Raw genomic sequence first — 57,671 nt, 5'->3', positions numbered from 1 at the left:
TCCAGCAGGGCATGTAAACGTTTTGCAACCAGTTTTGTGCCTTTATAAGGCCGCAATTGATGTAATCTTTCATCGAACGGCCGCATCGAACCCATCATGCCTTCAAGCGACATTGCCCCTATAACATCTGCACGGTTCAGTGCATCGTCCAACCGTTGTACTGCCTTTACAGCAAAAGCCAGGATAAATTGCGTGCCGTTTATCAGCGCCAGCCCTTCTTTTGGGCCAAGTGTCAAAGGCTGTAAGTTATGCGTTGCCAGCACTTTTGCAGTGGGTACGCGTTCGCCTTTGTCAAAAACTTCGCCAAATCCAATCAGCGGTAAAAACAAATGGGCGAGCGGCGCTAAATCGCCCGACGCGCCAACCGACCCTTTTTCAGGGACTACCGGGATAACTTCATTATCGATATGCCAGATGATGCGTTCCAGTGTGGTTAAGGCAATTCCTGAAAATCCCTGCGCCAAAGCATGAACCTTGGTAACCAGCATCAGCTTGGCAATCTCCGCCGGAATAGGATTACCAACGCCTACGCTATGGCTTTTTAAAAGGTTTGATTGCAGAAGCGAAGTGTCATCTTCAGAAACGCGTGTATCACACAATGGCCCGAAACCCGTGTTAATACCATACACGGCGTGATGCCCATGTGCTATCTTTTGAACCTCGCGCCATGAGTTTTGTATTTTCGCCGCAGCCACACTATCTATCACGCCCCTGGTTTTCCTGGCGGCAATGTCGAGGCAAGTACCGATATCAAGATGGCTGCTGCCATAATTAAATATATCATTCATCGGCTTCGGCTTTTATTTCTACGTTTAACCTATCGCTTATTTTATCAGCCAGGCTGATGTTCTTAAACGCTTTTTCAAGTGCGCATATGCCTGGTATTAATTGCTTGCAGGCAGGTTCATCATTCACCATGTCATCCATAGCCACTAATATCGCATCCCACACGGGCATAATCTGCGCCAGCAAAGCACGGCCATTACCAGTAAGCTGCACCAATTGCCTTCGACCGTCATCAGCACAAGTCGCGCTGGTAACCAGTCCCCTGTTTTTTAAATTAGTAATCAGCTGGCTCGCTGCCGGGTGAGACACCTCGGTTTGCTCGCTCAATTCTTTTATCGAAAGCGATTCATTCTTCGACAATAAATAAAATACCGGAAACCAGCTGGCATCAAAATCGATACCCTCATTCTGGTAAGTACGGTTGATTTCTGCCAGGAAACTCTCACTGAGTCGGCGTAAACGGCTGGCCAATGCAAGGTATCCAACGCTTTGATATAAATTCATGGTGCAATTTATATAAGTGCTTATATAATTGCAAATATTTGTTTTGTTGTAATTATTGGAGTGGTTGCAAATATTGGAATGGTTAACCCAGGTTTAGTCGTTTGTTCTTTTATTTTTCAGCCAATACCAACCAAGATTACCGGCGATAATAAAGTGATTGAACACTGTTGGGAAAAGGCCGTAATAACGTTTCATAATATTAAAGCGCTCCTTCAGGCTTTGACGATGGCGGGCCTTAGACATGCCGCCGGTCAAATATTTAGCAACATAACCTTCAACCTTAACAATCGTTTTTGCCTTTTTGGCTGCTCGCAATATCCAATCGATGTCGGCGCTGAGCTGGTAACGGCGGTCGTATAATTCAGTTAGCGTACGGCGGATATAGATGGCCTGGTGGCTTACGCTCATTCCATATTTAAAACTGCGCCAGGTAAATTTTTCGGGGATTTTATGCCTCCGGCGGCCCAAACTTTGGCGGGCATCGTTTACCATCTCGGTCTCGCCGTAATAGATATCGGCATCTGGAGCGGTATCAAATACTTTTTCAACGGTTGTTGATTCGAAAAATTCATCGCCGGAATTCATGAAGATGACGTAATCCCCGGTGGCAAGCTTAAGGCCTTTATTCATTGCGTCATAGATACCTTCGTCCTTTTCGCTTACAAGTTGTGCGATGTGATCTTTATAGCGTTCGATGATTTGCAGCGTGCCATCTGTCGATTTACCGTCGATGACGATATACTCGATATTGTTATAAGTTTGATTGATGGTGGACTTTATGGTGCGCTCAATGTCCTTTACGTTGTTGTAAACTACAGTAATTACCGAGAGGGTTGGGTGGGATTTAGTCATCACGTGCGATTTAAATCAAACCAAAAAAATTGTCATTGCGAGGAGGAATGACGACGCAATCCCTTTGCTGCGCAGATCAACCAGGCACATTCGCGGGTTAGGGCGACGAGGTTGCTTCGTTCCTCGCGATGACAGGGAATATTTGTAATTCAACCTCATTTCTTCAATATCGATTGATAAACCGCGATATATTTTTCGGCCACACGTTCGTTACTGAAGTTATTCAACACCTTGTTGCGTGCGTTGGCGGCAAGTTTGGGTTTATTAGTTACAGCGGTGAGCACATAGTGCATCCCGGTGGCAAAATCGGCAGCAGATTTGTATTCGGCCAGGTAGCCGTTTTTCAGGTGGTCAACCATGTCCGGGATACCGCCTGTATTAAAAGCTACCACCGGCGTTGCACAGGCCAGCGCTTCCATTACAGTATTTGGCAAATTGTCCTCTATCGCCGGGGAAACAAAAACATCTGCAAGGCTATAAAGGGTGGCCAGCTCTTCCTGCGAGGTGATGATGCCGGCCTCATGCACTGTAAACGGGAACAGCCCTGTATCGAACGCCTTATTTTTGCCAAATATCACTATCTCCACATCGCGCACGTCGGTATACTTATTTCTCAGGATATCTAATGCTTCAACCAGATACGAGATACCTTTACGCCTGTCCATAATATTGGCAGCGCCAAAAAGTATCACTTTTGCGTTGGGGCTGATGCCGAGCTTCTCCCGGGTAGCGGTATTATCTTTTGGTGAAAATATCTCTGTATCTATCGGATTGGGGATGGTTTCAATGCGAAAGCCTTTTAGCAAAGTGCTTGTACGGGCAACATTGGCCAGCCAATGGCTGCAGGTTACGAAGACTACATTCTTTGCTGCTTTCAGCATATACTTTTTGCGCATCAGTCCGCGGAACGATAAATCCTCATCATATGGTTTCCGCAGCATCCAGCAATTACCGCATTCATTCAAAAAATGGTCGCAATCACCAGAATAATGGCATCCGCCGGTGAAAGCCCACATATCATGCAGGGTCCACACCACAGGCTTATTGAGCTGGAAAAGCTGCTTTAAGTTTTTAATGGATAAAAAGCCGGAATTAGTCCAGTGGAGATGCAGCACATCGGCATATAAAATATCGGTTTGCTGTGTAATATCCGTCCCTGCATCGGCAGCGGAAAATGCAAACCTTACCGATTTATCCTTCGCCCTGAACCAAATAAACGGGAGCCGCTCATACAAAAAATTGAATTTAACCTTTAGTCCGCTCCAAAAATCGTACACGATACTTTCGACAAGGGGCTCTTTAGTTTTCTTTTCCTGAACCCGCATCGAGGCATCAATCTGCTTTAGTTCAAGCGCCTTCAGCAGGCGCATGCAGGCGGCCGGCGCACCGCCACCGGCGTCAGACGTGTTTATTAAGGTTACCTTCATCAAGCGGCGCTAATTATCACGGCAATTATAACAATTCTAAAATGAAAACTTTACTTTTGAGGTTGCAGAGGATAACACAATTAAAAGTAAACCCGCTGACCAACTAACAGAGAACCGATAAATGAACGTATTTGCTTATTTATTCCAGGACTGGCGGGCCAACAGGCAAAATTTTAAGGCGCAGTCGGTTTTGTTTGCGTTCAGGCTGGTGATGGTTTTTAACCGGTATATGGTCACCAAAATCATCTTCTTTCCTTACTTTATGCTTTACCGTTTCTGGGTGGAGTGGATATTAGGCATTGAGCTGCCGCGCAAAACAACGGTTGGCAAAGGGCTATCACTATACCACGGCCAGGCGCTGGTAGTAAACAAAGGCACTGTCATCGGCGAGAATTGTGTATTGCGTAACAGTACCACCATCGGCCACAAAAAACTGGCTGACGGCACTTTTACCAGATGCCCGCGTATCGGAAATAACGTAGATATCGGAGCTAATGTTTGTATCATTGGCGATATAACGATAGGCGATAATGTGATTATTGGCGCCGGCTCGGTGGTGGTAAAGAATGTGCCATCGGATTGCGTAGTTGTGGGGAATCCGGCGAGGGTGTTAGAAAAAAACAAGCAAGACATAGTGTCTCCTGCAGCGTCAACAGAAGAAATAAACTGATAGCGATGAGTTTGAACTCGTCGCTATGAAGAAAATATTAATGGAACAAAATTTAACCGACCGCTCTTTTTGGAAGGCCTTTTGGGAATCAAGAAAAGGGCTGATCTTTTTTATTAAACGAAACTACGTTTTCGGCGATATCCTGTCAAAGCTGATTGCTGAAAAGAATGTAAAAAACGCCATTGAACTTGGGGGCTTTCCTGGGTATTATGCCACTTATCTTAAAAAGTACGAAAATCTTGATACCACCCTTTTTGATTATTACATTCACCACGACCTGATAAATCAACTGCTCGAAAGAAACGGGTTAAAACCCGGAGATATCAATATCATCGAAGCCGATCTGTTTAATTACACGCCCGAAAAGCTGTATGATATGGTACTGTCTTTCGGGTTAATTGAGCATTTTAATGACACCAAAGCTATTATTGACACCCACCTGCATTTCTTAAAACCGGGCGGCGTGTTGTTTATCACCCTGCCAAACTTTAAAAGTGTTAACGGCTGGGTACAGCGCAACTTTGACAAGGAAAATTACGACAAACACAACATCAACAGCATGGATTTAACCCTGCTGAAAGATTGTTGCCGGCAGCTTGGCCTGAAGGAAATCGAGGCTTATTACCACGGCAGGTTTACCGTTTGGCTCGAAAACAAATCAGAACAGAGCGGCATAGCAAAGGCTATTACCAAAGCCATTTGGGTAGTGGGTAAGGTATTCACGAAGATAGTTCCGGTAGAGAGTAAGGCATTGTCGCCATATATAGTGGTAAAGGCGGTCAAATAGTTCGTATTTGCATATTGTGAGCAGCGACTCACCTTGTTTTAAATCCTGTAAAGTAGTATTTTAACCCCAAATTACGGACGTAAAATTTGCGCCTGTACAGGAAAATCATGTCGTTATGAAAAAACTTTACCTGCTCCTCTTATCATCATTGCTACTTAACTCCGTTACCCGCGCGCAAAGCCAGGATGTTTATTTTACGTCCAACCCTGCATTAACACCAGATGGAAAAACTGTAATCTTCGCCTATGAGGGTGATCTCTGGAAAGCCGATTTAAACAACCCGGTAGCCACCCGCATTACGGCTATGCAGGGCGAGGAATCTCTGCCCCGCGTTTCGCCTGACGGTAAATGGCTCGCCTTTACTTCCAATCAGTTTGGAAATAACGATGTATATCTTATGCCGATGGCCGGCGGCGACATTAAGCAACTGACCTTCAACAATGCCAATGATGCTGTTGATTCCTGGGGATGGGATTCAAAGACCATCTACTTTAACTCGAACATGTATAACAGCATTAGTGAGTATAAAACTACGATAAACGGCGGCACCCCTGTACGCCTGTTCGGCAATTATTTTAATACGGTACACGGTGTAGCCGAGCATCCGCAAAGCGGCGAGCTGTTCTTCAGCGACAGTTGGGAAAGCTTTATTTTTCCGGAGCGCAAGCATTATAAAGGCGCCTTCAACCCCGACATACAGTCATATAATCCAAAAACTAAAGCCTATAAACAGTACACCGACTGGATTGGCAAGGATTTTTGGACAACCATCGACCAAAAAGGCAACATCTATTTCGTATCTGATGAGGGGAACGGAGAATACAACCTCTATACCTTTATCAATGGAAAGAAAACAGCACTTACACAATTTGACTCATCTATCAAACGGCCGGTGGTGAGCGCAAACGGCGAAAAAGTAGTGTTTGAAAAGGGTTATCAACTATATGCTTATGACGTGGTTTCGAAGCAAACACAAAAAATTCCGGTTACCCTGTCTCGTAACGATGTCCTTAATAAAATGCAGGAGTTTAACGTAAAGGGCAAAATTGAATCGATGGATGTTTCGGCGGATGGAAAAAAGCTGGCATTCGTATCTCGTGGAGAACTATTCATTAGCGACATAGAGGGTAAATTCGTTAAGAAGATTGAGCGTGGAAATGCCGAGCGGGTTACCGAAGTAAAGTGGTTACCTGATAATAAATCGCTGCTGTTTGCACAAACGCTTGGTGGTTATCCCAACTGGTACACTATTGCGGCAGATAAACCTGCGGAGGAAAAGCTGATAACCAATGATAAGCAAAGCGACCGCGCCATTACCGTAAATAAAGAACATACCAAAGGCGCTTACCTGAGCGGCCGTAACGAGGTGCGCTTTATCGACTTAAAAACGTTCGAAAGTAAGACAATTGCTAACGACGAAATATGGGGCTTTCAGAACGCGCAGCCCTGGATATCATCCAACGGAGAATATGTGGTGTACACGGCCTACCGCAATTTTGAGCAGGACATATTTGTCTATGGGATCAAATCAGGCAAAACCATCAACCTTACCAATAGTGGTGTAACAGAAACTGATCCTTTTTGGTCGCCGGACGGAAAATATATCTATTTTGCTTCGGCACGTACAGCCCCTATGTACCCCAGCGGCAGCGGCGACATGCACGTTTACCGTATGCCGCTGCAAAAATTTGACGGCGACTTCCGCATGGATAAATTACATGACTTGTTTAAAGAAGAAAAGAAAGAGGAAACCAAGGACAAGAAAGATAAAGATCAAAAGGCCGGCAAGAAAAAACCGCTATCAGAACAACCTGCACCAAAGCCGCCGGCTGATATCATAATCAACACTGACGATATTATGCGCCGGCTGGAGCAAGTGAGCCCGTATTTTGGGGTGCAACGTAATCCATACGTGATACAAAAAGGAGATAAAACACTGGTGTATTATTCCTCCAATCACTCTGAAGGAAAATGGGCAGTTTACCGAACCACTATTCAGCCGTTTGAAGAAAATAAAACTGAAAAAGTTGCGGGCGAGGAATCGGGAGGTTTTGATATTGTTCAGTCGGGCGATAAATATTATGCGCTGATAAACGGCAACATTTGCACCCTTAATATCGATGCCAATAAACTGGAGAAAATAGATATCGGTTACAAATTCGATCGCAACCTCGACGGAGAATTCCGTCAGATGTATGACGAAACCTGGGCCGGCCTGGAGGAAAACTACTACGATGGCACCTTTCATGGCACCGACTGGAAGAAAATGCACGACCGGTATGCAACCTACCTGCCTTATGTAAATAACAGGAATGACTTACGCGTACTGCTGAATGATTTACAGGGGGAGCTCAACTCGTCTCACCAGGGGTTTTACTCAAATGGTAACGAAGAGCATAAATATCTCAATTATTCCACCATGGAAACCGGGATATTATTTGATAATGATGACCCTTACAAAGTGGCCTCCGTGGTTAAGAATAGCAACGCCGATAAATCAGGCATTGACGTACAGCCAGGAGACCGCCTCAAGACTGTGAACGGGAAACCAGTAGATGAAAAACAGGATCGTAATTTTTACTTTACTAAACCATCTCTTGATAAAGAGATGGAATTGACATTCGACAGAAGCGGCAAAGAGATCAACGTAAAACTACACCCGGAAAGCAGGTTTGGCTTAAATGAGGAGCTATACAACAGCTGGATTGACCATAATCGGGCTGTGGTGACTGAGAAGAGCAAAAACAGGATTGCGTATTCATACATGAAGGATATGGGCGGCGGTTCACTTGAAACTTTCCTGGAAGACATGGTTGACGATGCATATAAAAAAGATGCATTGATACTTGATTTGCGATACAATACCGGCGGCAATGTACACGATGCTGTACTCAGATTCTTGTCACAGCGCCCCTACCTGCAGTGGCAATATCGCGACGGCAAGAAAAGTCCGCAGCCAAACTTTGCCCCTGCCGCAAAGCCGATTATACTATTGGTAAACGAACAAACGTTAAGCGATGGCGAAATGACTGCACAAGGCTTTAAAGAATTGAAGCTTGGCAAAATCATCGGCACAGAAACCTATCGCTGGATAATATTTACCAGCGGCAAAGGATTGGTAGACGGGTCATTTTACCGTATTCCGGCCTGGGGATGCTTTACGCTCGACGGAAAGGATATTGAGAAAAATGGTGTCAGCCCGGATATCTACGTAAAAAACACGTTCACAGACAGGCTGGAAAATAAAGACCCGCAGCTGGACAGGGCGATTGACGAAATAATGAAAGAATTGAAATAAATTAAAAATTTGCGGGGAACGGGCGTGGCAATCTTCTCCTTATGCAGAGTCCGCTATGCTTGATGACGAGTTTGCTTCGTTCCTCCATAATGATAAAGTTTACATTTATGCGTATTGCCGTCGGCCTAATTCCTAACTTTGCCACATCCAAACGAATCCATAAAATCGCGTAAATTCAGGTTCCATGCATCTACATCTTTTCGAAAAACAGGTTTATACAAACCGCAGACAGGCATTGAAACAGGCAATGGCTAACAATGGCCTTATTGTGCTGATGGGCAACGACGACAGCAGCATGAACTATAAGGACAACACTTATCTTTTCCGCCAGGATAGTACCTTTCTTTACTATTTCGGCCTGGATACGCATGGCCTTGCCGCTATCATCGATACCGCTACGGGCGAAGAAGTCATCTTCGGCACCGAGCTTACTATTGATGATATTGTATGGACAGGAACGTTACCCACAGTCAGCGAAATGGCTGCGATGGTTGGCGTTACCCGTACCGAACCTTATGGAAAAATAGCTGAGCACATTTACAAAGCTATGGCCTCCGGGCAGCCGGTACATATCCTTCCGCCCTATCGCCCGGAAAATAAAATCAAGTTGGCGGCCTGGTTAAATACTGACCTGGCCGGTTTAACGCAGTTTGTATCAGTAAAGCTGATAAAGGCCGTAGTTGCCCAGCGCGTTATCAAAACCCCGCTTGAAATCGCCGAGATTGAAAAAGCGGTGAATATCAGCGTGGATATGGAGCTGGCGGTCATCAAAAACACACGTCCCGGGATTAAGGAATACGAACTCGTGGCTAAGGCGCATGAGGTAGCTATCGCCAATGATGCGCGGCTTGGCTATCCTGCTATTATCACCACACACGGTCAAACATTGCATACGCATTATTACGGTAATACCCTTGAGGAAGGCCGTATGGTGCTAAGTGATATAGGTGCAGAGAATGCCATGCACTACGGCGGCGATCTTACCCGCACATTTCCGGTAGGCAAAAACTTTACCACGCGCCAGGCAGAATTATATGAGGTGGTATTAAACTCCATGAACCATGCCATCAGTATGCTGAAACCTGGCGTACGTTATAAAGACATCCACCTTGCAGCCGGGCAAAAATTAATGGAAGGCCTGAACGCCGTGGGGCTAACCAGAGGTGATGCTGCCGAAGCAGTTCAAGCCGGTGCACATACCATGTTTTTTCAATGCGGGCTGGGACACATGCTGGGCATGGATACGCATGACATGGAAGACCTTGGCGAACAATATGTGGGTTACACCGATGCGCTGAAAAAGGAAACTCAAATTTTCGGGCTGAAATCTCTTCGCCTCGGCCGGGAACTGGAGGCAGGCTTTGTATTGACCGTTGAACCGGGTATCTACATAATCCCCGAATTGATAGATCGCTGGCAAGCCGAAAAGAAATACGCCGACTTCATCAATTACGATGTCCTTAACACCTTCCGGGATTTTGGCGGAATAAGGATTGAGGATAACTTTTTAATTACCGATACCGGCAGCCGCGTTTTAGGCAAATATTTACCAAAGAGCTTGAAAGAGATTGAGGGACTGAAATAATAAATATTTGTTAATGCGAGCGATAGCGAAGCAACCTCGCCGCAGTGACAAAATATTTTGGCACTTATTTCTTTACCAAATATTTTGACTGCAGCTGTTTTACAAAACGTATACCGCGCTGCATTAAGGTACCCTTACGGTTCTTCAGGAAGTTTTTAATAGCGGTATAAGCCCGTGCATCTTCCTTAATTTCTGTTGGAAAATATTTTACCGGCTTTTGCGCGATGCGCACCTGGTACATACTCTCGTTGTTGGAGTGGGTACCGCTACCGTCGTTACCAATGTTTTGGATAAGAGACGTTGAAGGATTAAGTGTTAAACCGCCTTTTAAAAATATAGATGCATACCAGCGAATGGCCCATGAGTTATTTTTACCTGCCTTAAATCCAGTCAGCTGCTTCCAGAAATTCATGGTGCCATTAATGGAGAACTGATCGGTCTTTTGCCGGTCGAACTGGTTAAGCAAAACATCCACGTTATCTTCAAAATTTACCCATGCCCTGGCCCAGGTTGCCCAGCCCCAGCTGGTGGCTGCGCGCCAAAAAAAGGTTTCAGGCAGCTTTTTATCCGCCAGTTCAAACATGTAAGCGCCAATATGCATCACTTTTTCGTTATTGGCGTAATGGTCTAATGCCTCGTTAAAGTATTGCAGCGTGTAAGGCGAGGACAGGAGATCGTCCTCAAAAACAATGATCTTTCCGTATTCGTTAACCAGTTGCGTAACCCCGCTGATAATGGAATTGGCCAGCCCAAGATTTTCCTGGCGGTTGATCACCTTTACCGATTTAAAGCCGGTTATCTCGCTGATCAATTGCCTTACTTCGCTAACCTTAGCCTTATCGCCGGCCGTTTTTGGCGCATCCGAGAAAACAAACAGCCGCGACTCCTCGGCCAGCAAGTTCTTTTGCAGGTAGCTGATGGTACGGCGCGTATGTTCCGGCCGGTTGTATACAAAAAGGGCTATAGGGGCAAGATTTTGCATGTATCAGGATCAGAAGATTTCGAGGTGTTTGTCTGCTTTTTTACAAAGAACGGTATATGCGTTCGCTAATTGTTCTTCCTTCTTTTTTCCGAAGATTTTTCCGAGGGCACTTTTCACTGTGTATTCGGTGTTAATTTTTAAATCGGCCAGCAAACTTTTAGGCTTCTTTTGATTGATGTAAGTGTTGAAGCGGGTAACTTCCGGCTCAATCATTGATGTTAAATCATCCTCTACTTCGAAACCTTCGGTATTTAACAGATAGCGCAATGAGGTTGGTGTATAAACATTGATATGCCCGTAAGCCAGGAAATGCTTTATCCGTTTATCTACGCCAGGGCGGTAATCCAGCGGCACCTCTATTACAAAATGGCGCGCAACCCGTTTTAATTCACGCAATAAAATACGCTCATGTTCCACATGTTCCAGCACATGTGACAGAATAATAAGATCGAAGCTGTTATGTTCAAAAGGTAATTTATACCCGTCAAAAAGCTGCACCGATTTAACATTAGGGATGTTTCTGGATTTGATGTGACCTACTCCGCTTTCGGAAATCTCCACAGCGTGATATTCAGGGGCAAAATTGGCATCCGCAAGAAATTTCAGAATACTGCCGTCGCCTGCCCCAACTTCCAGCACTTTTTTAAATTCACGGCCTTTGCAAACCTCTATAATATGCCGCGCCTTAAACTTTGCGCCAAGCATACGCCATGCCTCGTCGTGCTTTTCATAAAATTCGTCGTACGCGGTTTTAACGTTATCGCTTAAGGCGGATGGCTGCATTGGCTTTTTGATTGAATTTCAAAGTTATATTATTCGCCAATTGTATACAGATAAATTTGATTATTTATAAGCGATACGATTAAACTCACAATGTCCCCGGGGCAGATATCTGTAGAAACAAGGAAAACGGTTTCGCGCTCCGCAGGTGCGTAACATTGCATGCGGATTACGCACCTGCGGAGCGCATATTTGGTTGATTATATTTCTGCCGATATTTTGCTCCTAACGGAGCGTTAATAACATCTGCTATGGCAATAGCGATAATTGTACTTTTGGTTAGCGACGAATTATATCTGATCACACTCCTTTTTTAACCACATAAAACAACATCCTGCTCCTGGTTTTAAACCCAAGCGATTCATACAACTTCACGGCTCTTTCATTAGTGGCCAGCACATGCAGGAAAGGAATTTCGCCGGCCGCTTTTATACGATCTACCTGGTACAATATTAATTGTGCGGCATAGCCTTTACCCACATGATCGGGATGAGTGCAAACGGCGCTCACTTCGGCGTAAGGTTTTGGATTCATACGCTGACCGCACATCGCTACCAATTGCTCACCATCGAATATTCCCCTGTAATGTCCGTACGCTATGGTTCTTTTAGCAAACGGACCGGGATTTGTAAGCCCGGTGAGCTCCAGCATGGCAGGGACGTGTTCTTCGGTTAAGATTACAAGTTCGTTCTTAAGATTCACCTGGCGGGCTGGCGTTTCGCAAACCATTTGCAGGCAGTCGAGACAGGTGATCAATTCCCACGATTCAGGTATAGTTAACTCAACGGGAGTAACTACGCCAAAAACCGATGACGCAGGCGCAATTTCATATAGCTTTTTAAGATTTTCAGTAGTATTTTCTTTTAAAGCGGCGAATGGCGATACCTCTGGATGAAAGTATTTTATATCTCCCTCGCCAACGGCAAACCGGGTATTTCCGGTTTCCAATGCGTTCCAGGCTGGATTATCGAGCGGGTGTTCCATGGCAATTTATAAAGCTCCAAATCTATCACGTCACCACGCTTCGAAACGGCAATTTTCATGTCAAATTATGCCAGCTTAAAATTGCTGCAGGTAACTGATCTTAGCTATCACATGGTCTTCAGTTTGCGGATGCAAAACCAGGTTATCTGCCACACCGGCCACACCGCGGTTGTATATCAGGTAAACATAAGACAAAGGCAGAAACTCCCACGATAGCCTTATATTATAATTGTCATCATTGTTTAGTGAGTTTTTTTGGTAAATGCCAGTCAACTGTAAACGCGGGTTTAAAGCAAATCGACCCTGTAAAATATAAAGGTTTACCGACTCGGTTACTTTTTGTTCGCCTACGCCTTTAAAACGGTTATGGTTAAACTCACCCATCAACGAAATATAAGGTATCGGTGCAAATTGCAATTTCCAGTCGGCGGATGTCAGGTGCCCATTAAAATAGCTTCCCGTTTTCCAATCCAGCATCAGGTTTAAAATTTTCGAAGGGTCGGTACTCAGCATGATGTTATGCAAAGTGTAATTGTAGTCGCCCGGGGCAATATTGATGTCAAGCGGATTAAAAACTTCTGTTAAATGCTGTTTGGTGGGTGTAAAGCCGTAGCCTAAATAAGCCCCGCTTTGCAGGTTGAACCAAATTGGATAAAACGCCAGGCTCATTTCGGCAAATTTACCGGTAGAGGCTGTATAATATAACTCCGGCAATATCCCCGGCTCAAACGCCCGGATAAAACTCTTAAACGGCAGCAACTGGCCGCGGTAGTAATAGTTCATACCAGGCGTCGTTCCGATAACATCCTTGCGTGATACAAAACCCAGTTGAGGATCGAAGTCTTTGGTAATGACCGATTCTGTCCACCAGATTTTATATTGGTTGGTTGAGTTAATGTACTGCATGATGCCGCCAAAACCCTTTTTACCACTATTGGTAGTTGTAGATTGTGTAAGAATAGCATTAACCGATTGCGACTGCCCCAGCCTGAAAAATCCATCAACGGTACTTTCAATATTCGAAGCTCCCGGCTGGTTCTTAACACTCACTAAAGCACCGATGCGGTTCTGGCTGCCAAAGTTTTCAGAAACTCTGCCAACGAAAAAATTCGTGCCGGGCAAGTCGTTATCGCTTGCCTGCCGCATTACAATTGCTCCATAATTTAAGTCAGACGACCGGTAAACAAAGCGCCCACCGCCAACTATAGGGATAGGGTTCCCCTTATCGTCCAGGCCAATGTTGCGGCTGGAAAAAGGTTGGTATCGCATTGCCCCGCCGGAGCCATCGGTAAACTGACTAACTCCCACTCCAAACAACGATGCATTCTCCAGAAAAAATTGCCGTTTCTCGGGAAAAAATACCGAGAAACGCGTAATATTATTCACCTGCAGGTCGGCATCTGCCTGGGCAAAATCTGTATGCGCCGTAAGGTCGAGGATGGAATTGGAGTTGATAGCCCATTTTAAATCGCCGCCAGGCTTAAAATGCGTACTCGATGGCTTCACATCTGCGCCGAAATTACTGTAATGATCATAAGAGGTCAATATATAAGGCTGCACCCTGATATTGGTAGTAGGCGGCGGTGGCTGCAGGTTGGTGAGCTCGCCGGCATAGTTCATGTGCGTCGAGCTGAACACTCGCGGGAATGGCGAAAAAGCGCTGATCTCATTGGTCAATCTGCGGTTACGGTATATATTTAGTCCCCAGGTTTGGATGGAATCCGCTCGTTTTGGGTACCGCAGTGTTTTCCAGGGAATAGCAATTTCGGCCACCCAGCCTGTATCCGTCCGTGTAGTGCGCACCTCCCATAACCCATTCCAGTCGATATCAAAATAAAGATCATCGAAAGCGAGCAAATCACGCTGAACACCATAAGCATTGGTTGCAAAAACCATAGCGTTGCGCTTATCATTAAAGGCATCAAAACTTAAGTTTACCAGGTCGTGCTTGGTAAAGTCAAAGTCACGGATAAAATCTGTTGCGCGAATTGCCTTCTTTCCCAGCGGATCTTTGGAAATGATACCGAAGTAAAGAAACTTCTTGTTATACAGCACCTTAACCACTGTCTCAACTACTGGCGCCTTTCCCTGGTAAGGCTCAATTTGTATAAATGGCGGCGATATCGGCGCCAATGTCCATTCCGCTTCATCCAGTTTTCCGTCAATATTGAGAGTAGTTTCAATTTTTACAGCTTCTATTTTCCTGCGATTGGTGTCAGGATTAAAAAAGTCAGCATCCTGCGCAAACAGGTGCGATGAAGCCACGATAAATATTAAGAAAAGTAAACGTTTAACCATAGTTTATAAGACAGGGCGGGGCGACTAAAAATAAATAATTAACCCGACATTGTCTTACCTGGGTTTACGTACTAATTTTTAAACCACGCGGCACTAAGAAATTACAGAGCCCCCTGAGAGAAAAACAATCATTCTCAGCGTTCTCTGTATCTCTGCGGTTAAAAATCTATCTTACAAAAGCCATAGCAACGCCCCCATCCACATTCAGTACATTTCCGGTCGATTTATCGAGCAAGCCGCCAACAAAAACAAAACAGGCATTGGCAATATCCTCGGGCAGGATAATTTCATTAAGTAAAGTCCTTTTGGCATAATAGGCCGGTAATTCTTCAACAGTTACGCCATAGGCCTTTGCGCGACCCGCCGCCCAGTCGCCTTCCCAAATTTTGCTGTCGGCAATTACCGCATCGGGGTTTACCACATTTACACGTATTTTATCTTTGCCCAGTTCTGCAGCGTTAAGCCTGCTTAAATGTAATTGAGCCGCCTTTGCAGAGCCATAACCCGCATTGTTTGGGCCGGATACTAGCGCATTTTTACTGACTATATTCAGCACATCGCCGCCGGTATCTTGCTTGCGCATAATGCCTACACCGGCCTGGGTAACCATAAATTGTCCCTTCACCAATACATCATACAATAAATCCCAATCTTTTTCAGTATGATCTTCAATGGGTTTAGAAATGGACAAACCGGCACAATTAACCACCAAATCAACACCCGCAAACGCGAGCACCGCTGCATCATAAGCTTTTTCAATAGCCGTCTTATCGGTAACGTCCATCAGCGCAGTGTTATAAACATCTTTACCATATTGCTTTGCAAATTCCTGGCTGGCGTGCTCAAGGCGACCTGCATCATTGTCATTGATAACTACACATGCACCTTCATCGGCAAACTTTTTGGCGATGGCCTTTCCAATCCCTCCTGCACTGCCGGTAATTAAAGCTATGCGACCCGAAAGTGGTTTAGGTTTCGGCATGCGCTGCAATTTTGCTTCTTCCAGCAACCAATATTCAATATTGAATGCCTCCTGCCGTGGCAGCGAGGTATATTCCGAGATAGCCTCAGAGCCTTTCAAAACATTGATGGCATTGATATAAAACTCGGCTGCAACGCGGGCAGTTTGCTTGTCTTTTGCAAACGTGAACATACCAATGCCCGGGTATAGAATAACCACAGGATTGGCATCGCGCATGGCCGGGCTATTCGGGTGCTTGCAGCTTTCATAATATTCGGCATACATTTTACGGTACGCCTCAAATGCGGGGGCAAGCTTTTCCTTTATCGCTTTAGTGTCGCTCAGATCATCTTCAGCGCCTAATTCTAATACAAGCGGACTAATCTTCGTCCTTAAAAAGTGGTCCGGGCAACTGGTACCCATGGGCGCCAGCCGTGCCAGATCGTTCGAGTTAATGTATTCCAGCACACGTGCATCGTCCGTAAAATGACCAACCATCCGTACGTTCCCCGAACAAAAACCACGCAAGACGGGCGCAATTTCAATCGCCTGTTTTTTTCGGGTAGCTTCTGCCGGGCTGCTGATCTTACTGCCGCCAAAAGCAGGGCCTTTTCTGTTATAGTTCTGTTCCAGGTATCCGGCACATTGCTCAATAACTTCCAGGGTGTTTATGTAGCTTTCGTAAGCCGTATCGCCCCAGGTAAACAATCCGTGGGAGCCCAGCATAATTCCACGGATACCGGGGTTGTCATCAAGGCATTGTTTCAATTTTAACCCCAAATCAAAACCAGGACGCTGCCATTCCACCCAGCCTATTTTTCCGTTAAAAAGCTCCTGCGTAATTGTCTTACCATCCTTTGCTGCCGCAATAGCTATGGCTGCATCCGGGTGCAGGTGGTCGATATGTTTAAAAGGCAAAAAACCGTGCAGCGGCGTATCAATCGATGGTGCTTTTGAACTTAAATCGAAAATACAATGATTGAAAAGTTCCACCATCTCATCTTCATGCTCAATACCCCGGTAAACATTCGTAAGACTGCGAAGGCGGTTAACATATAGCGCGGCCAGGCCGCTTTTCTTTAACGTGCCCAGGTCGCCGCCGGATCCTTTTACCCACATCACTTCTGTATCTTCGCCCGTAAGCGGATCTTTTGCTGTTACTTTGCATGAAGTATTGCCACCACCATAATTGGTGAGCCTCAAATCGGCGCCCAATAGGTTCGATCGGTAAATCAGCAACGCAACTTCATCGCCTGCAAGCTCCGCCGCTTTTGCATCATCCCATAAATAGCTTACATGCTTAAAATTTGTTTCTTTCACAGACATATTTTTTTTCTCTTGATTCTTGTAGTTTTTCTAATCTCCGGTCTAACCTCTACTTTATGGCATTGCCATAACCCACTATCAGCACAGATAATATAATCACCGCTATACCGGCTACAACTGTAGTGAACGCTTTTTTGCTCACACCTTTCCATTCTTTCAGTACCAAACCCCATATATTGGCCACAAGGATGATAAACGCCATGTGCAAGATCCATGAACTGGCGCCATTGCCCAACCTACTCTCCCCCATGCCATAAAAAAAGAATTGCAAAAACCAGGTTGTGCCGGCCAATGCCGCAAACAGGTAGTTTCTTAGCAAAGGCATTTTAGTATTGGTGTAATCGCCAAAAGTTTTGTTGCGGGCGTTCAGTACCATGCACCAGATAAAGTTGGTGGTCAGTCCGCCCCATAGCACAATAATATACACTACGTTATTTCGGTAGAGGAATGAAGTTGTACCGGGATGCGAAGCTAAATACGCAGAATTCGCCACATCGGCCATTGATTTTCCGGCCTCGAGACCAAAATTGAAGCACGCGCTCAGGATACCCGAAACTATCGCTACAAAAATACCCAGCCCGAAACGGTAGTCTTTATTTTCGGCTTTAGCCGCTGAATTTTTAGCCAAATCATTTTCCTTCAATGTTCCTGCTTTACCGCAGATGATAATACCGATAACGCATACGGCTATACCGAGCAAAACCATCTGCCCCCAGTGCGACGTGGCCAGCGTTACAATGGTGTCTTTACCGTTTTTCGGAAATAGGTAATAATAGACCGATGGCACCAGCGAGCCAAATACCGCACATAAACCCAGGATGATGGTGCTACCCAGCGAGACACCCAGGTATCTTACACCTAACCCATAAGTTAATCCCCCTATACCCCACAAAACACCCATCAGGTAAGTCCAACCCAGCACGTCTGCACTGGTTTGCCTGATAATGCCGGCGAAATCAGGGATGGTTAAATAAGCAGCCAGCGGCGGAACGATCAGCCATGAAAATAGACCGCCGACAATCCACATACTCTCCCATGCCCATCCCTTTACTTTTTTGTAGGGGATATAAAAACTACCGGAAGCAAAGCCTCCGATGAAGTGGAAAAATACGCCTAGGATAATGCCCATGGTTTGGTCAGTTAGTGTTTTTATCGTAAGGGCGTATTGCATACCCCTTGAACTTTGTTTTCTATTCCTCTAGTACAGACGCGATGTATGGTGTTTCTACAACGATCCTTTATGGCTTGGCCGCGCTGAAATGATACACTCCCGAACCCACATTTACCGGCACATAGCCATCTTTAGCCTCTCCTGTCATTATACCCGGTACTGTTGCCAAGGCTTTACCCCCCTCGGTCATCCCATTGCTGTTTGTACCAGGGATATAAACCGTTGCCGTAGTGTTTGCAGGGATTTCCACATCCATCTTTAAGGTAGTACCATCCACTGTCCAATGCGAGCTTACTTTGCCGTAACCGGTTTGATAATCGGCAGCTACATTGGTCAGGTTTCCGCCAATGGTTGGTTTAATGGTTATGCCTTTGTAGCCGGGCGCATCCTGCTTTGTATCGATACCTGCAATCACACGGTACATCCAGTCGCCAATGGCCCCGTATGCGTAGTGATTATAAGAGTTCATGGTCGGGGTTTCAAAAGTACCGTCGGTACGTATGCCGTCCCATCTTTCCCAAATGGTGGTGGCGCCCATTTTAACCGGGTATAGCCATGATGGATAGGTTTGCTGCAACAGCAAGCGATAAGCAACGTCAGCATGGCCAAACCGGCTCAGCACATGGCAAAGATACGGCGTGCCCAAAAATCCGGTGGTAAGGTGATTGCCATATCGCTGGATATTTGCAGCCAGCCTGTTTGCTGCCTGCGCCCTCAGGTTTTCCGGAAGCATATCGAATTCCAATGCCAATACATAAGCAGTTTGTGTATCCGATGAAATCAAGCCATTTGGCGTAACGTATTCATTTAAAAATCCTTTTTTTATCCGGGCAAGTGATTCTGTGTAAGCTGCTTCATCTTCCTTTTTGCCGAGCACCCTGGCCGCATCTATCATCAATTGGGTGGAATGTGCCCAAAAACACTGAGCTATCAAATATTTACTGGTGATAGCCGACATGCCATCATTATCGTCATTCACGCTGTAAAACAGCCAATCGCCGAAATGGAAGCCGGTGTTCCAAAGGTCGTTTCTGGCATGATCCTGCATGTATTTTACCCAGGCTTTCATGCTCGGGTATTGGTTTTCCAGTATTTGCTTGTCGCCATAGGCCAGGTACATATTCCATGGAATGATAGTCGAGACATCTGCCCAGCCGGTGCTGGCGCCCGATTCACTTTTAGCGCTGCCCAATACATCCGGAATAACAAAGGGTACGCTGCCGCTCAGGTATTGATCCGCAGCCACATCTTTCAGCCATTTGGTAAAAAAGCTGTGCACATTCATGTTATAGGAGGCCGTGCGCGAAAACACCTGTGCATCGCCGGTCCAGCCTAAACGCTCATCACGTTGCGGGCAGTCGGTGGGCACATCCAGAAAATTTCCTTTTTGGCCCCACTGGATATTATGCTGCAGTTGGTTGAGCATTGGGTTAGAGCAGGAAAAGGTGCCTGTCGGCGTCATGTCCGAATACAGGGCGATTGCCGTAAAGTCGTCTGGATTAATGGCGCCAGGATAACCCTCAACCTTTATAAACCTGAACCCCTGCCAGGTAAATTGCGGCTCAAAGGTTTCCTGTTCGCCGCCTTTCAGTATGTAAACATCCTGCGAACGCGCTGAACGTAAATTCTCGGTATAAAAATTCCCAAACTTATCTATCACTTCAGCATGCGAAACCTTAATCGTATCGCCTGATTTACCCTTTGCCTTTAATTGCACCCAACCAACCAGGTTTTGTCCAAAATCAATAACCTGTTCACCTTTAGGTGTCTTAAATATCTTCACCGGTTTAAATGTCTCATGTTTTCTTACCGGCTCGTTATAAGTTGCAACTAAAACGTCTTTATCAAAATTCTGCACTGTTACACCAGCCCAGCTCTTATCATCAAAATTAGTGGTCGCCCAGTTTTTTTGCTGCATCCTATCGTCGATAGTAGCGCCGTTATATATTTCCGCATACCGTACCGGCCCGTCTGGTGAAGACTTCCAGCTATCATCAGAAACTATTATGGCAGTACTGCCATCCGTATAAGTTACTTCCAACTGCAACAACAGGGCAATGTCTTTTCCATAAAAGTTCAAGCGATTGGCAAAGCCTACATGCCCGCGATACCAGCCGCTGCCCAGCATTGCACCAATGGCATTTTGGCCTTGCTGCAATAAATTGGTAACATCATAAGCCTGGTATTGCAGTCGCTTGTTGTAACTGGTCCAACCGGGAGTAAGGTAAGCGTCGCCTACACGGTGTCCGTTTATTTCAGCCTGGTATAAGCCGTGTGAAGTAATATACGCCGTGGCCGACTGTACTTTTTTTGCGAGGCTAAAAGTTTTGCGGAATAATGGACTCGGCCTGTTAACCGAATCTTCTTTATATCCCGGTGTTATCCATTGAGCCTTCCAGTCGGCAGGCGAGAGCAGGGCCATCTGCCAGCTTGCTGACTCACTCCAGGCAGATGCTTTGCCCGTATTATCCCAAACGCGCACCTGCCAGCTATATTTATGCCCTGATTTTAAAGGCTCGCCTGCATAAGTAATGTACATTGATTGGTCAGACATTACCTTACCGGTTTTCCAAACTTCGTGCTTACCTCCTAAGTCATATACCCTTAGCTCATAAGCGGTTTGCATCACACCTCTCCGGCCGTCGGCACCCAATTGCCAGCTAAATCGTGGATTAAGTGCATCCACGCAAATCGGATTAGGTTTATTTTCGGTTAACAGTTTTAGCACTTTAATCTGCCCAAAACTTAAGGCAGCCAGGTGCAGTGCAATAAAAAGTAAAGATAATTTTCTCATTGTAAACGGTAAGCAGGTCTGCTGCAAATTGAACAGCCAAGTTAATGAAATTGCAGGTAGTTAACTATCCTGTACTGTCCTCTCCGGCGCGGCCCTAAAATAAAAAAAGCGTCCCTTATCTCACCCAGGGACGCCTTGTTAAGATTAGAATCTAATAACATCAACTAAATCCAGGCAGGGTATCTCACACCCTTGCCTTTTCTCATGACAATTTTAATGTGAATAAGCTCTTTTGCAGTTCAATAAATATTTCAATGCGATATGGGTATGACGATACAAACGAAACAACCTTACAGGAAGAATTATCATTTAACAATTATTTAACTGCATCAGCCGCCACCACCCGGAGGGCCGCCGGGACCACCGCCCGGAGGAGGGCCAAAGCGAGGACCGCCATGGCCACCCGGCCCGCCAAAGGGCGCTTTGCCGGCCATTTTGGTAAAGCGGTAGGTAAATGTTAACAGGTAATACCTGCCCAGTTTATTGCTGTTGGTCTGTGTTACAAAATTCCCATTCTGCGTGCTGGTATAGCCGGTATTTTCGTTGAACACGTCATACACTCCTGCACGTATGGTTGCCATATTTCCCTTCAGGAACCTGCGCTCTACGTAAGTATTGAATATATTAGGATTGCTGGCGCCTTTATAGCCATAATACATGTACTTGGTATAGTCGTAGCTAAGCGTCCAGTTTTTCCAGAAATAATTTTTACCATTCAGGCCTAATTGCCAGGTGCGGAAGTTGTCGTTAATCCCCGGCTGGTTGATCGAGTTTTTTGAGGAATTGATGGTATAGGTAGTATTGGCTTCTGCATCAATAATATCGGTTATATCAACTCTGAAACGTGCGCCCGGCGCGATAACCCAGGTTTTTGCATTGTTTTTTTCAGTTGTTGCTTCAAAATTATTAGCGTCGATGTTGGTAATGTATGATATGTTATTGATGTAGGATATATTACCCTGTAAAAACAGATTGTATTTGCGTTTTTGCCAGGGCTTGTTAAATACAAAGAAACCCTGTGCCGCCGAATATCCGTCTGCATTTCGGTATTGTGTTTCAATAGTACCGGCCAGTTTGCTGTTAGGCGTATAATTAACCGGGTAAGTTACGGTATTGGAAACAATCTTATTAGCTGTGGTGGTGAATGAGAAATTACTAAAGAAGATGTTTCCTGTCTCAAAACTAAAATTATTGTATCTGAAATCGATCCTGTTGTTGTATTCCGGCTTCAGGTCGGGGTTACCCGTAATCGGGTAGGATGCGTTGGAGAAATCGGTAACCGGCTGCAATTCAGAAAAAGTTGGCTGCGTGCTATACCCGGTGTAATTTGCACTGAACGACTGCGACCTTGAAAAATTGTAAATAAAATGTGCATTGGGCGATACGTTAAACGAACTGATGCTGGTAGGAATACCGGTAGTGACTGAATAGCCCTTTAAAACCGAAGGCTGTGCAGTAACGCCCAAAACGTAGTTGTACTTTTTCTCAACAAACCGGTAGTTCAAGCCAAAACGGTTAGTAATAAAAGTAAAATTGTAGTTATTGCTTAGTAGGGGGTAGTTGTTAATGTCGGCGCCATTAGCTGCTAAGGTATCCGTCGCTTTATCGGCCGTGGTATAGCTGTGGCTGTACTTATAATTTACTTCAAGGTACGACCGTTTGGCAATAGGCTCTATATACGACAGGGAGGTACCTACAGTGTCAGTATGACTGTTGGTATTAATAAACTGGTCGAGCGGGGCATTGGCAGCGCCGGCTATATAGTTATAAACCGGGTTTTGGTAAGCCCTGCTGCTTGTACGGCCAGTGCCTATGTTTAGGCTGAAGTTACGGCCATGACCGTTAAACCTGTGGTTGTACAATGCATTAATACCATAATTAGGCGCGGATGAATTACTCAGCGATGTAAAATTATAGTTTGAAACTGTTTCGGTTTGATTGGCTAAAAGGTTAGAGCCATTCTGAGTGGTATTAAGGCCGATATAAGTGTATGACGGGGTAACCTTTAAGTAGTTAACGGTATCCGGCTTCCATTCCAGGTTAAAATTCAAACGATGCGATTTGGTCTCATCGTCCTGAACGCTATTTTGCGAGTTGGTACTGGGGTTGACCAATGAAATATTATTTTGAATTGTTGAACTAATGGTGTTGGTGGATTTATCCGAAAAACTGTAGCTGCCGTAAACAGTGACCTTTTTACCCCAGCTGTCCCGATAGTTTAAACCTATTGAACGATTAATAGATATACCTGTCTGGTTGTTGTTATTGCCTCCCGGGGGGCCACCGCCGCCTCGCCGGCCTCCCGGCCCGCCAAAGTTAAACAAGTTGGTATTGGTATTATTAAGATTGGCCAAGACCGCAATTTGCTGTCCATCGTTAAAGTTGAACATATTTCCCTGGGCTATATAACGAGTACCGCCGCTAATGCCGCCTTTGTCTGGAATAGCGTCATGGCCTGCACCGGCGCTAACCTGACCAAAGTAGCCGTGGTTTCTGCTTGGCTTAATGTTGATATTTAATACAGTTTCAGGGTCGCCTGTCTTAATGCCGGTCATGTTAGCCTGGTCGCCATAGTCATTTAACATCTGCACATTTTGCACAGCATCCGCAGGCAGGTTTTGTGTAGCTGTTTTTAAATCGCCGCCAAAAAAATCCTTACCATTAACGCGCACCTTGGTAACGCTTTTACCCTGGAAAGTCATGTTGCCATCTTTATCCACATCAGCGCCGGGAATCTTCTTAATAAGGTCTTCTACAGGGGCGCCGTCGCGTACCTTATAAGCCGCTGCATTAAACTCGATAGTATCCTCCTTTATTTTCACAGGGACAACGTCGGTAATAGTTACCCCATTCAGCATAGTGGTCGATGGCTTCAAAATGATTGGCTTTAAAAACACCGGGTTATTGGTATTATCGAATGTCAGTCTTATGCGCTTGGCCTCATAACCTATAGATTGTACTACAAGACTGATCTGCGTGGCTTTTACTGAACTGAACAGGAATGCCCCTTTCATGTCAGTTATTACGTTCATGCTGTCTTTACCCGCTATCAATTTTACAGTTGAACCGGGCAGCGTCGCCTTTGTGGAATCGGTTACCGTGCCATGAACATCCCGCCCTGCCTGGGCGAATGTATTGGCACTGATTAAAAACAATGCCGCGATAAAAAGGTATATTGGTTTCATATTTATAGTTGCTCTTTTCAAGATGTTGCAAAGAAATTGCATAGCATCATCATCATAAAGCAAAATAGACGGCAGGTAAAAAGAAGTAGACAAAACCCTTTTTACAACCTATAAAAGCCCGGATTTTGAAAGCGTTTACCGTTATGCACTTTTAGCGGCAAAGATTGGCTGTTCGTCGGTAAAGTATTGATGTCAATAGATTTTGATTGGCTTTGTAATAGCAGGCATCGTAATATTGTCCTTTACAAGGCTTAGTAATAACCTGATAGCAAAAGTTTTTAGAGAAGAATGATACAAAAATCAAAAAGCACTATCATAACCATTACCATTCATGTATTAACATGGGCGGTATTTGGATTGATATATTTTTTTCAACCGCGATCCTGGAGCATTACAGTCCCCTATCAGCTGTGGATAAAGCAATGCATTATTCTCGGGGTGCTTATTATTGCATTTTACATCAATTCATTAGTACTGGTACCCAAACTTGTTTTAAAGAACCGCACCGGGCTCTATTTTCTGATCATAGCCTGTATTGTCGGCGCTATTTTACTGCTAAATATATATGCGGACGAGTTCCTGAATATACGCCGTTTAATGGATGCTGCCTTCCATAAAATGGGGCCGCCAAAACATCACAAGGGCGGCCGCGATCATAGTTGGGATTTTGCCTTACTTGCCATGAGCGCGCTGGTACTTGGCATCAGTACCAGCATTACCACCATACAAAAATGGCAAAAAGATAAGCAGGTGCACCAGGACATGGAGCAGGAACGGATAAGCTCGGAACTGTCGTTTTTGAAAGCCCAGATCAACCCGCACTTCTTTTTCAATACACTGAATAATATATATGCTTTAACGCATGTGGACGCCGATGTATCGCGTAAAGCTATCCACCAGCTATCGCGGATGATGCGTTATGTGTTGTATGACACACAGAATGCCACGACCATGCTGAGCCAGGAAATCGCTTTTATAAAAGATTATATCAGCCTGATGGAATTGCGGCTCACCGATGTCGTTAAAATCGATTTTAGCTCGCCTGCAGCGTTGAGGGATATGGCCATAGCGCCGATGATATTTTTACCCTTTGTTGAGAATGCCTTTAAACATGGTGTGAGCGCAAGCCAGCCGAGCTACATCAACATTACCATTAGTCAAAATGATACGGTTGTAGAATTGAACGTTGTGAATACTATAATAAAGGAACAAAACACTAATTTAGAGGAAGGCAATGGTATTGGCCTGAATAATACACGGCGTCGGCTTGATCTGTTATATCCAGGCAAATATAATTTGCTGATAAATGAAAGTACGATGGAAAATGCTTATTTAGTTCACCTAACGCTTAATCTGGCATGACCATAAATTGCATAGCCGTAGATGATGAACCCCTGGCGCTTGGCCTGGTTTGTTCTTTTATTGAACGCACGCCGTTTTTGAATTTAGCTGGGCGGTACAACAGCGCGGTAGAAGCCCTCCGCGCTATCCATACGCAAAAAATCGACGTGATATTTTTAGACATACAAATGCCCGATCTGAACGGCATTGAGCTGGCGCGTGTGCTGGATAACAGCAAAACCAACCGCCCCCGTATCATCTTCACAACCGCCTACAACCAATTTGCGCTGGAGGGTTATAAAGTAGATGCACTCGATTATCTCCTGAAACCTTTCAACTACGAGGAATTTTTAAACGCAGCACATAAGGCACTGGCCTATGCCCAACTTGTGGAAAAATCGAACACAACGCCGGCAACTGCCTCCCTTCCCTCCACTCCTCCAGAAGATCATATTGAAGATGAGTATTTGTTTTTGAAGGTGGAATATCAACTCGTGCGTATTGCGTTAAATGACATCCTTTACATAGAAGGTTTGAAGGATTATGTAAAGGTATGGCTGCAAAATGCTGATAGACCAACCCTCTCGTTAACCAGCCTCAAATCGCTGGAGGAAAAACTGCCTGCCAAACGCTTTATGCGGGTGCATCGGTCATTTATCGTATCGCTCGATAAAATAAATTCCATCACCCGGAACGCACTGCAGATCGGTAAAGTAAATATTACCGTAGGTGATCAATATAAGGAAGCATTTAGCAAATTTTTGAGTAAGTGGGTTTGATGGGTTAAGGTGTTAAGATAGGGGGAAAAATACGTTATCATCAACAGCCATTATTTCCAGAACATGCAGGGTATATAAAAACTGCCGTTAAAATCCGTTTCTTTTGTAACACATTGTCCTTTCAAACGTCAAAACAATTCGGGCGCGTTATTTAAGCAACATGGTAATCTGTTTAAAATAGCACCCGGCGGGTTGAAATAAATTTTTATCGCCCCTGGTAAAAATACTTTTGCAGCCTGTTAACTGTTAACCCTGTCAAACAAATTAACCAGGTAGCTGCGTGCCAATAAATAGTTACATCCTGCAACTAATACCATAATGATATTATATTTGCCGGCTCTAAAAACTGGCCATCTCTGTCGATATATATGAACACCCAAAAGTATTTAACTCACCCTTTAAAGGGTTTTTCTTTTTCCAAATTATTAAAGCCGTTCATCGGTGTCATCGCCGGATCACTGATATATTCTTGCGGAGGGAAAGGCGCTCAGCAGAACGGACAAGGGGGGCCAGCTGCTATCGCCGCTTATAAAACATTTACCCTGCAACCTGTTACTGCTACATTAAATACAGATTACCCGGCAAGCCTACAGGGCTTACAGAATATTGAGATCAGGCCGAAGGTTGACGGATTTGTGGATGGTATTTATGTTGACGAAGGCACCATTGTACATAAAGGCCAATTGCTGTTTAAGATAAAGGCCCCTCAGTACGAACAGGAAGTGCGCACGGCCGAAGCAGGCGTACAAACCGCACTCGCGGATGTAAACACGGCACAATTGCAGGTAAACAAGGTTAAGCCGCTGGTTGAAAAGGACATTATTAGCCACTTTGAGCTGGAATCGGCTCAATATGCCCTGCAAACCAAACAAGCAGCACTGGCGCAGGCAAAAGCAGCATTGGCCAATGCCAAAGTGAATCTGGGTTACACCACCATTACCAGCCCGGTAGATGGCGTTATCGGGTCGCTGCCCTATAAGCTCGGCAGCCTGGTGAACAGCACTACTGCTGATCCCTTGACAACTGTATACAACACCGCTACTATTTATGCCTACTTTGCCATGAATGAAAAACAACTGCTGGATTTCAGCCGCGACAGCGCAGGGAAAAGCACGTCACTTAAAACCAAATTAAACAGCATGCCAAAGGTATCGCTCCTGCTGGCCGATGGTATTCTATATGATCACACCGGAAAAGTGGAAACCGTTAACGGGCTCATCAATACCAACACCGGCTCGGCCAATTTCAGGGCGGCCTTTGTAAATCCCAGGGGATTATTGCGCACCGGCTCGAGCGCTACCGTACGGATACCTACACCGGTAAAAGATGCTATAGTTGTGCCCCAAAATGTAACTTACGAATTACAGGATAAGCGTTTCGTTTATGTTGTAGATAACCAAAACAAGGTGAAAAATGTGGCAATTACTACCATGGACAATACGCCGGGTCAGTACTTTATTGTAACAGGCGGCGTAAAAGCCGGCGATAAAATCATAGCCGAAAGTGTGAACAATTTGAAAGACGACACGCAGATCAAGCCATCTGATATTAGTCCGGACGTGGTTTATAAAGATCTGAAATAAGTCTAAAGTCCGGAGTCTTAAGTCTGTAGTCTTAAGACCGGATTCAAATTGGTTAGAGTTTTCTGACTTAAGACTACAGACCACGACTCAAGACTTAAATCAAATATGTTAAAAAAATTCATAGAGCGGCCTGTACTTTCAACCGTAATATCTGTGCTGCTGGTTATTTTGGGTATGATAGGATTAGTCAACCTGCCTATCTCGCAATATCCGGATATCGCCCCACCGACGGTTTTTGTGTCAGCATTTTACAGCGGCGCCAATGCCGACGTAGTACTTAAAAGCGTTATTATCCCGCTGGAAGAGCAGATCAACGGCGTAGAGAACATGACCTACATGACCTCTTCCGCCGGAAACGACGGATCGGCGCAGATTACCATTTTCTTTAAAGTGGGTACTAACCCCGACCTCGCTGCGGTAAACGTTCAAAACCGTGTGTCTCGAGCGGTAAGCTTACTGCCACAGGTGGTTACTGAAGCCGGGGTGACCGTAGCCAAAAGCCAAAACAGTAACCTGCTTATATTTTCGCTATACAGCGAGAACAAGGATTACGACGAAACCTTCCTGCAGAATTATACCAAGATTAACCTGATACCGGCCATCCAGCGTGTGAATGGGGTAGGAAACGTGCAGGTATTCACATCGAAAGATTACTCGATGAGGATATGGCTGAAGCCGGATGTGATGTCGCGTTATGGACTGGTACCCGACGATATAACCGAAGCGCTTAACGAGCAAAATATCGAAGCCGCTCCAGGTAAATTCGGTGAGAATTCTAACGAATCATTCCAATACGTTATCCGGTTTACGGGGCGACTGAAAACCACCCGCGAATTTGGCAACATTATCATCAAATCCGATGGCAAGGGCCAGTTACTGCATTTAAGCGATGTGGCCCGTATTGAACTTGGAGCCTTGGATTACTCCGTCGACCTGAAAACCAACGGACTGGCATCGGTGGGTGTTGGTATAACGCAGGCTTCCGGGTCTAATGCGCGCGACGTTATTAACGATGCAAAGAAGATATTGGAAGACGCCTCGCAATCGTTCCCGAAGGGTATCCACATAACCTACCTGGTTGATGCCAACGAATATCTGAATGCCTCTATCGAAAAGGTGATCAGTACGCTTATTGAAGCATTTATCCTGGTATTTATTGTTGTTTTTATCTTCCTGCAGGATTTCCGGTCGACGTTAATTCCCGCTATTGCTGTTCCGGTTGCTATTATCGGTACCTTCTTCTTCCTCAACCTGTTTGGGTTTACCATTAACCTGCTTACACTATTTGCAATGGTGCTGGCGATCGGTATCGTGGTGGATGATGCCATTGTGGTAGTTGAGGCCGTACATGCCAAGCTGGACAGAGGCTATCGCTCGGCGCGAAAGGCATCGGTGGATGCAATGAAGGAAATATCCGGCGCAATAATTTCCATCACGCTGGTAATGTCGGCGGTGTTTTTACCCGTAACGTTCATCAGTGGCTCAACGGGCGTCTTTTATAAGCAATTTGGCATAACACTGGCAGTAGCCATCCTGCTTTCGGCGGTTAATGCGCTTACCCTTAGCCCCGCCTTATGCGCTATGTTTCTGAAACCGCATAACGAAGCGCATAAGAAAAAACGCTTCTTAAACTTTTTTTACACCCGGTTTGACATAGTATTTAACCATATAACCACCCGGTATGAGCGCTCCGTAAGGTTCCTGTCGCATAAAAGATGGATAGTGGTTGCCGGAATAGTAATCTTTATGGCTACGCTGCTAATAATGATTAAAACTACGCCATCAAGCTTTGTGCCCAGCGAAGACCAGGGAACCATATTTGCCAGCGTCACCCTCCCGCCAGCAGCGGGTATGCCCCGTACAGCTGCCGTTACAAAAACCATCGATAGCATTGCCCATACCTTGCCATCGGTTCAAAACACACTGCAAATAGTTGGTTTTAACTTTACTGCGGGCAGTGGCAGTGCGTATGGTATGGTGATCGTAAAGCTTAAAACATGGGATAAGCGCAAGCACGATGATATTAAGAGCGTAATCGGGCAGCTTTATGGTAAAATCGGCGGTATCCACGAGGCCAGCATCTTTTTCTTCTCACCCCCAACTATCCAGGGATTCGGACAAGGAAGCGGCTTTGATTTTCAGTTGGAGGATAAAGGCGGCCATACATCTGCAGAAATCTACAAGGTTACGCAGGACTTCCTCGCAGCTTTAAATAAACGTAAGGAAATTCAGAATACAAATACATCATTTAACCCTAACTTCCCGCAATATCAGGTGGATGTTAATGTAGCTAAATGTAAGGAGGCAGGCATAACGCTTACTTCAGTCATCAACACACTACAAGGTTATTATGGTGGTATTTATGCATCTAACTTTAACGAATTTGGTAAGCAATACCGCGTTATGGTACAGGCTGATTACGCTTACCGTGCCAACGAAGCCGGACTGAGCAAGATATTCGTACGCAGCGGCAGCGGAGCTATGGCCCCCATTACAGAGTTTATTACACTAAAAAAAGTTTTCGGCCCCGAAGCTATCGAACGATTTAACCTGTTCACCGCAGTATCGGTCACCGGTCAGCCTAATCCTGGTTACTCTACCGGCGATGCCATTAACGCTATCAAACAAGTAGCAGCAGAAAAGCTCCCTGCCGGATATGGATACGAATTTTCGGGCCTTACCCGCGAGGAATTAGCCAGCGGTACACAGTCTGTTTACATTTTCATCCTGTGCCTGGTATTTGTTTACTTCCTGTTAAGCGCACAGTATGAAAGTTATATTCTGCCTTTCGCGGTTTTGCTTTCATTGCCCATAGGTTTATCAGGAACATACATTTTCGCCAGGATCTTCGGCATCGACAGCAACATTTACGTGCAGATATCATTAATTATGCTCATCGGCCTGTTGGCTAAGAATGCTATACTGATTGTTGAGTTTGCGCTGGGACGGCGCCGCCAAGGCATGGAAATTTTGCAGGCGGCCATATTGGGTGCCGAAGCCCGTTTAAGGCCCATCCTGATGACTTCCTTTGCCTTTATCTTCGGTATCATGCCGTTGATGTTTTCTACCGGCGCGGGCGCAATAGGGAACCGGTCGATAGGCACAGGCGCTGTCGGAGGCATGTTTATCGGCACATTGCTGGGTGTATTTGCTATCCCGGTGCTATTTATCATTTTTCAGCACTTGCAAGAGAAAATCAGCGGTCCGCGCCACCTGCGCAAATTCGATGATGAGGACGAAGACGAAGCTATTGTGCCTGCCAACTAATTTTTCACCAATGAAAAGGATCAATACAAAATATACAATTCTGCTGGCCGGAGTACTGATTGGGGCAATATCATGCAAGGTGACCCGGCCTTACGAGCAGCCGCAACTTAATACCAGCGACCTGTATCGCGGTCAGCAAACAAACGACACTGCAACAATGGCGTCTTTGCCGTGGGAACAGCTGTTTACCGATACCGTTCTTAAAGCGTTGATACGAGAAGGGTTGTACGGTAATTTTAACTTAAAAATAGCGGTACAAAAAATATATGAAGCACAGGCGGCATTGGGACAAAGTAAGGCTGCACTATTGCCAAGCCTTAGCGCCGGTGCAGGCGTAACACGTTCCAAATTATCCGGGCCAAGCCTCGGCTACCCAGCCGGAGCAGGGCCAAGCCTTCTAACGACTCAATACCAATTAGGTCTTAGCACAAACTGGGAGGCTGATATTTGGGGCAAACTGACAAGCGCAAAACGCGCGGCTTATAATAATCTGCTGCAAACTGACGCCGCAAAACGCGCCGTACAAACACAACTGATAGCCGACATCGCCAATAATTATTATACGTTGCTTGCATTGGATAAAGAACTGGAAATAACTACCAATACACTGCAGAGCCGCATAAAGAGCGCCGAGACTATGAAAGCGCTAAAGGAAAGCGCAGTAGTTAATGGCGCCGCCGTTGTGCAGAGCGAAGCCAACCGCTATGCTGCCGAAGTAGCTATTCCTGACTTGAAACGCGCCATCCGCGAGACGGAAAATGCGATAGATATATTAGTGGGCCGGCAGCCCGGTGCATTAAACCGCTTAAAGCTCGATGACCAGAAAACCCCGGATAGCCTGCAAACCGGCATTCCGTCACAACTGTTAAAAAACCGCCCCGATGTACAGCAGGCAGAATATGCCTTCCGTGCGGCTTTTGAGAACACTAATGCGGCGCGCACTTATTTTTACCCTCAGCTTACCATTACGGCCAGCGGTGGCTGGTCGAACCTGCAATTGAAAGACTTTTTTAACGGCTCTATATTTTACAATATTGCCGCGGGTTTAACACAGCCGGTATTTAACCAGGGTATCAACAAAGCACGCCTGAAAACTGCGCAGGCGCAGCAGATGGAGGCTTTGCTGGGTTTTCAGCAATCGTTGCTGATAGCGGGCCAGGAAGTATCGAACGCGCTTTACGCATACCAATCAGCCACCGAAAAAGGTGGCGCCCGCGCAAAAGAAATAGCGGCATTGACAAAAGCCGTAGCGTATACCAACGAGCTTTTACGTTACAGTTCAGCAACCAATTACACAGATGTGCTTACCTCCGAGCAAAATCTGTTAGCAGCCCAGCTTGATGGCGTTAACGACAGGCTGCAGCAACTGCAGGCCGTAGTTAATTTGTACAGGGCACTTGGTGGCGGAGCGAGATAAGCGTTTGCAGCATTAAAACGTATGAATTGTTCCATTGCTGAATGGATCCGAAATCATCTAAATTAAAAAAAGCACCGCCCCTTCCGGAGTGGTGCTTTGCATTATAAGGGATAATCAATTATTCCTGAACGATGAATGTTTTGGTTTTATCTTCGTTGTAAACGTGGATGTTTTTCTTAACAGTTTGATTGTTCGAAGTGACTTCCATAATGTAATCGCCATTTTCCAGGTTGTTTAAGATATAACCCTTTGACGCATTGCTGGCTAAAACATCTTTGCGCAACACGTTTTTGTCCTTGTCGTAAATCATTACGATTGATTTAGCATCAGCAGCTTTAACGGCAATGCCCTTGTTTGAAGCAAGTGACGAAATAGTTACTGCCGGCACATCAGTCTTTGTTGATTTTGCAGGAGTAGCTGCAAACACACCGGTTGCAGCCAATAAAAGTAATGCTGTTAATTTGATTGAAGTTTTCATGTTTTTAATGTCTTTTAATGTTATGTGAATAATCTTTGTTATCGTTTTATGATGCAAATGAACAGCAACTTTACATGCCAAAAAAACCTTTTAGACCAGCGCCATTAAAATATAGACATACTGTTCAAAACAGCCGTTAAACACCCATAACTAGTTAATTATCTGAATAATAGCTATTCATCGAAAGATAACAGCTGTTCGTCGGCCAAAATTGGGAATTGGCAGAACCGCAGATAAAATAACATGTAGTTAGTGATACATTTGCTTTAGCAGGTATTTAAGCGGCTTGACCTAAAACTATGGCCAGCAGGAATCTTTTCCCTTCTGCTATTGCTGCTGACCAGCTTTAGCGCATTTTTAAAAAACTTAAGCTCGTTTTTTTGGAATATACTGACGATATGGACCATGCGCATGGCGACAGCCCTCAATATTACGATTTCATTGAAAAATGGACACACAGATTGCCGGTATCTGGCGGGCAATACGTACCGGGAAAAGCATTTTAACGAAGAATGGGTAATTTTCGTCACTACCGACCATGGCCGCAGTGAAGATAACGGCCGGAATCATGGCGGGCAATCGAAACGCCGGATAATACGGTTAAAAAAGGGGTGATCACCGGCAGGAAGAAAGCAGATTAAAAACCGGCAAAAGATTTGTCAACTCCTGTTGGGTTGACAAATCCCCTTATATATTACTTCATCAGCGAAGGCTCAAAAATTTTCATATCAACCTCCTCACCGGCTTTTAAATCAGTATAAGTTTCGGTTTGCAGCAGCTTGTCATTAAAGTAGAACGCGCACTTAGTTTCGCTCCATGCTTTCCCCAGCGGTACCTGTTGCTCAAAGGTGCCTTCTTCCTTTGTATTATTTTCATACTTTAAAAACTTCACGGCAACCAGTTTTTCCTGGTCTATCCAAAGTTGGTTTACCTTTTCTTCATCGCTTGCAGCGCCCAAAACGTAAACCGGTTTTCCCTTCCAGGTTGAGGTGTGAAATTTGGACAGATCATAATTCAGTTCAGCAAAGTGAGCCAATACCTGGTCGAAAGTTTTGAAATACATCCCGCCAAGGAAAAAGATCAGTTCATTTTCATTTTTAACACCCTGTACAATCTTATTGTCCTTAAACCTGTAGGTTGAATCATGCCTGAACAAAATACCATTCGGACTTCCCGGAGAGCCGATGTCAATGCGCAGCAAATCAGGATACACAATAGTTTCGTACCAGGTTGAGGTATTTATAAGACTGTCGTTTTTAAAACGTTCCGTTGTCTGCTTAAATTTTAGCGACTTATGCCACACGCCATGATAGCGCTTATACATGCGGGTTAAAACTTCTTTTGAATTTAATTCCTTCTTTAGAGGTGCCAATAATGCAAGGACAAGAATAGCAGGGATAAGTTTCATGAGCTTGGTTTTAAACCGGAAAGCTAAAACTAATCAAATTTTAATAATGTGCGAAAATCACTGAAGCATAAATACTCACTAATTGGAACCGAATTGCGCGAACTAACAATATTGAGATTAATTGCATATCAATACAGCTGGCGTCTGCCAAAATTCGTGCAATCCGCTCCAATTAGTGAGTATTCACGCCTATGATTTCGTCAACTCTTCATACGCCGATTGTATGCCCCGCTGAATACCAGTGCCCTGCCAATCATTAACGCCGGGAATTGAGGTCGCTTTATTTAAGTCATCGAGACTCTTTCCGGATTTTACACCATCAGCTACATACGCTTCCAGCTTTTCCATAAAGTTCTGCATGGCTTTTACATCGTCCATATTGCCGATCACCTTTTGCGGGTCGGCGGCATGACCGAAAACAAACATGGTATCCTTGTCAAACTGTTTGGCGGCTTTTTCGAGGACTACCGGCCAATGTTTAACAGATGCGCCTGCGCTATTATCAACAAATGGGTACATTCGGTTAAATACCAGATCACCCATATGCACAATGTTGGCATTTTCAAAATGGATCATCGCATCACCGTTGGTGTGGCCTGTGCCGAAGTAATGCGCAGATATATGTTCATCGCCAACCTTAATTTTCCATTTATCGGTAAAGGTAGTGTCAGGATATAGCTGTTGGTCAACTTTGTTATTTTTCTCAGCCACTGCCTTTTGATTGGCGAGCGAATTAGCATGCGCTGCTACATTTTTAACGATACCTTTAAATGAGATATTACCTCCGGTATGATCGCCGTGATGATGCGTATTGATGAGCCATTGAAAAGGTTGACTGGATTGTTTTTGAAGCTCGGCGATCAGGTGTTTGGCTGGATCCGGGAATTCGGCATCTACCACCACAATCCCGTCCTTATTAACCAGCCAGGCGATAGTACCGCCCGATTCGGCGAACATGCCTACGTTATTGCGCAGCGGTTTAAACTGATAAGCCGGGTCGGCCAACATAGCAGCAAAACTTTTTCTGCCTAATAATGCCAGCGCGCCTGCTGTTAATGCGGTATTCCTTAAAAATTGACGACGTTCCATGTTTAGTGATTGGAGATTAGTTTGTGTGTTATTAATAACATGACGATAGTTTGATTTATTGGGTTGCCTTTAATAGTTTAATATTGATGAAAAGCTTGCGATACAAACTCAAGCACGTTTGGCAGTGCGGCGCGCCAGTAGGTCCACGTATGGCCACCTTCGCGCATGCGGAATTCGTGCGGAATTTCCTTCTTACGCATAGCAACGTGCAGCAAAGCGTTTCCTTCGTATAAAAAGTCATCATCACCGCAGTCCATATACCAGCGAACAGCTTTCTTTTGGTCGTTCGGCATGTTATTTACCAGGGCAATTGCACTATGCTCATTGTAATATTTGGTTATCACAGAATCGGCAATACCGGGATTATTTTTGGTGATGGAAGCGCGGGCGTCATCCAGCGTCAGCGGTCCCACGGATGCGCTGAGGGGGCAGGCCGATGAAAATAATTCGGGATGATGCATGGCATACATTAAAGTGCCGCCACCGCCCATGGAAAGCCCGGATATAGCTCTGTAGCGCTTATCGCTTTTAACCCGGTATTTCTTTTCTACATAAGGCATCAATTCTTTAAAAAAGAAATCCTCATAGTTCCAGTCGCCTTTAATATCGTTAAAATATCCCCGGCGGCCAGTATTGGCGTCGGGCATTACAATGATCATAGCTGTTGCTGTACCATCAGCAATGGCTTTATCGGTAATATTCAATACTTCTCCAAATTGGACCCACCCGGTCTGGTCATCGCCGGCGCCGTGCAGCAGGTACAATACCGGGTAACTGCGTTCAGATGTCTCGTAGCCTGGCGGCAGGTAAACGGCATACCTACGGTCGCTTTTTAATATCTTGCTCGGAACCAATAAATTATCATAAACCTTTCCGGTTTGTTGCGCAAGTACCGTAAACGGACATATCAACAAAAAGGCGATAAGCAACTGGAGTTGTTTTTTCATAATTAAGGCGATTGGTTTGTTTTTTGAATATCGGGATATATTGGTAAACATCAGCATTTTAGTGTAAAAAAATTGATATGCATTTATTTAAATTTCACGAAGGAGGCACGAAAAGAACCGGAACTGTCGAGCAGCCTGATACACATGTTTACGCGCCCGCCTCTTGCTCGCCGATCTGTTTATCCCTGGTAAAAAAATTTCGCAAAACGCCAATCCCTAAAATGTGATTAACTTTAGCCATCACTGTCATGATAGGCGAAACCCTTAACTCTAATCAAAATAAATTACTGTATGTCTTGTTAGCAGTTGCTGTGCTGGTAAATTTTAGCGGCTTGCTTGTTCCGATTGCCGGTCCTGATGCCGCCATCTATGCCACCATCAGCAAAACGATGGTGCAACGTAATGATTATGTGCAATTGTTTTATCACGGCGCCGACTGGCTGGACAAACCCCATTTCCCGTTTTGGATAACCGCCTTATTTTTTAAGGTTTTCGGCTTCACTACCTGGGCCTATAAACTGCCGGGCATTTTATTTTTAATGATGGGCGCCCTTTATACATGGCTGTTTGCCATGACGCTCTACAATAAACAAATCGCCACCTGGAGCGTGCTGATACTGCTCACTGCAGAACATATAGTATTATCCAATAACGATGTGCGCGCCGAGGCGTATCTAACCGGGCTTATCATTGCAGCGGTTTATCATTTTTACAGAACCTGTACCAGCTATACTTTCCTGCACTTATTATTGGGATGTATTTTTACTTCATGCGCAATCATGACTAAGGGCATTTTTGCCCTTGTGCCAATTGGCGGCGCAATAGCAGGGCATCTTATCATTACCCGCCAATGGAAAGCGCTGTTTAACCGGCGCTGGTTGGTAGCAGCTATTTTGATACTGATTTTTATTTTACCCGAACTCTGGTGCCTTTACCGCCAATTCGATATGCATCCCGAAAAAATTATATTCGGGCAAAAAGCCGTATCGGGCATCCGTTTTTTCTTCTGGGACAGTCAGTTTGGGCGTTTTTTTAACACCGGCCCTATCAAAGGATCAGGCGATCCGTTTTTCTTTTTACATACGGTGCTGTGGGCTTTCCTGCCCTGGTCATTGATTATGATTGCCGGGCTATACCGGTTTATCCGTAAAGGCTGGAAAAATCCCGGAGCGCAGGAATGGTATTGTTTGAGCGGCGCGCTGCTCACCTTTATTTTGTTCTCGGCATCAGGCTTTCAATTGCCCCATTACCTTAATATTATTTTCCCCTTTTTGGCCATTATTACAGCACAATGCCTGTATTATGTATCCATCAAAAAAACGATGATGACCATTGAACTGGTACAAACCGTTGTAATTGGTCTTTTATTGTCGGCCATATTATTGCTCAACCATTTCTTTCAGCCGGAAATATTCAGTCTTTATACTGCTGCAACGCTAACAATACTGCTGATCCTGCTGATCTTCTATCATCAAACTATAGGTATATACGGTTATCAAAAGCTTGCCATCCGGTCGGTACTGGCCTCATTTATCATCAACCTTTATCTTGGCCTTTCATTCTATCCCTCGCTAATGAAATATCAGGCCGGAAGTGAAGCCGCCTTTTGGATAAATAACCATAATCCGCGAAATCTGCCAGTCGCTGTTACCGAACTTAACGACGACGATGAAACGCCCTTCGCATTTTATTCCCGCCTCCCGGTTACCTTGGTAAAAGGCAATGGAAAAAATACGCAATCCGGGCCTTTTCTGCTTTATTTGAGAAAGAATGAACTAGGCGGTTTTACCAAAAGGGGCTACCGGTTTGACATACTATCCACTTTCAGGCGCTATCCCGTTACACGCCTAACTTTTTCCTTTCTCGATAAAAACACCAGAACCGAAAAACTGACTGAGATGGTCGTGATTAAAGTAAAATAACTACAGAATGTTTTTTACCAATTGTTTGTATCGTTTGCATTTTCCTTTGTGTAATAACCATTAACCAGGTGAATATAAATTAGTTACTCCAAATCTATATCATAATGTTCAAACACAAGGTTCCGCTGTTGCTTTTATCCTTGGTCATTGCTGCTGCTTCCTGTAAAAAGGTAGTAATAGACCGGTTGTTACTGGTAAAAACCTGGTGTTATCAGCCGCAGAACAACAGAAAGTAACAGCGGACAATGTGTTTACCTTTAAACTTTTTAATAAGCTAAACAGCGCAAACACTGCAAAGGCCAATATTTTTGCGTCGCCCCTTAGCGTAAGCTTTGCTTTGGGGATGACCAGCAACGGCGCTGCCGGCACTACATTAGATGCATTTAAAAACACACTGAATTTTACAGGAATGACCCAGGGCGGGGTAAACAGCTATTACAATAACCTCATCACCAACCTGCCGCAACTCGACCCGAATACTACCCTAAAAATAGCCAACTCCATCTGGTACAAACAGGGTTTTGATGCACTACCGGCGTTTTTACAAACCAGTAATGACAGTTTCCATGCCAAATCACAAGTGCTGGATTTCAGCGATCCTGGTGCAAAAGACAAAATAAATAAATGGGTGAGCGACCAGACCGCCGGTAAAATACCTTCTATTATTGATAATATCCCGCCGGATGCTGTAATGTACCTCGTAAACGCTTTATATTTTAAAAGCATATGGAAGGAAAAATTCGACAAGGAAGCTACAGCAAAACGTGGTTTCATGCTGGAAGACAGCAGTAGTATCCAGGCTGATTTTATGAACAATACCATGCACGTTAATTTGTTTGAAGATGCCGGTGTTTCGGTGGCCGAACTCCCCTACTCAAACGACAAATACAGTATGGTTATCGTAATGCCGAAGAATAGTACCGTAGACGATATGGTTGCAGATATGGATGCGGACAAATGGCAATTGTGGATGGGCCACCTGAGCAGTACTAAAACCGAAGTGGCTTTGCCGACCTTTAGGTTCAGTTACGATGCCACGTTAAACGACGCCCTTATCTCCCTGGGTATGGGTATAGCATTTAGCAAAAACGCCGATTTCAGCCGCATAAATCCCAATGCTGCATTACAAATAACCAATGTAAGACACAAAGCTTATATCGAAGTGAACGAAGATGGTACTACCGCTGCAGCAGCAACTTCCGTAGAGGTGGGCATAACAGCCGCGCCGTTAAACCAGGTCATTATTAACCGTCCGTTTTTCTTTGCAATACGTGAAATGAAAAGCGGCCTGATTATTTTTACAGGAACGGTTTACGATCCAACAAAATAATGTAACCTTGTGCTATTAGTCATTTAATTCCTCCGACCAACGAAATATTACATCCAGTTAACTTACCACTCACTAACTTGCGGTATCAATAAAACCATCGTTAATATGGAAAACTATTTTGCCGAACTTTATGAACGCGAGCTGCTCAAGCTGCGCGATGAGATTAACAATTTTAAGGATGATAACAACATTTGGCGCGCTACTGATGGCGTCACTAACTCGGTGGGAACACTAACGCTGCATTTGATCGGGAACCTTAGTTTCACCATCGGCGCGAAGATTGGTAATACCGGCTACGTGCGCGACAGGGAACGTGAGTTTTCTGCAACCGGAATTCCGCGTGCAGAATTACTAGCAGATATAGAGAACCTGATTGAAACAGTGAAAACTTCTCTATCAGGCGTTACACAACAGCAGCTCGATGCTAATTATCCGCTTGAAATGTTTGGACAAAAAAGCACAGCCTGGTATCTTACTTTCTTCTATGGGCATTTTAGTTACCATATAGGGCAGATAAACTATTTGCGAAGGATTCTGGAGGCATAAAATATAAATCAACGTTATGTAGGTTTGAGGGACGAAAGGATGATTCATCCCATGCCCGGTTTCGATAATAGTTCGCTGCATGGTTAGCCTGATTAGTGAGCTGCCTCAAATTTTTCATCAGGGACAACAGGCTGACTAAGAAAAAGCAGGAATATGTTAAGGACGATAACGGTTAAAACATTTTTTAACCCGGTGCCCCTTCCACAACCAAAGGCCAGAGATGACGATTATCGGGAAAAACACCCATTTAACCGCTAACGATGCATAATGCAGCTTAGCCACAGGGCCGTAAATATAGCCGATCACGGGGATGCTTAGCAGGATATGCAGCCACCGGATAACTATTCTTTCGGTTGATGACTTCACAAATTGTTTAGTATTCCAGCTCACGGCAGTTGTAGCCGGCTGTTTGCAGCAGCGACTCGATATAGCGCGGCGAAATATTTTCGGCCTCGATGCGCAAAATGTTGTCGCAGTCTTCCAGGTCAAAGTTCCAGCCGGTAATGGCGGGTATGGATGTGAGCAATGGTTTTACTTCGCTAACCTGTTCAGGTTTTTCAACGTTGGTGGTGAATACTAATACGTCCATTTTTTCAGTCCTTAGTCTTAAGTCGGCAGTCTTGGGTCGGATATAGAAAAACTTCCGCCGGCTTATGTTGTTGATTTTGTTCTTTTAATAACTGATGGCAGCTTGAATATTGGACATCCATCGCCCGTTTTATTTTCAGAAGATAGTCTTGAGCCAAACAATATTGACTCAAGACTATCAGCTCCGGACTTAAAACTCACTCAGCCGCCGGTTTTTCTTCGCCGGGTTTAGCGGCTTCTTCCCAATATTTCTGGAATGGATGCCCGCCGTGCCGGCCCCAATGTCCGCGGCCGCAGTTTTCCATTTTTGCGCGGAATTTCTCGCGCTCTTCAGGGGTCATGTTTTTAAACTTTTCCTCCATACGGCGCCGCATCCAGGCTCCTTTGGCGGGCCCGCCGCCCTTGCCAAAACCAAAAAGTATTTTACATAAAACAAAAATGCCCATGGCCTGCCAGAATGTGATAGCGCCAACGTGTAATATGTCGGGCAGTAAGTTGTTCCATAAAGTCATCACTACAAAACTGATGACGGTGAGGAAGGCAGCAATTCCGAAAGGAATGAATATAAACCGCCTTTTATAAAAAAATGATTTCATGTTTAACGTTTTTAATATTGTGTAATTTCCTCGTACAATTGTTTCAACCGCTTGCGCAAATGCAGCACCGCATACCGCTTGCGCGATACCAGGGTCTGCACATTAATGCCTGTATTTTCCGCTATCTCGCTAAAGGGGATATCATCCAGTTCATGCCACATAAATACGTCGCGTTGTTCCTGGGGCAACTCGTCAAGCGCCATAAAAAGCTGCTCCCAAAAAAGGTTACGCAAGTACTCCGTTTCCGGCGTACTCGTTTCGGTCATCAGGATGGCTTTAAAGTCCGGCCCATCATCTTCATCCTCATCACTGCCCAGCAGCAGATCATCAACCAGCGTTTCCCTATGTTTTTTGTGCTTGTCGAGAATTTTGTTGCGGGCCACACGGTAAAGCCACGCGCCGGTTTGCTCTATCGGCTCAGAGTTTACTACAGAACTAAACTGGTACCAGACATCCTGCAGAATGTCTTCGGCATCGGCATCATTGTCCACCCTGCGCCGGATAAAACCCAGCAAGTTTTTACCATAGTCGCCAATGGCTTGTATGATGGTCTTGTGGTTTTCTTCTGGCATTACGGCGGTTATCAATTTTTTAAGTGTTATTTACCAGAGAAGACGATTGTGCTTCAGATAAATTTTAAAATTTTTAAAAAAATTCAGTTTATGGCTAAAGGGCAGGTCTCCATGGCCTTGTTGGGTACACTATCGTATAATCATCTCGTTTTCTTACCTAGATAACGCAGCTTAAATGTGTAATATCTTTATCCTAAAAAGTTACGCATTTATTTGATATTTGTACTAGTTCTCCGGTTAAATCAATCGACTAATCGCTTACAATACTCAACTTGCCGACAGAATCCGTGAGGCGCTCGCGCACCTTCCCGACGTCGTGGAAAAAGAAATGTTTCGAGGCGTGTGTTTTATGGTGAATGGAAAAATGTGCGTTTGTGTGAGCGGAGATGAAATGCTGTGCCGCATCGGCGCCGGGGCAATGGAAACTGCGTTGGATGAAAATGGGGTCCGGCAAATGGTAATGGGCAACCGGGCTGCTAAAGACTTTGTGTATGTTGGCGAAGAAGCCCTGTACAGTCAGGAGAAATTCGACCGCTGGATAAAGCTATCACTCGACTTTAACCCCAAAGCAAAAGCCTCGAAGAAAAAGTGATCGCCGCACAAACAAACTATTTTAATTTTCTATAAATTCAACTTTATTAAACTTACTTACCATGACTATTAAGAAATCTGTTTGGGTACAATCTGTACTGGCGCTATTCATTTTGTTTGCAGGCTTTGCGGCAAAAGCACAGGACGCAACTAAAGAGCTGACCGACGCGATGAATAATTCTGCCGAAGAGTGGAACAAAGGCCATCTGGATACTTTTATAAGCCTTTACGATGCATCTGCTACAATGATGTTCCCGACCGGCCCTGTCGGTATGGACGGTATTAAAAATCTTTATCAAAAATCATATTTTAAGCCGGATGGCCTGCCTAAGCAAAACCTTAAATACACAGATATAAAAGTGCGGATGCTCGGTAACGATTATGCATTAATGACTGGCGGATTTACGCTTTATGGTAATAATCTGCCCGAGCGCTCCGGCCGGTACTCACTGGTGTGGCAGCATACTGCAAATGGATGGAAGATTTTGCACGATCATTCAAGCTAAACCGGGATTAAGCAGGTTAGCGGATTTGTTGGATGCTGTAATTGACGATTTCGACCTTCTTTTCACTGTCTACAGCCAACTCTTAACTGCCAGCTAATTTATTTACTCCACCCCTAAATATTCTTTTTGCTTAATTTCAACCAAACCAGAAGTCTGGTCGCGGCGGAGGTAGATGCTTACATGGTAAAAGCTGTTGTCGAATAGGTAAATATTGTTAGACTCATCAGCCCCCTGGAAGGTTTTGCCGAGGCCGTAATGTTTAGCCTGCGCAATCATGTTGATGATATGCTGCGGATTGGCCGAAGCGTATGTAACGGTACGCAATACGGTGCCATTATACAATTTTGTAAAATTGCCCACAGTAATTTTTTCTGTCCCGGGCTTACCTACTATGTTTTTAAAATATTCTATGGGATGGCCGTTAATGTCAATACTGTAATCCTGGCGAAAGGAGTCTCCCTGCAATAAGTTGCTGTGTACTGCGCTGTTATCTAAGCTGGTAAAGTACACCAGGTCGGCAAACTTTATGCTTTGCGCGTTGATGCTAAGGCGCGCCAAAAGCAGCAGCGGCATAAGGAAAAGGTATTTCTTCATAACAACAATAATTGTTTGTTCGGTATAGATCAAATATAGATAATGAGAAACAAGAACCAAGAGCAAAACATCTCGTTGTTCACAACCAGCCAGTCATCTTATACAGTTTGCCGGCGAATGCAGATGTCCTGTCTCTAGTCCCCCGGATGATAGGTTCTTTCAGCATGTTTCAGCACATCAGCCTTATAAAACAGCACATCCTTAAACCTACCGTCAATATACATGCCAGCCTGGTCGGTATAGTGTTTTGACGCGGGATCGAATGATTCACCTCCTGTTATTACTGTTTTTGCCTTAATACGGGTACCAAATTCCACAGCGGCAATAAAACTGTTGCCCGAATAGCCATATCTCTTTCTGGTCTTCATCGTCCGGCTTTGGAAGGATGGCAGCTGCCCAAAAGCCGACGAAACAGCACCCACAGGCAGGCTCGGTTCCGTATCGCTGAAAGTTACTCCATCTGCAGGTCGCTGATAACGGTTGATGTCGCCCCACATTGTTTGCCAGGTACCGTATTGTTTTTTTAGGTTGTTAATAGCTTCTAAAAATAACTCTAGTTGCTGCCTGCTGGTGAGCGTTTTCATCAAGGATGCTATGCGGTCGGTTTGATAAGTACTTTCCTCATCAGTTTTTGGTGGTGGCAGCTGTCGCATTACCAGTGTGCCCCACTCAACCGCTATAGAGGTCGCTACTGAATTTGCTGCAGAATACTTATCCCAGTGCTTCATTGTGTCTACCGGGCTTTCAAGTCTTTGTTTCAATGAATCAGGCGCGCTTTCGTAAGCCTCAAAAAGCGGCGGCAATAATACATCAAAAGCTGCCAGATAATGGTCATAGCCTTTGGATATCAAATCGTCAAGGGAAAGTTTCTTTTTATCATCAAGTAACCTGATAGCATTAACAGCCCGATAGTTCTGTCCATCGGGCGCCATGTATGCCGGGTACTTATCCTTAGCCGGGCTAAACTTTCCCGACGATGCAAACGGTGTTGAATTACAGTTTTGAATCCATCCGCTTGGCGGGTTATAAATGTGTACCTGTTCTTCCAGAGAATGTAATCCTTTCCATTCTGTGGCCGGGATGCTGCCATCAACCGGGAGGCGCCAGTCATAAACCGGATCTCTTCTCGGCATAAAGTTGCCATACCAAAAAGCGATGTTGCCTTTGTCATCGGCATATACCGTATTATTGGTAGCATTCTGCAATAAGCCCATAGCTTTTTTATACCCGGCAAATGTATTGGCCTTTGTTATCAGCCATGATTCAACCAACGCGTTGTATGAACGGTTATTCGCTCTCAGCGCCAGCCACCGGCCATCCCTGGCTCCCAGTATGGGGCCATGATGGGTATAGTAACCGGTTATCACCTTTCGCTCTGTTGATACGCCGTTATTAATTTTCATCACCAGCTTACGTTCGCGTACAGGTTTTAGCCTGCCATCGTACTCATAATACCATTTGCCATCCTTTTGGGTTACCTTTTCTGCATACAGGTCACCTACGTCGGCGCTGCTGCTCGTGTGCATCCAGCCGCAGTGCTGGTTAAAACCCTGGTATACAAAAAACTGCCCCCAGGTAACTGCGCCATAAACGTTCAGTCCTTCCTGGCTTACCATCTGTACCTCTGCGCGAAAATAAAATGGCACGTGCGGGTTGATGTAAAGCATGGCATGCCCTGATGCAGATTTTACCGGAGCAATAGCAAAGCCGTTGGAGCCCGTCTCCCTGTCATCGGCCAAAGATTGATGAACCGCTCCCAGCTTTTCCGCGCCATCTCCATAAAATTTTCTGGTTTCAGTAAGTTTGATGCCACCGGTAACAGTTGCTGATACGCTTCCATCGGTAAACATCAATGCATACCATGGCTCAAATCGCTGAAAAACAGCCGGTTTTGTATCGGGATGTGTGTACAAATAATAGTTCACACCGTCGGCAAAAGCATCCAATAGTTTACGAAACCATGGCGCTGCTGCTCGATATTCCTTAATAGCATCGACGGTATCCGCAATTAATTGAAGCTGTACATCGGTAAAAATATTTTTCCCGCCGTCCAGCTCACTTTGTCGGCCTAACTGGTACAAATAATTTTGTTCTATACCTTTAAAATTATCCTCGCATTCGGCGTACATCAACCCAAAAACAGCGTCAGCATCGGTTTTACCATAAACATGAGGTATTCCCCAGTTGTCCCTGACTATCGTTACCGCCGCCGCCTGCTGCCTAAACCGTAATATTTCTTTCGCGGTAAATTTTTGAGCAACAGCTATTAACGGGAATAGTACTAAAGCGGCAATCAATTGTTTTTTCATAGTAACGATTGTTTTACTAAACAATTTGTAAGGAATATGCCACTTTTGCACGATTTTTAAAATTAATGTTAGAATAACATTTATTGACTACAATATTTGCACTTTGCAGGCGTTTGGCATATTATCTTAAATCTAATATAGGGCGAAATTGCATAATTAGGTATAGCTTTTGATAACGATTGCCTAAAGGTTAAAATATAATTTACCGGCCTCAAAGCCAGTAACATAAGGCCTTGGATGATGAGTAACATGTTGTCTGAGATTTAGTTGATCAACATTATTTGAGTGATGTTGTATGCGTTCCGGGGTGAGATACGGAACGCATTTTTTTGCCCCAATCTGCAAAAATCAGCCTTATACCAAAAAATAAAAGAAACATTTCTGCCGCTTGTGATATTATAATCTTTATAAACCACACAGCTATGAAATACGCATTTATTATTGGCTCCGGTGCATTTGTTGTACGGGGCAAAACCATAAGCTATGGCAGCGACGGCAACTGGAAACCCTTATTAAGAATTAATTCTGTTTCACAGGGCGCGACGGGCGATGCTCACTTGGATGTGGATATAGATATCAAAGACGTCGATGGCAAACCTGTGACTGTCATGTCAAATCAGCCTGTAACGGGTGCCCCTTACAATGTTAAGGTAGAGCGCGACAGCGTCACAGTATCCCGGCTTGATGGCTCGACGATTATCCATGTTCATCAAATGGATTACGACACTGCGATGGCTTTAGAGCATAACATAGTGGCCGAGTTGGAGGTAAACATGCCGCTTGCTGCTATCAGGGTCGCAGGCGAGTTTTTCGTAGACCAACTGCACATACGGGCAGAGAATGAAAAACTATTCATCAATGAAAATGGCTATGCAAACGTTGCCCTGGCGGGAGAAAATGATTTGAAATTTACTTCGGAAGGGGTAGTATTGTAGTGACTCAGCGGTAAAATAGATTATAGTCCAGGGGAAAGAGTCAGCAACAAGGGCCACGAGAATTAAAAAAGTAAAACGGCATCAAGCTGGCAGTCATGAACTACAAACTCCTGCCATATTTCGCCATCACCAGCAATATCATACGGTTGTAAGTATCGAGGCCCTGCGGTTGATTATTTACTTTTAGATAATGATCATAAAATATCCCTGTTATAACATTTAGCTTACCCTGGTATGTCATCCAATATTTACGCTCATCCACGAAATCCTGGTGTACTGCTTTTGATACGCGGGGCCTTAGTTTTTTGTTTTCGAGGCTATCACGGTAATATAATGCATGCATAAATTCATCAACTGCCATGTGATAGGCAGAATAACGCAAAAGCTTATCATTTGAATTTATCCCGGCCAGGAAACCTGCAAAGTCCGCCTCATCTTCAGGCCCATAGCCCATCTGGTGCGACATTTCATGGCAGGCAACCACCGGTCTGTTAAATACCGGCATCTGGTAGTTTATCTGCGCCTCGCCGGTAAAAGGGTTAAAATACCCTGATGTTCCAATAAAATTAAGCAGCGGAGTAAGTAACGATGACTTTATATCGGGATGGTAAGTGCGAAACCCGACGGAGTCGGAGGATAGTTTGCATACAGCACGTATTGCAGTTTTGTAAATCGAGTCATTTTCTTGCTTCATGTCGTGGACGGTAAGCCTTGCGCGTGTGGCATTGGCGCTGTCTATCAGCATGGCTGTAACGGCTTTAAGTTTATCGGTGGTGTAGCTGGTATCACGCAAATTTAACCTTTCTCCGGCCGGCGGGCGGAAGTAGTTCATTCCCCAAAACAAGTAGAAAACAAGTATTGCTATCTGCACTTTAATAATAAGTTTGAGTACCCGGAAGCCTGCCGTCAAAAAATCTTTTTTTAACAACCGCTTTATAAAGATGATCAAGGCATATGCCAGGTGACCGATAGCCAAGATATATATTATATCACCTACACTGAACGGGAAAATATTCAGAACAGGGTGCAATACAGTACTTATTATCGGATAAGCGCCTTCTGAAAAATAGCACTCTACAGCTTGCGGGTAGCCGGCAAAGAGGATAAGCAAATAAATGGCGGCCGCCAATGCGGCTATGCTGATAAGCCTTATTTTAAAAGTTCGCTTGCTGTTAGTAAATGGCATGAACGGTAAATATAACAATACGCCGGGGTTGGCAATAAAAAAGCCTCCCCTAGATCCGGGAGGCTGTTAATGCTGTAGCAGTTATTACCGATTATTTTATTGAAACCGGGATGCTGATCTTATCCCAATTCATACTGAAACCTTTAGGTGTAATAACGTAGGTTAATGATTCGGTCATAGCATGCGTTTTTGGAGTAACCATTACACGCAAAGCGTCCTGGGCCTGGTCATATTTAAATGCGCCCCATTGCTCGGCAGTTCTGTTAAAGATAACGGTCCATGGGCCTTTCTCCATTGGGATAACGAAGAATGCATACTTACCGGCTTTTAGAGCCTTGCCCTCAACCATAATGTCTTTGTCGGTAGTAAATGTCGTTGCTGAATCGGCTCCCGCACGGTAAACTTTGCCATAAGGCTCTAAGCCGCCCCATATTTTACGGCCTTTTACGTAGGGGCTTCCATAACGGATGGTAATGGTAGCCGCGCCAACTTTGCCTTTCACACCCTTATGGGGGCTTGCAGGTTTTTGCTGTGCCATCGCCGTAGTCGATAATAAAAAGGCAACCAATATTACTGAAAATGCCTTTAACTGAAATACTGCTTTCATAATAAATATATTTTTAGGTTTCAAATTTACGATATAAAGATAGAGTGAATTTTCTATTTACCGCATTGCAAATCGGGCTAATTATTTTTTAGCAATTTACGCATGTTGCTATAAAAACTACTGCAATTTTTTTTAAAAAATACAGTAACGATCTCAAAACAAAAGCCTCGGTTGTAACGTTTTAAATACAGAATCATATTGCAGTTAGGAATTGACCTTTTAAGGTTAAACAATTGTTGTGATTTTTGGCCTCACGCCCACAGGGTGTGAGGTTTTTTGTTTAATTACCTAAAGAAATTTATTTGAACGTTATAAACTATATTTGACCGACCATAAGGCGGCCTGCTCCGGATGAAGGATACAGCTAAAAATTTTTATATACTGCTATTTGTATTGGCGCTGCTTGTTAACTGTTCCGGCCTGAGTGTTCAGTTCTTTACAGACGACCCGGGCCTTTACGCGGCAATCAGCAAAAACCTTCTGTACAAAAAAGATTTTTTTGAACTCTTCACCTATAACCGGGACTGGCTGGATAAACCTCATTTTCCGTTTTGGGTTATACTCACCAGTTTTAAGCTCTTTGGCGTAAGTGTTTGGGCCTATCGCTTGTCAGCGCTGCTTTTCTTTTTTATCAGTTTGTTGTATACCTGGTTATTTGCAGCTAAATACTACGGCCGACAGATAGCTTTTACAGCAGTGCTGATGCTTTCCGCCACATTGCACATCCTGCTTTCGAACACAGACGTTCGCGCCGAACCTTATTTAATGGCGCTGATAATCGGGGCCATTTATCACATAAGCCAGTTGAATGACCGCTATACATTAAAACACTTAGCGCTGGCTGCGCTGCTTACAGCGTGCGCAATAATGACTAAAGGCATTTTTGTAATAATTGCCATATACGGTGCGCTATTCGGTGAATTGCTACTTAAAAAAAGGCTGAAAGATTTATTTGATTTTAAGTGGCCTGCGCTCGTTATTCTCACCTTTATCTTCACATTGCCCGAACTTTATGCCCTATATACCCAATTCGACCTCCATCCTGAAAAAACGGTTTTTGGCAGGCACAATGTTTCTGGTATAAAATGGTTTTTGTGGGATAGTCAGTTTGGGCGTTTTATAAATAGCGGCCCTATCAGCAGGGTGGAGTCGGGAAGCAAAGTATTTTATTTGCATACACTTTTGTGGGCACTTGCACCGTGGTGCCTGATATTTTATTATGCTATCTTTAAAAATATCAGCGCTATAATTAAGGGTATCAAATTGCCTGAGTATTACGCTTTAACCGGAGGTATGGTGCTGCTTATATTATTCTCCCTGTCGCGTTTTCAGTTGCCATTTTATACTAATGCGGTGTTCCCTTTATTTGCTGTTATTACAGCGCCGTTGTTAGTTAATGGATTAAGTAGAGCAGAAGAAATATTCAGGGCGGTATCACTATGGATATTTATTGTTTTACTGCCGTTAATAGTAGTAGTTTTAAACTATTTGTTGAGACCGGAAAATAATTATCTCTTTTGGGCGGGAATTGTTTTATTTGGGGCCATCGCTTTGCTAATAATCTTAAAAGTAAATGACCGCAAAATCCGGACTTTCTTTTTCGCCTGTTTGTCTGTATTATTCGCGGGTTATTATCTCAATACTGTTGTATTTAACGAGATCACGCCCTACAAAGGCGAAATAGCAGCTGCAAAGTATGTTAACCAAAAACCATTTGATAACGCCGATATTTATTCGGTTAAATTCGAGAACAATATTTTTCAATTCTATTGTAAAAAGCCGGTTAAATTTATCCCGATAGATGAGTTTGATAAATTTAATCCGGTTAGACCTACAATGTTCTATATTAACCAGCGCTCCATGGATTATCTGGTGGGAAGCCATGCTAAGTTTACTATCCTCAAAACCTTTACAACTTATCCCCAGGAAAACATTATGCCCAAGTTTATAAATAAAGCTACCCGGCCTAATGTTTTAGGCCACGTTTATTTAATCACCAAGCCGTGGAAGCATCATCTTTGATTTACTGTACCTTATACTTAAATACCTGGCGGCCTATATTGCCGTTAACGTCTATGCCCTCGATAACAACCCGGTAGGTACCTGTACCATCGGCATTGTAGAAAGCCATCGCCGCGTTGCCGTCATTGTCGGTAACAATATTTGGCTTCCAAAAAATCGTAGTGCGGTTATCCGGAAGTTTGCTTTCATCTGTTACATTATATTGAGGCGAGTAAAATTCTTTTGCCTTATAAAAGCCCTGTGGGGTGAAAGAGAATACTCCGGGGGCCGTTTCCCGGCTCTCAGTCAGCGGGTCGGAAATATTTTCTCTTGATGTGATAATAATAGCGCCCCCACCGCCCGCCATGCCGTATATAGCAGCATTATTAGGTTTTAAAATTTCAACTGTTTCAACTGTTCTCGGGGCAATTGCGTCAAGTCCGCCACGGCCTGCACCACCAATAACGCCATCAACAACAACCAGCATGGGATTGGATTGGCTGCCTGTAGCATTTGTAACCTGGGCCAATTTTAAGTAGGGAACTCCATCCACAAAATCCACATCTCGTGCAATGCCGTTTAAGGCAGTTAGCAATGATGGCGCATTCTCGATGTCTGTTCCACGTATTACCTGGTCTGCGTGGCCCGGACCACCTAAGTTAGATGAACGATAATTATCATTTTTCTTTGGGATATTCGCCCGTTCATTTTTCAGGTAGACCTTTTGGTCGTCGCTGGCTGTCATTAAACCCCCACGCTGGCTATTTTGCAATGAACCAAGTATATCGGCATTTCCATTGTAGCCAACGGCCATTTCGCTGCCCGGCCCAACAGGGGCGACAGCCGCTGGTTTATCAAGAGCAATAACTAAAGCATTCTTGCCAGATTTTGAATCAACTTTTAAAACAATGCGGCTGCCTGTCTCAAAAAACATATCTGTAAAACGAAATTTGCCTTCGGCATCTGTGGTCGCGGTTTTCAATCCGCCAGGGCCTTGTACCATGGTAACGGTTAAATTCGGCTTAGGTTCGCCAGTTCTGGTTTTTACACTTCCAGTTAAATCAATAACGCGCTCAGGTTTGTAGGTTAGCGCGGTGGCAGCCTGGTTATCGCTCAGCAATTGTTTCCATACAAAACGACGGTATCCCTGGGTTAACATCAGCGCGTCAAGGTTACTCCGTGTCTCATTAGTCATATTGGCGAAGTAATAGTTCGGATTTTCAACGTATCCTTTAAGGTCAGCAGTAAGCAACAAGCTTGTCAGTATGGTTGTCTCCGCATTTTCATCAACCGCTATTTTACTTTCGTCAACAACCGATGCTGAGAACGAGCCCCTGGCAGGGTTGCCATCTTTAGTTTTTGCATTAAGGTTTAATACAACATTTTCGCGTTTGGCATAAGTTGGCTTACTCGAAGTTATTGTCATGCCCAATATATCCTTATTCTGAACAAAGGCCAGGCGCTCACTTAATGGCTCACCGGTCTCCGAAAAAAGGGTAACCTGCACTATACCTGTCATCATATTGGCCGTAGGTATATCGAGGCCCAATACTTGGTTATCGAGTTTGGTATTTACCTTTTTTACCGAACCCGACCAATACACCAGCAGGTTAATGTCTTTATTCATATTCTCTTTGTAATAAGCCCTGTTAGCCCTTATTTCGATTCCGAGTTTAGTAGGCTCATCAGTGTTTACCGCTAAAACTATTCCTTTTGCGGCTGCCGCCGGCAAATTAACTGTCGCTTTTGAACCATCAGCATAAATCAGCTTAGCTATATATTTTTTTCCCTCCTCGGGTATAAAATCAAATGTTCCCATTCCGAAATGGCTGGATTCTATTTTTGCAACCTCCTGATCGTTGTTGTCGACAATTATTCCTTTCAGGTTTATGCCCAGACCGTCTGCACCAATAGCCTTAAATGCCACCCTGGTGTGAATATCAGTAACCAGGTTGCCTCCCTCCGGGAAAAACTGCACCGAAGGCTGACCTGTTTTTTTGGCAACCTGCAATTTGTTACTCACGCTGTTTGGCGAACCAACAGAAATATATTTCTCAAAAAAATAAGCACGATCAGCATTACGCATATAATTGGTATATGCCCGGATACGGTAACTTCCCTTTTGCAATGTATCCGGCAATGAAAAATCGCCCCAACCCACGCCGTTAGCAAGCGAAATAGCTTTGGTTTGTAACAAATTGTTACCACTTCCTATCAGGTCGACATGAAGTATGCCGCTTATGGTTGATGGTTGGTGTAGCTCACCCATAGTTACATATGCTTTAAAATATATCGTTTCACCGGCTACATAGCATGCATACGACCTGTCCAGTTGCAGGTATGCTTTTTCAATAATATGGTCGGTAATAGTAGCTTTAATTTTCGAAACGGCATTTTCTAATACCGGGCTGGTGCCCTGGCCAAATACGATTGCGTGTACTGTTACAAACAGAATGAGGGTAAAAACAATCTTTTTCATTTATGTAATAATTTTGCTGATTATGACTTCACCAACCATCTGTAATAAATATTAATCCCAGCCCGCAAAGTGTACGGTTGCCGACAACCTTAACAGAGTAATGCTATCAAAAAAACATACCGGAAAAGCAGGTAACTAAAAAAACAGGTGGTTTATAATCAATTCAATAAATATAAATATTTTTCGAGTATCAAAAATATTTCGTCGCAAAAATTATTGAACTTTTTATCAGCGCTGGTCTGAGTTTGAAAAGAGGTAGCAGAAACCTGAATTCTGAAAATTAACCAGTTAATTATTATTCAATATTTTCAAAAAGCTGCGCGTAATTCGCTGCAAGATTGTTGCGTCCTGGGTAATGATCTCAGCATCAGCCATCATATCTTGTTTTAGATAGATTGGCTTTTTTAAATCAGATGATTCCGCATTTTAAAATCAACCCTGTACTGCCGCCACTCTCAACAGGCTGGCAAGATGCAGCGATGTCAATTAATAAATTTAAAAATAGAAGCAGCACAATTCGTTTCATTTACTCCACTTTATATCTAAAAACCTGTCTCCCCAAATTGCCATCCGCATCAATACCCTCAATTACCATCCGGTAAGTGCCTTTGCCATCCGCATTAAAGTAGCTGAAAGACGCCTCGCCATCTTTATCGGTAATAACGTTCGGGTTCCAGTAAATGGTGCTGCGCAAATCAGCCATTTTTTGGTTGGTGTGCGGGTTATCGTATTGAAATATCCAGATACTATTCCTGCGGTTATCTGCAGTTTTTACGACTGCGCGATTTTGTTCTCTTGGTTGATAAATTAAGCGTATAATATTCCGCTTTAAGCTGATAGCTTATTTTTCTGCGCCTAAAACATGTAAGCTTTAAAATAAATGATATTCACTCCACCTTGTACCTGTAAACCTGCCTTCCCAGGCGCCCTTCAATATCAATCCCCTCAACTACCACCTTATAATGCCCTTTTCCATCTGCATTAAAAAAATCGAAAGAGGCTTTGCCGTCCAGGCCGGTAACTACGGTTGGGTTCCAGTAGATGGTACTGCGCAGGTCGGGTATTTTTTGGTTAGTGTGCGGGTTATCGTACTGTGGCGCGTAAAAAGTACGGGCAATATAAAAGCCCTTTGGCGTGTAGGTAACCACTCCCGGCGCATACTTGTAATAGTTGTTAATCTTGCGGCCTTTTTTTAGCGTAATAAGTATCAGTCCTGCCGAGCCTTGCGTACCGTAAATGGCAGTGCTGTGTATATCTGCCAATACTTCAACGCTTTCAACATCCGCGGTATTTATATTATCCAGCAAATTCCAGTCAGCTTCCAGCATAGTTCCGTCTACTATAACTTTCATCGGATCTTTAAATTCTGTGGTGGTCGTAAAGTCGAGCGCGCTTAGCTTTCTTACATACATATAGCCGTTCTTAAAAACTATGTTGCTGTTTAGTTTTGCCCGCAGGCATTCGGTAAGCCTGCCGCAAGCCAGCGTTTCAAGGTCTTTGGCGGTAATTACCTGGTCGGCGCTCCCTTTGCCGTTTAGGTTTTGGGAATTCGCAAATTCGTCAGGACCTTTTTTATCTTTCACGTTAACTTCTCGCAACAGCAGCGGGTGCTGGTTAATGCCGTACTTCTGCAGCTCCATGCTAAACTGCTTCGCGTTCTGAATGTATGCGGACATATCAATTTCGGCTGCGTTATTAGTTGTTAACCTGATACCGCCCGGACCGCGGCTATTATTGTTGGCTACTGGTATATTATCGGGTGTATCGATAGTCAGTTCTACGTTATCCTGACCTTTGGTTACTTTAGCCTGTACCACAAATTTTGTACTGTCGGCAAAAACCAGGTTTTTGAATGCAAATTTTCCTACAGCGTTGGTGGTAGTATCCTTAAAAAATGTACCACCTGTTTTGGCAAAAAGTGTAACCTTTTGATTGATCAGCGGTTTGCCAGCTTTCTTTACCGTTCCGGATATGGTCAAGGCTTTTTCTGGCTGATAAACCGGGGCTATGCTGTCATCACTTAATACTGGCTTCCATTCAAACCGGCGATAACCTTGGGTAAGCATCAGCAGGTCCAGGTCTGAATTGGTTTTATCGCTGATTTGGGTAAAATAGTAATTCGGCTTTTCTACATAGCCTTTCAGATCCGAAGTGAGTAACAAATCCGACAATATCGTGTTTTCGTTCAGCTCATTCACCGGCACTTTCGATTCATCAGTAACCGATACTGAAAAATTACCGACGGTAAGCAAACCAGCCTTATTTTTAGCTTCCAGGTTGATGGTTACTTTCTTGCGGGTGACATAAGCCGTTTGCGGGGATGATACATTCAGCTTTAACTGGTCATCATTATTCACAAAAACCAGTCGCTCATTTAAAGGAAGGCCATCGGCATTAAACAGGGTAAATTGCACAATTCCGGTAGGAAATTCCGATTTAGATACCGTTACATCAAACTGCTTGCTATCCTTGCTTTTTGCCGAAAAATAAACCACCCCGCCAGATTGCCCTACCAGGCTCAGCTTATCCAGAGCATTTTGTTTGCCACTTGCTACGCTGATAGTGATAGCCACCGGGTTACTATTATCGATATTGAGGTGATAGCCGTCGTCGGTAGCTTTTGGCAAATCGAGCATGCCGGTACTACCGTCGGCATAAGTGATGCTGGCCATATACGTTTTGCCTGTCACCGGCACAAACTCAAAAGCCCCCATACCCAAATGTGCAGCCGCAAATGAGGCAACAGTTTTGTGGTCGTTGTCGGTAACGGCGCCTTTTACATTCACTCCGAATCCATCCGGCGAAACCGCCTTAAAAGCAATTTTGTTTTTTACCCCATTTAGCATATACCCCCCCTCAGGCAAAAATTGCACGTCAGGCCTCACTGCGGAAACAGTGGTTTGCGGATTGCTCACCACCGCACCGCCGCTTTCCGGTACCCGGGCATCGGCAGCATTGCCAACAGGTATAGTTTTTTCAAAAGTATCGTCTCCTGCATTACGCATCAACTTTGTATATGCCCTTACGCGGTAATTGCCCGGCTTAAGCGTATCAGGCAGTGCAAAGTCGCCCCAGCCAAGGCCATTTGTCAGTTGAATTTTTTCCCATCGGCTAATTTTGTTATCACTGCTGATGAGTTCAACATTCAATACCTCGCTTTGCCTTGACAATTCATGCTTCGTGATATCGGTTACGTAAGCTTTATAATAAATGGTGTCTCCGGCGGCATAGTACGGTTTATCAAAATGCAGATAGGGTTTCTCGGTGTTAAGGCCTTTATAAGCGGTTAGTTTTGCGGTCAGATTTTTCACCAATACAGTGTCAGGTATAATAGCCGCGGTTTGATGGGGCTGAAAATCAACCGGCAACATATCTGCAACCCTAAGCCTCGACCACGCCCCTTCATAGCTCAGCGCCTGCTTGTTAAGCAGTACATTATTTTTATCGAAGATAGCACGCGGAAAATTGAAGGTGACCAGCGTATTGCCGGCATTATCAAATGAAGATATTTTCGTTACCGGTACTATATTGATCCGGTGATATTTATTGTAGCTGATATACAGTTCAGAATTTTTCAGCCCGAGTGCATATCGTCCCTTATCATCCGGTCCCGATATTAAATCCTTTTTTGAAAGTTCCCCCCGCGATAGCTGATCCGCAGTTTTTGGAAGCTTCTTTTTCTTTACCCAGTAGTTTAGCGAATCGGGGTTGGCATTCGCAGAAGCAAGGTATATTTTTAGTTTTGAGTTTATCAAACTATCCGCAGGCCTGTCAGAATTCAAGGTCAGCTGCATTGCCTTAAAGCCCTCCTGTTCCAGTTTATCATTTACCGCAGCACTTAAGAAATGAGCAGGTGAACCTTCATAAGCTTCCTGCCGGCGCTCCTGCCAGATTCGTTCCTGCCTGGCAGTGCCTTTCAGTTCCTCAAAAAGTACAAAGCCCGAATAATCCACTGCGCGCTCTTCGCCATTGCTGAGAGAAAATTTTTTTATCAGATATTTTATTTTGTAACCGAGCGCATTATTGGTAATCACCAAAAAATCATTGGCTGATGCTGTCAGGGTGCTGGTATGCTCATCGTAATGCAATGCTAGTGCACCTGGGTTTTCTATTTTGCAATCTTTAGCCCTTGCGGACGCCCCTAAAAATTCAGTTTTAAAAAGCGCCAGGTCTTTGTTGAAAACGGTTGGTGTATTTTCGGGAGATGATA

The 57,671-nt window shown here is 44.4% G+C and carries 44 protein-coding genes (2 of these 44 only partly in view); 17 read left to right on the top strand and 27 right to left on the bottom strand.

Annotation, left to right across the window (positions count from 1 at the left end):
• The 4 genes from hutH to Q3W13_RS01325 all read right to left on the bottom strand — a co-directional run.
• A protein-coding gene (hutH, locus tag Q3W13_RS01340; protein ID WP_302860722.1) for a histidine ammonia-lyase crosses the window boundary here: on the bottom strand, positions 1 to 788 show its 5' portion. 772 nt of this gene lie to the left of the window's left edge; only the first 788 of its 1,560 coding nucleotides appear in the window; the start codon lies at positions 786 to 788; its stop codon lies beyond the left edge, outside the window.
• Positions 781 to 1,290, bottom strand: coding sequence for a MarR family winged helix-turn-helix transcriptional regulator (locus tag Q3W13_RS01335; RefSeq protein ID WP_302860721.1), 510 nt, complete (start codon positions 1,288 to 1,290; stop codon positions 781 to 783). The genes hutH and Q3W13_RS01335 overlap by 8 nt, the downstream gene beginning before the upstream one ends.
• Before the next feature lie 93 nt (positions 1,291 to 1,383).
• The gene (locus Q3W13_RS01330; RefSeq protein ID WP_302860720.1) at positions 1,384 to 2,142 is read right to left on the bottom strand and encodes a glycosyltransferase family 2 protein; all 759 of its coding nucleotides are present in this window, start codon (positions 2,140 to 2,142) and stop codon (positions 1,384 to 1,386) included.
• A 155-nt stretch (positions 2,143 to 2,297) separates the two neighbouring features.
• A complete protein-coding gene (locus Q3W13_RS01325; protein ID WP_302860718.1) occupies positions 2,298 to 3,569 on the bottom strand; it encodes a glycosyltransferase family 4 protein in 1,272 nt (423 codons plus the stop codon).
• 121 nt (positions 3,570 to 3,690) lie between these two features.
• On the opposite strand from Q3W13_RS01325, the gene Q3W13_RS01320 reads away from it, so the two are divergent.
• The 4 genes from Q3W13_RS01320 to Q3W13_RS01305 all read left to right on the top strand — a co-directional run bounded on the left by Q3W13_RS01320 (position 3,691) and on the right by Q3W13_RS01305 (position 9,909).
• Positions 3,691 to 4,239 carry a serine acetyltransferase gene (locus tag Q3W13_RS01320; RefSeq protein WP_302860716.1) on the top strand — a complete coding sequence of 183 codons (549 nt, stop codon included), beginning with the start codon at positions 3,691 to 3,693 and terminating at the stop codon, positions 4,237 to 4,239.
• Positions 4,240 to 4,264: 25 nt separating this feature from the next.
• Positions 4,265 to 5,026 carry a bifunctional 2-polyprenyl-6-hydroxyphenol methylase/3-demethylubiquinol 3-O-methyltransferase UbiG gene (locus Q3W13_RS01315; RefSeq protein WP_302860715.1) on the top strand — a complete coding sequence of 254 codons (762 nt, stop codon included), beginning with the start codon at positions 4,265 to 4,267 and terminating at the stop codon, positions 5,024 to 5,026.
• Positions 5,027 to 5,141: 115 nt separating this feature from the next.
• On the top strand, positions 5,142 to 8,324 hold the full coding sequence (locus Q3W13_RS01310) for a S41 family peptidase (RefSeq protein WP_302860714.1): 3,183 nt from the start codon (positions 5,142 to 5,144) through the stop codon (positions 8,322 to 8,324).
• Between the two features lie 184 nt (positions 8,325 to 8,508).
• Positions 8,509 to 9,909: an aminopeptidase P family protein gene (locus Q3W13_RS01305; protein ID WP_302860712.1), complete on the top strand. Its 1,401-nt coding sequence runs from the start codon at positions 8,509 to 8,511 to the stop codon at positions 9,907 to 9,909.
• 64 nt (positions 9,910 to 9,973) lie between these two features.
• On the opposite strand, the gene Q3W13_RS01300 is transcribed toward Q3W13_RS01305, so the two are convergent.
• The 8 genes from Q3W13_RS01300 to Q3W13_RS01265 all read right to left on the bottom strand — a co-directional run bounded on the left by Q3W13_RS01300 (position 9,974) and on the right by Q3W13_RS01265 (position 24,390).
• On the bottom strand, positions 9,974 to 10,891 hold the full coding sequence (locus tag Q3W13_RS01300) for a glycosyltransferase (protein WP_302860711.1): 918 nt from the start codon (positions 10,889 to 10,891) through the stop codon (positions 9,974 to 9,976).
• Positions 10,892 to 10,900: 9 nt separating this feature from the next.
• Positions 10,901 to 11,674: a class I SAM-dependent methyltransferase gene (locus tag Q3W13_RS01295; protein ID WP_302860710.1), complete on the bottom strand. Its 774-nt coding sequence runs from the start codon at positions 11,672 to 11,674 to the stop codon at positions 10,901 to 10,903.
• A 297-nt stretch (positions 11,675 to 11,971) separates the two neighbouring features.
• A complete protein-coding gene (locus Q3W13_RS01290; protein ID WP_302860708.1) occupies positions 11,972 to 12,655 on the bottom strand; it encodes a GNAT family N-acetyltransferase in 684 nt (227 codons plus the stop codon).
• A 75-nt stretch (positions 12,656 to 12,730) separates the two neighbouring features.
• Positions 12,731 to 14,953, bottom strand: coding sequence for a carbohydrate binding family 9 domain-containing protein (locus Q3W13_RS01285; RefSeq protein WP_302860706.1), 2,223 nt, complete (start codon positions 14,951 to 14,953; stop codon positions 12,731 to 12,733).
• A gap of 166 nt (positions 14,954 to 15,119) precedes the next feature.
• A complete protein-coding gene (locus tag Q3W13_RS01280) occupies positions 15,120 to 17,240 on the bottom strand; it encodes a bifunctional aldolase/short-chain dehydrogenase (RefSeq protein WP_302860704.1) in 2,121 nt (706 codons plus the stop codon).
• Between the two features lie 49 nt (positions 17,241 to 17,289).
• Complete coding sequence (gene rhaT, locus Q3W13_RS01275; protein WP_302860702.1) at positions 17,290 to 18,369, bottom strand: L-rhamnose/proton symporter RhaT; 1,080 nt, start codon at positions 18,367 to 18,369, stop codon at positions 17,290 to 17,292.
• Between the two features lie 109 nt (positions 18,370 to 18,478).
• The gene (locus Q3W13_RS01270) at positions 18,479 to 21,205 is read right to left on the bottom strand and encodes an alpha-L-rhamnosidase (RefSeq protein ID WP_302860701.1); all 2,727 of its coding nucleotides are present in this window, start codon (positions 21,203 to 21,205) and stop codon (positions 18,479 to 18,481) included.
• A gap of 329 nt (positions 21,206 to 21,534) precedes the next feature.
• On the bottom strand, positions 21,535 to 24,390 hold the full coding sequence (locus Q3W13_RS01265) for an outer membrane beta-barrel protein (protein WP_302860700.1): 2,856 nt from the start codon (positions 24,388 to 24,390) through the stop codon (positions 21,535 to 21,537).
• Positions 24,391 to 24,678: 288 nt separating this feature from the next.
• On the opposite strand from Q3W13_RS01265, the gene Q3W13_RS01260 reads away from it, so the two are divergent.
• From Q3W13_RS01260 to Q3W13_RS01240, 5 genes are all read left to right on the top strand, one after another.
• Entirely contained in the window at positions 24,679 to 25,752 is a 1,074-nt protein-coding gene (locus Q3W13_RS01260) for a sensor histidine kinase (protein WP_302860699.1), read from the top strand.
• Complete coding sequence (locus Q3W13_RS01255; protein ID WP_302860698.1) at positions 25,749 to 26,510, top strand: LytTR family DNA-binding domain-containing protein; 762 nt, start codon at positions 25,749 to 25,751, stop codon at positions 26,508 to 26,510. Before Q3W13_RS01260 ends, Q3W13_RS01255 begins: the two co-directional genes overlap by 4 nt.
• A gap of 368 nt (positions 26,511 to 26,878) precedes the next feature.
• Positions 26,879 to 28,093 (top strand): efflux RND transporter periplasmic adaptor subunit, encoded by a 1,215-nt coding sequence (locus Q3W13_RS01250; RefSeq protein WP_302860697.1) that lies wholly within the window; start codon positions 26,879 to 26,881, stop codon positions 28,091 to 28,093.
• Positions 28,094 to 28,198: 105 nt separating this feature from the next.
• Positions 28,199 to 31,360, top strand: a complete 3,162-nt coding sequence (locus Q3W13_RS01245; RefSeq protein ID WP_302860696.1) for an efflux RND transporter permease subunit — start codon at positions 28,199 to 28,201, stop codon at positions 31,358 to 31,360.
• Between the two features lie 10 nt (positions 31,361 to 31,370).
• Positions 31,371 to 32,777 carry an efflux transporter outer membrane subunit gene (locus Q3W13_RS01240; RefSeq protein WP_302860695.1) on the top strand — a complete coding sequence of 469 codons (1,407 nt, stop codon included), beginning with the start codon at positions 31,371 to 31,373 and terminating at the stop codon, positions 32,775 to 32,777.
• A gap of 118 nt (positions 32,778 to 32,895) precedes the next feature.
• Here the strand turns inward: Q3W13_RS01240 and Q3W13_RS01235 are convergent, their stop codons facing one another.
• The gene (locus Q3W13_RS01235) at positions 32,896 to 33,255 is read right to left on the bottom strand and encodes a hypothetical protein (RefSeq protein WP_302860694.1); all 360 of its coding nucleotides are present in this window, start codon (positions 33,253 to 33,255) and stop codon (positions 32,896 to 32,898) included.
• Positions 33,256 to 33,585: 330 nt separating this feature from the next.
• Here Q3W13_RS01235 and Q3W13_RS01230 point away from each other — a divergent pair, with 330 nt between their 5' ends.
• Complete coding sequence (locus Q3W13_RS01230) at positions 33,586 to 33,870, top strand: hypothetical protein (RefSeq protein WP_302860693.1); 285 nt, start codon at positions 33,586 to 33,588, stop codon at positions 33,868 to 33,870.
• Positions 33,871 to 33,949: 79 nt separating this feature from the next.
• Here the strand turns inward: Q3W13_RS01230 and Q3W13_RS01225 are convergent, their stop codons facing one another.
• From Q3W13_RS01225 to Q3W13_RS01215, 3 genes are all read right to left on the bottom strand, one after another.
• Positions 33,950 to 34,663: a hypothetical protein gene (locus Q3W13_RS01225; RefSeq protein ID WP_302860692.1), complete on the bottom strand. Its 714-nt coding sequence runs from the start codon at positions 34,661 to 34,663 to the stop codon at positions 33,950 to 33,952.
• A 189-nt stretch (positions 34,664 to 34,852) separates the two neighbouring features.
• Complete coding sequence (locus Q3W13_RS01220; protein WP_302860691.1) at positions 34,853 to 35,752, bottom strand: MBL fold metallo-hydrolase; 900 nt, start codon at positions 35,750 to 35,752, stop codon at positions 34,853 to 34,855.
• Positions 35,753 to 35,829: 77 nt separating this feature from the next.
• Positions 35,830 to 36,699: an esterase family protein gene (locus Q3W13_RS01215; protein ID WP_302860690.1), complete on the bottom strand. Its 870-nt coding sequence runs from the start codon at positions 36,697 to 36,699 to the stop codon at positions 35,830 to 35,832.
• Positions 36,700 to 36,947: 248 nt separating this feature from the next.
• Between Q3W13_RS01215 and Q3W13_RS01210 the strand changes: the two genes are divergently transcribed.
• The 3 genes from Q3W13_RS01210 to Q3W13_RS01200 all read left to right on the top strand — a co-directional run bounded on the left by Q3W13_RS01210 (position 36,948) and on the right by Q3W13_RS01200 (position 40,497).
• A complete protein-coding gene (locus Q3W13_RS01210) occupies positions 36,948 to 38,621 on the top strand; it encodes a glycosyltransferase family 39 protein (protein ID WP_302860689.1) in 1,674 nt (557 codons plus the stop codon).
• A gap of 205 nt (positions 38,622 to 38,826) precedes the next feature.
• Positions 38,827 to 39,951 carry a serpin family protein gene (locus Q3W13_RS01205; RefSeq protein WP_302860688.1) on the top strand — a complete coding sequence of 375 codons (1,125 nt, stop codon included), beginning with the start codon at positions 38,827 to 38,829 and terminating at the stop codon, positions 39,949 to 39,951.
• Positions 39,952 to 40,056: 105 nt separating this feature from the next.
• A complete protein-coding gene (locus Q3W13_RS01200) occupies positions 40,057 to 40,497 on the top strand; it encodes a DinB family protein (RefSeq protein ID WP_302860687.1) in 441 nt (146 codons plus the stop codon).
• A 156-nt stretch (positions 40,498 to 40,653) separates the two neighbouring features.
• On the opposite strand, the gene Q3W13_RS01195 is transcribed toward Q3W13_RS01200, so the two are convergent.
• The 4 genes from Q3W13_RS01195 to Q3W13_RS01180 form a co-directional block, all read right to left on the bottom strand.
• A complete protein-coding gene (locus Q3W13_RS01195) occupies positions 40,654 to 40,863 on the bottom strand; it encodes a hypothetical protein (RefSeq protein WP_302860686.1) in 210 nt (69 codons plus the stop codon).
• Between the two features lie 7 nt (positions 40,864 to 40,870).
• Positions 40,871 to 41,086 (bottom strand): hypothetical protein, encoded by a 216-nt coding sequence (locus tag Q3W13_RS01190; RefSeq protein WP_302860685.1) that lies wholly within the window; start codon positions 41,084 to 41,086, stop codon positions 40,871 to 40,873.
• Positions 41,087 to 41,282: 196 nt separating this feature from the next.
• On the bottom strand, positions 41,283 to 41,681 hold the full coding sequence (locus Q3W13_RS01185) for a hypothetical protein (protein ID WP_302860684.1): 399 nt from the start codon (positions 41,679 to 41,681) through the stop codon (positions 41,283 to 41,285).
• 11 nt (positions 41,682 to 41,692) lie between these two features.
• On the bottom strand, positions 41,693 to 42,253 hold the full coding sequence (locus Q3W13_RS01180) for an RNA polymerase sigma factor (protein ID WP_302860683.1): 561 nt from the start codon (positions 42,251 to 42,253) through the stop codon (positions 41,693 to 41,695).
• Between the two features lie 241 nt (positions 42,254 to 42,494).
• Between Q3W13_RS01180 and Q3W13_RS01175 the strand changes: the two genes are divergently transcribed.
• A complete protein-coding gene (locus Q3W13_RS01175; protein ID WP_368077615.1) occupies positions 42,495 to 42,845 on the top strand; it encodes a TfoX/Sxy family protein in 351 nt (116 codons plus the stop codon).
• 61 nt (positions 42,846 to 42,906) lie between these two features.
• On the top strand, positions 42,907 to 43,350 hold the full coding sequence (locus tag Q3W13_RS01170; RefSeq protein ID WP_302860682.1) for a nuclear transport factor 2 family protein: 444 nt from the start codon (positions 42,907 to 42,909) through the stop codon (positions 43,348 to 43,350).
• A 102-nt stretch (positions 43,351 to 43,452) separates the two neighbouring features.
• Here the strand turns inward: Q3W13_RS01170 and Q3W13_RS01165 are convergent, their stop codons facing one another.
• Together Q3W13_RS01165 and Q3W13_RS01160 are read right to left on the bottom strand one after the other, a co-directional pair.
• Positions 43,453 to 43,944, bottom strand: a complete 492-nt coding sequence (locus Q3W13_RS01165; RefSeq protein WP_302860681.1) for a hypothetical protein — start codon at positions 43,942 to 43,944, stop codon at positions 43,453 to 43,455.
• 134 nt (positions 43,945 to 44,078) lie between these two features.
• A complete protein-coding gene (locus tag Q3W13_RS01160) occupies positions 44,079 to 46,253 on the bottom strand; it encodes a penicillin acylase family protein (protein ID WP_302860680.1) in 2,175 nt (724 codons plus the stop codon).
• Between the two features lie 422 nt (positions 46,254 to 46,675).
• Between Q3W13_RS01160 and Q3W13_RS01155 the strand changes: the two genes are divergently transcribed.
• Positions 46,676 to 47,188 (top strand): hypothetical protein, encoded by a 513-nt coding sequence (locus Q3W13_RS01155; RefSeq protein WP_302860679.1) that lies wholly within the window; start codon positions 46,676 to 46,678, stop codon positions 47,186 to 47,188.
• 100 nt (positions 47,189 to 47,288) lie between these two features.
• Here the strand turns inward: Q3W13_RS01155 and Q3W13_RS01150 are convergent, their stop codons facing one another.
• Positions 47,289 to 48,374 carry a DUF3810 domain-containing protein gene (locus tag Q3W13_RS01150; protein ID WP_302860678.1) on the bottom strand — a complete coding sequence of 362 codons (1,086 nt, stop codon included), beginning with the start codon at positions 48,372 to 48,374 and terminating at the stop codon, positions 47,289 to 47,291.
• A gap of 91 nt (positions 48,375 to 48,465) precedes the next feature.
• On the bottom strand, positions 48,466 to 48,981 hold the full coding sequence (locus Q3W13_RS01145) for a DUF2911 domain-containing protein (protein WP_302860677.1): 516 nt from the start codon (positions 48,979 to 48,981) through the stop codon (positions 48,466 to 48,468).
• A gap of 351 nt (positions 48,982 to 49,332) precedes the next feature.
• On the opposite strand from Q3W13_RS01145, the gene Q3W13_RS01140 reads away from it, so the two are divergent.
• Positions 49,333 to 51,003, top strand: coding sequence for a glycosyltransferase family 39 protein (locus Q3W13_RS01140; RefSeq protein WP_302860676.1), 1,671 nt, complete (start codon positions 49,333 to 49,335; stop codon positions 51,001 to 51,003).
• Position 51,004: 1 nt separating this feature from the next.
• On the opposite strand, the gene Q3W13_RS01135 is transcribed toward Q3W13_RS01140, so the two are convergent.
• The 3 genes from Q3W13_RS01135 to Q3W13_RS01125 all read right to left on the bottom strand — a co-directional run.
• Positions 51,005 to 53,461, bottom strand: a complete 2,457-nt coding sequence (locus Q3W13_RS01135) for a TonB-dependent receptor plug domain-containing protein (protein ID WP_302860674.1) — start codon at positions 53,459 to 53,461, stop codon at positions 51,005 to 51,007.
• Positions 53,462 to 53,987: 526 nt separating this feature from the next.
• On the bottom strand, positions 53,988 to 54,164 hold the full coding sequence (locus Q3W13_RS01130; RefSeq protein ID WP_302860672.1) for a hypothetical protein: 177 nt from the start codon (positions 54,162 to 54,164) through the stop codon (positions 53,988 to 53,990).
• 184 nt (positions 54,165 to 54,348) lie between these two features.
• On the bottom strand, positions 54,349 to 57,671 hold the 3' portion of the coding sequence (locus Q3W13_RS01125) for a carboxypeptidase regulatory-like domain-containing protein (protein WP_302860670.1). Its footprint extends 325 nt past the window's final position; 3,323 of the gene's 3,648 nt are visible here — the last part of the coding sequence; its start codon lies beyond the right edge, outside the window; the stop codon is at positions 54,349 to 54,351.

This window comes from Mucilaginibacter sp. L3T2-6, from assembly GCF_030519355.1.
In the GTDB taxonomy this organism is placed as follows: domain Bacteria; phylum Bacteroidota; class Bacteroidia; order Sphingobacteriales; family Sphingobacteriaceae; genus Mucilaginibacter.
This window is presented reverse-complemented; position numbering and strand designations above follow the sequence as displayed.

What these genes read in the sequence shown, in the direction of transcription:
- Q3W13_RS01325 (WP_302860718.1), bottom strand. Translation starts at nt 3,569, where the DNA reads ATGAAGGTAACCTTAATAAACACGTCTGACGCCGGTGGCGGTGCGCCG.
- Q3W13_RS01150 (WP_302860678.1), bottom strand. Translation starts at nt 48,374, where the DNA reads ATGCCATTTACTAACAGCAAGCGAACTTTTAAAATAAGGCTTATCAGC.
- Q3W13_RS01330 (WP_302860720.1), bottom strand. Translation starts at nt 2,142, where the DNA reads ATGACTAAATCCCACCCAACCCTCTCGGTAATTACTGTAGTTTACAAC.
- Q3W13_RS01240 (WP_302860695.1), top strand. Translation starts at nt 31,371, where the DNA reads ATGAAAAGGATCAATACAAAATATACAATTCTGCTGGCCGGAGTACTG.
- Q3W13_RS01215 (WP_302860690.1), bottom strand. Translation starts at nt 36,699, where the DNA reads ATGAAAAAACAACTCCAGTTGCTTATCGCCTTTTTGTTGATATGTCCG.
- Q3W13_RS01190 (WP_302860685.1), bottom strand. Translation starts at nt 41,086, where the DNA reads ATGGACGTATTAGTATTCACCACCAACGTTGAAAAACCTGAACAGGTT.
- Q3W13_RS01260 (WP_302860699.1), top strand. Translation starts at nt 24,679, where the DNA reads ATGATACAAAAATCAAAAAGCACTATCATAACCATTACCATTCATGTA.
- Q3W13_RS01270 (WP_302860701.1), bottom strand. Translation starts at nt 21,205, where the DNA reads ATGAGAAAATTATCTTTACTTTTTATTGCACTGCACCTGGCTGCCTTA.
- Q3W13_RS01145 (WP_302860677.1), bottom strand. Translation starts at nt 48,981, where the DNA reads ATGAAAGCAGTATTTCAGTTAAAGGCATTTTCAGTAATATTGGTTGCC.
- Q3W13_RS01160 (WP_302860680.1), bottom strand. Translation starts at nt 46,253, where the DNA reads ATGAAAAAACAATTGATTGCCGCTTTAGTACTATTCCCGTTAATAGCT.
- Q3W13_RS01225 (WP_302860692.1), bottom strand. Translation starts at nt 34,663, where the DNA reads ATGAAACTTATCCCTGCTATTCTTGTCCTTGCATTATTGGCACCTCTA.
- Q3W13_RS01220 (WP_302860691.1), bottom strand. Translation starts at nt 35,752, where the DNA reads ATGGAACGTCGTCAATTTTTAAGGAATACCGCATTAACAGCAGGCGCG.
- Q3W13_RS01285 (WP_302860706.1), bottom strand. Translation starts at nt 14,953, where the DNA reads ATGGTTAAACGTTTACTTTTCTTAATATTTATCGTGGCTTCATCGCAC.
- Q3W13_RS01180 (WP_302860683.1), bottom strand. Translation starts at nt 42,253, where the DNA reads ATGCCAGAAGAAAACCACAAGACCATCATACAAGCCATTGGCGACTAT.
- Q3W13_RS01335 (WP_302860721.1), bottom strand. Translation starts at nt 1,290, where the DNA reads ATGAATTTATATCAAAGCGTTGGATACCTTGCATTGGCCAGCCGTTTA.
- Q3W13_RS01140 (WP_302860676.1), top strand. Translation starts at nt 49,333, where the DNA reads ATGAAGGATACAGCTAAAAATTTTTATATACTGCTATTTGTATTGGCG.
- Q3W13_RS01295 (WP_302860710.1), bottom strand. Translation starts at nt 11,674, where the DNA reads ATGCAGCCATCCGCCTTAAGCGATAACGTTAAAACCGCGTACGACGAA.
- Q3W13_RS01310 (WP_302860714.1), top strand. Translation starts at nt 5,142, where the DNA reads ATGAAAAAACTTTACCTGCTCCTCTTATCATCATTGCTACTTAACTCC.
- Q3W13_RS01315 (WP_302860715.1), top strand. Translation starts at nt 4,265, where the DNA reads ATGAAGAAAATATTAATGGAACAAAATTTAACCGACCGCTCTTTTTGG.
- Q3W13_RS01255 (WP_302860698.1), top strand. Translation starts at nt 25,749, where the DNA reads ATGACCATAAATTGCATAGCCGTAGATGATGAACCCCTGGCGCTTGGC.
- Q3W13_RS01300 (WP_302860711.1), bottom strand. Translation starts at nt 10,891, where the DNA reads ATGCAAAATCTTGCCCCTATAGCCCTTTTTGTATACAACCGGCCGGAA.
- Q3W13_RS01130 (WP_302860672.1), bottom strand. Translation starts at nt 54,164, where the DNA reads ATGGCTGATTTGCGCAGCACCATTTACTGGAACCCGAACGTTATTACC.
- Q3W13_RS01155 (WP_302860679.1), top strand. Translation starts at nt 46,676, where the DNA reads ATGAAATACGCATTTATTATTGGCTCCGGTGCATTTGTTGTACGGGGC.
- Q3W13_RS01165 (WP_302860681.1), bottom strand. Translation starts at nt 43,944, where the DNA reads ATGAAGAAATACCTTTTCCTTATGCCGCTGCTGCTTTTGGCGCGCCTT.
- Q3W13_RS01210 (WP_302860689.1), top strand. Translation starts at nt 36,948, where the DNA reads ATGATAGGCGAAACCCTTAACTCTAATCAAAATAAATTACTGTATGTC.
- Q3W13_RS01320 (WP_302860716.1), top strand. Translation starts at nt 3,691, where the DNA reads ATGAACGTATTTGCTTATTTATTCCAGGACTGGCGGGCCAACAGGCAA.
- Q3W13_RS01250 (WP_302860697.1), top strand. Translation starts at nt 26,879, where the DNA reads ATGAACACCCAAAAGTATTTAACTCACCCTTTAAAGGGTTTTTCTTTT.
- Q3W13_RS01185 (WP_302860684.1), bottom strand. Translation starts at nt 41,681, where the DNA reads ATGAAATCATTTTTTTATAAAAGGCGGTTTATATTCATTCCTTTCGGA.
- Q3W13_RS01305 (WP_302860712.1), top strand. Translation starts at nt 8,509, where the DNA reads ATGCATCTACATCTTTTCGAAAAACAGGTTTATACAAACCGCAGACAG.
- Q3W13_RS01135 (WP_302860674.1), bottom strand. Translation starts at nt 53,461, where the DNA reads ATGAAAAAGATTGTTTTTACCCTCATTCTGTTTGTAACAGTACACGCA.
- Q3W13_RS01290 (WP_302860708.1), bottom strand. Translation starts at nt 12,655, where the DNA reads ATGGAACACCCGCTCGATAATCCAGCCTGGAACGCATTGGAAACCGGA.
- Q3W13_RS01245 (WP_302860696.1), top strand. Translation starts at nt 28,199, where the DNA reads ATGTTAAAAAAATTCATAGAGCGGCCTGTACTTTCAACCGTAATATCT.
- rhaT (WP_302860702.1), bottom strand. Translation starts at nt 18,369, where the DNA reads ATGGGCATTATCCTAGGCGTATTTTTCCACTTCATCGGAGGCTTTGCT.
- Q3W13_RS01280 (WP_302860704.1), bottom strand. Translation starts at nt 17,240, where the DNA reads ATGTCTGTGAAAGAAACAAATTTTAAGCATGTAAGCTATTTATGGGAT.
- Q3W13_RS01170 (WP_302860682.1), top strand. Translation starts at nt 42,907, where the DNA reads ATGACTATTAAGAAATCTGTTTGGGTACAATCTGTACTGGCGCTATTC.
- Q3W13_RS01235 (WP_302860694.1), bottom strand. Translation starts at nt 33,255, where the DNA reads ATGAAAACTTCAATCAAATTAACAGCATTACTTTTATTGGCTGCAACC.
- Q3W13_RS01200 (WP_302860687.1), top strand. Translation starts at nt 40,057, where the DNA reads ATGGAAAACTATTTTGCCGAACTTTATGAACGCGAGCTGCTCAAGCTG.
- Q3W13_RS01265 (WP_302860700.1), bottom strand. Translation starts at nt 24,390, where the DNA reads ATGAAACCAATATACCTTTTTATCGCGGCATTGTTTTTAATCAGTGCC.